This is a genomic window from Prevotella sp. LCP21S3_D2 (assembly GCF_052118345.1).
Taxonomy (GTDB): domain Bacteria; phylum Bacteroidota; class Bacteroidia; order Bacteroidales; family Bacteroidaceae; genus Prevotella.
Map to the genome: position 1 here is coordinate 57,672 of NZ_JBQKHJ010000012.1, position 45,287 is coordinate 102,958.

27 protein-coding genes are annotated in these 45,287 nt (G+C 46.4%); 17 read left to right on the plus strand and 10 right to left on the minus strand.

The genetic code is table 11. The features are described from left to right. Positions 1–123 precede the first annotated feature (123 nt). Genes nagB through ACTQ16_RS09455 form a run of 3 tightly spaced genes read right to left on the minus strand, consistent with a single transcriptional unit; the run spans position 124 to position 3,179 of the window. Positions 124–915 carry a glucosamine-6-phosphate deaminase gene (nagB, locus tag ACTQ16_RS09445; protein ID WP_153122475.1) on the minus strand — a complete coding sequence of 264 codons (792 nt, stop codon included), beginning with the start codon at positions 913–915 and terminating at the stop codon, positions 124–126. Between the two features lie 41 nt (positions 916–956). Continuing rightward, a complete protein-coding gene (locus tag ACTQ16_RS09450) occupies positions 957–1,928 on the minus strand; it encodes an ROK family protein (protein WP_420377616.1) in 972 nt (323 codons plus the stop codon). A gap of 48 nt (positions 1,929–1,976) precedes the next feature. After that, positions 1,977–3,179 carry an ROK family transcriptional regulator gene (locus ACTQ16_RS09455; protein ID WP_441937169.1) on the minus strand — a complete coding sequence of 401 codons (1,203 nt, stop codon included), beginning with the start codon at positions 3,177–3,179 and terminating at the stop codon, positions 1,977–1,979. A 358-nt stretch (positions 3,180–3,537) separates the two neighbouring features. Between ACTQ16_RS09455 and ACTQ16_RS09460 the strand changes: the two genes are divergently transcribed. The 13 genes from ACTQ16_RS09460 to ACTQ16_RS09520 all read left to right on the plus strand — a co-directional run bounded on the left by ACTQ16_RS09460 (position 3,538) and on the right by ACTQ16_RS09520 (position 22,215). Further along, positions 3,538–4,773 (plus strand): MFS transporter, encoded by a 1,236-nt coding sequence (locus ACTQ16_RS09460; protein WP_441937171.1) that lies wholly within the window; start codon positions 3,538–3,540, stop codon positions 4,771–4,773. Between the two features lie 81 nt (positions 4,774–4,854). Continuing rightward, positions 4,855–5,772, plus strand: coding sequence for a dihydrodipicolinate synthase family protein (locus ACTQ16_RS09465; protein WP_294969457.1), 918 nt, complete (start codon positions 4,855–4,857; stop codon positions 5,770–5,772). A gap of 29 nt (positions 5,773–5,801) precedes the next feature. After that, positions 5,802–6,986 carry an AGE family epimerase/isomerase gene (locus ACTQ16_RS09470; RefSeq protein ID WP_294969460.1) on the plus strand — a complete coding sequence of 395 codons (1,185 nt, stop codon included), beginning with the start codon at positions 5,802–5,804 and terminating at the stop codon, positions 6,984–6,986. 4 nt (positions 6,987–6,990) lie between these two features. Next, the gene (locus ACTQ16_RS09475; protein WP_294969463.1) at positions 6,991–7,758 is read left to right on the plus strand and encodes a creatininase family protein; all 768 of its coding nucleotides are present in this window, start codon (positions 6,991–6,993) and stop codon (positions 7,756–7,758) included. A gap of 33 nt (positions 7,759–7,791) precedes the next feature. After that, positions 7,792–9,072 carry a sialidase family protein gene (locus ACTQ16_RS09480; protein WP_441937173.1) on the plus strand — a complete coding sequence of 427 codons (1,281 nt, stop codon included), beginning with the start codon at positions 7,792–7,794 and terminating at the stop codon, positions 9,070–9,072. A 77-nt stretch (positions 9,073–9,149) separates the two neighbouring features. Then, positions 9,150–12,449, plus strand: coding sequence for a SusC/RagA family TonB-linked outer membrane protein (locus tag ACTQ16_RS09485; RefSeq protein ID WP_441937200.1), 3,300 nt, complete (start codon positions 9,150–9,152; stop codon positions 12,447–12,449). Between the two features lie 12 nt (positions 12,450–12,461). Continuing rightward, a complete protein-coding gene (gene nanU, locus ACTQ16_RS09490; protein ID WP_441937174.1) occupies positions 12,462–14,024 on the plus strand; it encodes a SusD family outer membrane lipoprotein NanU in 1,563 nt (520 codons plus the stop codon). A gap of 154 nt (positions 14,025–14,178) precedes the next feature. After that, on the plus strand, positions 14,179–16,044 hold the full coding sequence (locus ACTQ16_RS09495; protein ID WP_441937176.1) for a family 20 glycosylhydrolase: 1,866 nt from the start codon (positions 14,179–14,181) through the stop codon (positions 16,042–16,044). A gap of 52 nt (positions 16,045–16,096) precedes the next feature. After that, positions 16,097–18,175 (plus strand): GDSL-type esterase/lipase family protein, encoded by a 2,079-nt coding sequence (locus ACTQ16_RS09500; protein ID WP_441937178.1) that lies wholly within the window; start codon positions 16,097–16,099, stop codon positions 18,173–18,175. Between the two features lie 97 nt (positions 18,176–18,272). Beyond that, positions 18,273–19,343, plus strand: coding sequence for a cyclically-permuted mutarotase family protein (locus ACTQ16_RS09505; RefSeq protein WP_441937180.1), 1,071 nt, complete (start codon positions 18,273–18,275; stop codon positions 19,341–19,343). A 270-nt stretch (positions 19,344–19,613) separates the two neighbouring features. Next, positions 19,614–19,970, plus strand: a complete 357-nt coding sequence (locus ACTQ16_RS09510; protein ID WP_022120874.1) for a P-II family nitrogen regulator — start codon at positions 19,614–19,616, stop codon at positions 19,968–19,970. 144 nt (positions 19,971–20,114) lie between these two features. Then, a complete protein-coding gene (locus ACTQ16_RS09515; protein ID WP_441937182.1) occupies positions 20,115–21,377 on the plus strand; it encodes an ammonium transporter in 1,263 nt (420 codons plus the stop codon). 121 nt (positions 21,378–21,498) lie between these two features. Beyond that, on the plus strand, positions 21,499–22,215 hold the full coding sequence (locus ACTQ16_RS09520; RefSeq protein ID WP_294969481.1) for a hypothetical protein: 717 nt from the start codon (positions 21,499–21,501) through the stop codon (positions 22,213–22,215). Positions 22,216–22,889: 674 nt separating this feature from the next. On the opposite strand, the gene ACTQ16_RS09525 is transcribed toward ACTQ16_RS09520, so the two are convergent. Both ACTQ16_RS09525 and ACTQ16_RS09530 read right to left on the minus strand, forming a co-directional pair. Next, positions 22,890–24,374, minus strand: coding sequence for a glycoside hydrolase family 125 protein (locus tag ACTQ16_RS09525; protein ID WP_441937183.1), 1,485 nt, complete (start codon positions 24,372–24,374; stop codon positions 22,890–22,892). 28 nt (positions 24,375–24,402) lie between these two features. Then, a complete protein-coding gene (locus ACTQ16_RS09530) occupies positions 24,403–26,580 on the minus strand; it encodes a GH92 family glycosyl hydrolase (RefSeq protein ID WP_294969486.1) in 2,178 nt (725 codons plus the stop codon). Positions 26,581–27,050: 470 nt separating this feature from the next. Here ACTQ16_RS09530 and asnB point away from each other — a divergent pair, with 470 nt between their 5' ends. The 3 genes from asnB to ACTQ16_RS09545 all read left to right on the plus strand — a co-directional run bounded on the left by asnB (position 27,051) and on the right by ACTQ16_RS09545 (position 35,107). Next, on the plus strand, positions 27,051–28,841 hold the full coding sequence (gene asnB, locus ACTQ16_RS09535) for an asparagine synthase B (protein ID WP_294969489.1): 1,791 nt from the start codon (positions 27,051–27,053) through the stop codon (positions 28,839–28,841). Between the two features lie 203 nt (positions 28,842–29,044). Continuing rightward, on the plus strand, positions 29,045–33,568 hold the full coding sequence (gene gltB / locus ACTQ16_RS09540; protein ID WP_441937186.1) for a glutamate synthase large subunit: 4,524 nt from the start codon (positions 29,045–29,047) through the stop codon (positions 33,566–33,568). A gap of 195 nt (positions 33,569–33,763) precedes the next feature. Continuing rightward, entirely contained in the window at positions 33,764–35,107 is a 1,344-nt protein-coding gene (locus ACTQ16_RS09545; protein WP_294969493.1) for a glutamate synthase subunit beta, read from the plus strand. Positions 35,108–35,542: 435 nt separating this feature from the next. Here ACTQ16_RS09545 and ACTQ16_RS09550 read toward each other — a convergent pair whose 3' ends face one another. Continuing rightward, the gene (locus tag ACTQ16_RS09550; protein WP_441937188.1) at positions 35,543–37,249 is read right to left on the minus strand and encodes a transposase; all 1,707 of its coding nucleotides are present in this window, start codon (positions 37,247–37,249) and stop codon (positions 35,543–35,545) included. Positions 37,250–37,553: 304 nt separating this feature from the next. Here ACTQ16_RS09550 and ACTQ16_RS09555 point away from each other — a divergent pair, with 304 nt between their 5' ends. Further along, a complete protein-coding gene (locus ACTQ16_RS09555; protein ID WP_441937189.1) occupies positions 37,554–38,609 on the plus strand; it encodes a glycoside hydrolase family 43 protein in 1,056 nt (351 codons plus the stop codon). 101 nt (positions 38,610–38,710) lie between these two features. Here ACTQ16_RS09555 and ACTQ16_RS09560 read toward each other — a convergent pair whose 3' ends face one another. From ACTQ16_RS09560 to ACTQ16_RS09575, 4 genes are all read right to left on the minus strand, one after another. Beyond that, entirely contained in the window at positions 38,711–39,766 is a 1,056-nt protein-coding gene (locus ACTQ16_RS09560) for a hypothetical protein (RefSeq protein WP_441937191.1), read from the minus strand. 81 nt (positions 39,767–39,847) lie between these two features. Next, a complete protein-coding gene (locus tag ACTQ16_RS09565; RefSeq protein ID WP_441937193.1) occupies positions 39,848–41,011 on the minus strand; it encodes a T9SS type A sorting domain-containing protein in 1,164 nt (387 codons plus the stop codon). A gap of 107 nt (positions 41,012–41,118) precedes the next feature. Beyond that, a complete protein-coding gene (locus tag ACTQ16_RS09570; protein WP_441937195.1) occupies positions 41,119–42,255 on the minus strand; it encodes an OmpA family protein in 1,137 nt (378 codons plus the stop codon). Positions 42,256–42,298: 43 nt separating this feature from the next. Beyond that, the gene (locus tag ACTQ16_RS09575; protein WP_441937197.1) at positions 42,299–44,443 is read right to left on the minus strand and encodes a hypothetical protein; all 2,145 of its coding nucleotides are present in this window, start codon (positions 44,441–44,443) and stop codon (positions 42,299–42,301) included. Positions 44,444–45,287 lie beyond the last annotated feature (844 nt).

A 45,287-nucleotide genomic window follows, 5' to 3' on the forward strand; every position in this document is an offset into this window, starting at 1 on the left:
TCTCAATAAAAAACATCTCAAAGAAAAAGCTCTTCTCAACAAAAAACGCCCTCCTGCCTCTCAGCAGAAGGACGCCAACCTTTTTTTCTTGTACAATGTATGAATTCAGATACTATCTGTTTTTTACAGATTGTCTTTCTCGATATCCTTGAAGTACTTGTAAGTACTAACCTTCAATTCGTCGGTAGCGCTCTCATCGCAAACGATGATGCCGTGCTTGTGAGTCTGCAAAGCACTGATAGTCCAAGCCTGGGTAACAGGACCCTCGATAGCAGCCTGGAGAGCACGTGCCTTGCTGTGGCCGTTGCAGAGAATCATCACTTCCTTTGCAGCCATAACAGTGCCAACACCTACGGTGAGCGCTGTGCTAGGAACCTTGTTCATATCGCCGTCGAAGAAACGGGAGTTAGCGATACGGGTATCAGTTGTCAAAGTCTTCACACGGGTAAGAGAGTTGAGTGAAGAGAAAGGCTCGTTGAAAGCGATGTGGCCATCAGGACCGATACCTCCGATGAAAAGGTCGATGCCGCCAGCCTCAGCAATCATCTGCTCATAGTGTGCACACTCTTCCTCCAGGTTCTCAGCGTTGCCGTTCAGGATATGGATGTTCTCCTTAGGGCAGTCGATGTGATCGAAGAGGTTGCGAGCCATAAATGAATGGTAGCTCTCTGGGTGAGACTCTGGAAGACCTACGTATTCGTCCATGTTGAAGGTGAGTACATGCTTGAAAGAAACTTCGCCAGCCTTGACAGCCTTGACGATTTCAGCATACATACCCATTGGTGAAGAACCTGTAGGCAAACCCAATACGAATGGTTTCTCTGCTGTTGGGTGGAAAGCCTTGATAGTCTCCACAACGTGACGAGCTGCCCAACGTGACAACTCATCGTAATTCTTTTCGATAATTACGCGCATAATTGCAAAATGTTTTTTGGTTGTTTTTATTTAAATGTTGATTATATTTCCCAAGCCATGGCTGATGCTCCCAAGACGGCAGCCGATGCACCCTTCAGTCCGCTGATAAGGAACTTAGCCTTACCCTGATACAGACTTAGTACGTGCTTTTCGTATGCTTCCTTGATAGGATTCATCAGCAGGTCGCCTGCATTAGCCAGACCTCCGAAGAAGATGAATGCTTCAGGGCTGAGTACGGTAGCAACATTGGCACATGCCTCACCGATCATTTCACCGGTCTGTTTGAAAATCTGCAGAGCGAGCTCGTCCTGCTTCATAGCCTCATTGTAGATATCCAGAGAGGTAAGCTTGTCAAGAGGAATGTTCTTAAGGCTGGAAGTTGTGTCAGGATTGTTGGCAAGCATTTCCTTGGCTGTTCTTACCACTCCTGTTGCAGAGCAGTATGTCTCCAGACATCCACTTCTTCCACATCCGCAAGGACGTCCGTTTACCGGTGTCACAATCATGTGACCCAATTCTCCTGCGAAGCCATCGCATCCGTAGAGCAACTGACCGTTGACAACAATGCCGGAGCCTACACCTGTACCCAGGGTGATTTCTACGAAGTTGTTCATGCCCTGTGCCACACCATACCATTTCTCGCCGAGCGCAGCAGCGTTGGCATCGTTGGTGAGAGCTACTGGAACACCGAGCTTATCCTCGAAGAGCTTTGCCAGAGGTACGATTCCCTTGCCCCAAACCAGGTTGGCTGCATTCTCTATCGTTCCTCGATAGTAGTTGGCGCTAGGAGCTCCTATTCCCATTGCCTTGATGTTCTCCATGCCACCTGTTTCTTCTACGATAGTCATCACTGCCTGGCATGAAGCAGCGACATACTCTTCTACTGTTGTATAGGCTTGTGTCTTGATAGAGGTAGATGCTTTGATTTCTCCGCTACTGTCAACGATGCCGAACACTGAATTCGTTCCACCCAGGTCGAGGGCGATAACAAACGGTTTCTCGTTTTGTTTCATCATGTTTAAATTGTGTAATGAATAGTTGAATAGTTATTTCTTTCTTTCTTAAGAATGTCCTTGTAATATTTTGCTTCTTGCCATGAGGCAGGCTCCTATCAGTCCTGCATGGTCTTTTAAGGCAGATGTTACGATTTGTGAGTCTTCACTAACCATATTGAGTGAGAATTTCTTGATACCCATGCAGATAGGCTGGGTAAGATAGTCACCGGTAACTGAGAGGTCGCCTCCGATGACGAGCATTTCCGGATTGAAGGTGTTGATGATTCCTGCGAGATTTGTTCCCAGCTCCACAGCCATTCTCTGCAGTGATTCGATGCTGAGCACGTCTTCCTTCTGGATGGCATCCAGTATGTCCTGGAGGGTGAGTTCCTGGTGCAGTTTCATCACCTTGTCGGTGAGCACGGAGGTTCCTCCTTCCTGCAGCTTCTGGTTCATCTTTCGGAGCAGTGCAGAGCCTGATGTTTCAGTTTCCATGCATCCTGTTTTTCCGCAGTGGCAGATGATGTCATTATTATATATGTGCATGTGACCGATTTCTCCCGAGAAGCCCGACTTGCCCTGGTACAGTTTGCCGTCGATGATGATTCCGATGCCGATGCCCCAGCTCACATTGACGAAGACTACGTTCTTGATTCCCTTGCAAACTCCCTTGAGACTTTCTCCGTATGTCATGCATCGGGTGTCGTTGTCAATACAGAAAGGAAGTCCGAGTTTTTCAGACATTGTCTCAGCCAAAGGTTTTCCCAGGCAGGAGAAGTAATTATAGGCACAGCCTATTTCCGGATTCACTCGTCCTCCAATGCTCATGCAGGCATTCTTGATCTGGCTTTTGTCAATGCCCGATTTTTCAACAAAGCTGTTGATGGATTTAATGAAGGTTTCGAAGCATTCCAAGTTGTCTTTATAGTCAATGTCAATCTTTACCGGGTCTGCAATCATATTGCCGCAGAAGTCGCAGATGCCGAAGGTGAGATTATCTTTTCCGGAATCTATTCCGAGAAAATATCCAGAGGTAGCGATAAGGTCGTATATCTTAGGCGCTCTCTTAGAATAGTTGTCTCTTTTGCCTGTCGTTTGCACCAACCCGATTTCGATGAGTTCGTTCAGTGTCTTGGTGGTATATGGAACGCTGACCCCCAAATTCTTGGAGAGCTCAGCAATAGTTTGCCCACCGTGTTCAATGAATTGGTTGAGGAGGGCAGACTTTGACGCAGACCATTTTTTATGATTGATGATGTCTTTTAACATATAGAGATCTCTTAATTAATTATTTTATGCTGCAAAGTTAAATAAATAAATTCGTTTTATTAATATTTCTAAGTTAATTAATCTAAATATTTAAAAGAAAATGATATTTTAGTCTTTTTCTTGCTGTTTTTACCTTGCTTCCGAGCTACTTTGGATTGATTTCCTGCCTTTTAATAGTTTTTGGATTACACAAGCTCTCTTTTTATATATATAATAAGGTATTATGTAGAAAAAGGATATAATAAATAATTAAACTAATTTATTTAATGATAATAATGAAAATAAGTTTATTGAAATTTGGCAGATAATTAATTTTGTTGTATATTTGCACCCGAATAACAAAACTAACAGTCGAGTAATGAAAAATAAAAAGTTTTATCCTTGGTTGGTTGTAGCTCTCCTTTGGGTAGTGGCTCTCCTCAACTATATGGACCGCCAGATGCTTTCCACCATGCAGGCGGAAATGAAGGCAGACATCGTGGAGTTGCAGCAAGCTGAAGCTTTTGGAGCTTTGATGGCAGTTTTTCTTTGGGTGTATGGTATCGTGAGTCCATTCGCCGGAATCGTGGCAGATAGAATCAGCCGTAAAAAATTAGTAGTAGGCAGCCTCTTCGTCTGGTCTCTTGTGACTTACCTGATGGGTTATGCTTCCAGTTTCAACCAGCTCTACATGCTCAGAGCTTTGATGGGTATCAGTGAAGCCCTCTACATTCCTTCTGCTTTGTCGCTGATTGCCGATTGGCATGAGGGCAAATCAAGATCTCTAGCCATCGGCGTTCACATGACAGGTTTGTATGTGGGTCAGGCTATCGGAGGATTTGGTGCTACAGTGGCTGCTGCCTTCTCTTGGCACACTACTTTCCACTGGTTCGGAATTCTCGGAATCGCTTATTCTGTAGTGTTGCTCCTTTTGTTGCATGATAAGGATAAGGATGCGGTGAATGTAGCTCCTGTGCAACAGGCAAAACCTGCCAAGGGTGGACTGTTCCAGGGTTTGTCGGTAGTATTTTCTACCTGGGCATTCTGGGTTATCCTCTTCTATTTTGCAGTACCTTCTCTCCCAGGTTGGGCAACCAAGAACTGGCTCCCTACCTTGTTTGCTGAGAATTTGGGCATCCCAATGTCGCAGGCGGGTCCGATGTCAACCATCACCATCGCCGTATCTTCATTGCATGGTGTACTTTTCGGAGGTGTGCTTTCAGACAAGTGGGTACAGAAGAACATCCGTGGCCGTGTCTATACCAGTGCCATCGGTTTGGGTATGACCATTCCTGCGCTCTTCCTCCTCGGCTTCGGTCACAGTCTGGTAGCCATCGTAGGAGCAGGCTTGCTCTTCGGTATCGGTTTCGGTATGTTTGATGCCAACAATATGCCAATCCTCTGCCAGATTATCTCGGCAAAGTACAGAGCCACAGCATACGGTATCATGAATATGGTGGGCGTATTTGCCGGAGCCATGGTTACACAGGTGATGGGTAAGTGCTCTGATGGCGGCAACCTGGGCTTTGCCTTCGCCGTACTCGGCATCGTGGTGATAGCTGCACTGACACTCCAGCTTGTCTGCCTGAAACCAAAGACAGATAATCTGGAATAAATCGAAAGCATCTGCCAACGGCAGATCATTTAGAATAAAGAATTAAGAATCATATAATTAACGTATAAAATATTTTTGATTATGGAAAAAATCATTGGACTCATTGATGCACCGTTCACTCCTTTTTATGCCAACGGTGATGTGAACTTGGAACCTATCGAGGCTTATGCCAAGATGCTTCAGAAAAATGGTCTGAAGGGCGTGTTCATCAACGGCTCTTCTGGTGAGGGTTACATGCTGACCACCGAGGAGAGAATGCTTCTCGCCGAGAGATGGGTAGCGGTGGCTCCAAAGGACTTCAAGATTATCGTTCATGTGGGCAGCTGCTGCCTCCGTGAGAGTCGTCGCCTTGCAGAGCATGCTCAGAAGTTGGGTGTTTGGGGTATCGGTTCAATGGCTCCTCCATTTCCACATATCGGTCGCATCGAGGAACTGGTGAAGTATTGCGAGGAGATTGCTTCTGCAGCACCAGAGCTTCCTTTCTACTACTACCACATTCCTGCATTCAATGGCGCTTACCTGCCAATGCTCGACTTGCTGAAGGCTGTAGATGGACGCATTCCTAACTTCGCTGGTATCAAATATACCTTCGAGAGTCTCTACGAGTATAACCAGTGCCGCCTCTACAAGGATGGCAAGTACGATATGCTCCACGGTCAGGATGAGACCATCCTCCCTAGCTTGGCTCAGGGCGGTGCACAGGGTGGCATCGGCGGAACAACCAACTACAATGGTAAGGAACTGGTTGGTATCATCGATGCTTGGAAGAACGGCGACATCGAGACTGCACGCGAGAAGCAGAACTTCGCTCAGGAGGTTATCAACGTGATCTGCCACTACCGTGGTAACATCGTGGGCGGTAAGCGTATCATGAAGCTGATGGGCTTCGATTTGGGGCCAAACCGTACTCCATTCCGCAACATGACCGATGAGGAAGAGCAGGCAATGAAGAAAGAGTTGGAAGCTATCAACTTCTTCGAGCGTTGCAATAAGTTTTAATTTCAATCATCTCCACTAAATCAATAAGAATGAATATTAAAGAATATATCAAGCAGTGGGCTGAATCCTACAAGAACGACTTAACTCAGAATATCATGCCTTTCTGGATGGAGCATGGATGGGATAAGGTGAACGGTGGTGTCTATACTTGTGTGGATAGAGACGGAAGTCTGATAGACTCCACCAAGTCGGTATGGTTCCAGGGTCGATTCGCCTTTATATGCTCCTATGCATATAATAATGTAGAAAAGAACCCGATGTGGCTGGAGGCTGCGAAGAGCACCCTCGACTTCATCGAGAAGCATTGTTTCGACGAGAATGGAAGAATGTACTTCTCTGTTACAGCCGAGGGCAAGCCATTGCGTATGCGCCGCTACGTATTCTCTGAAACCTTCGCAGCCATTGCGATGTCAGAGTATGCCCTGGCTACAGGCGACCAGAAGTATGCCGAGCGTGCCCTGCAGATTTTCAAGGACACCCAGCGCTTCCTCACCACACCAGGCATCCTGGCTCCAAAGTTCGAGGAATCAGTGCAGTTGCAGAGCCACAGCATCATCATGATTCTCATCAACGTGGGTTCATGCATCCGCAAGGTTATCAACGACCCTAAGCTCACCGAGCAGATTGATGAGTCAATCGCCAAATTGAAGAAGTACTTTATCCACCCGGAGTTCAAGTGTCTTCTGGAGACGGTGGGCATGAACGGTGAATTTGTGGATACCTGTATGGGTCGCACCATCAACCCGGGTCATTGCATCGAGACTTCATGGTTCATCATGGAAGAGGCAAAGCAGAGAGGCTGGGACAAGGAGATAACCGATATGGCGCTGCAGATCTTCGACTGGTCTTGGGACTGGGGATGGGACAAGCAGTATGGCGGCATCATCAACTTCAGAGACTGCAGGAATCTTCCTTCGCAGGATTATTCACAGGATATGAAGTTCTGGTGGCCACAGACCGAAACCATCATCGCTTCTCTCTATGCTTATCTGGCAACAGGTGATGATGAGTATATATACAAGCATCAGCGCATCAGCGAGTGGACCTACGCCCACTTCCCAGATGCCGAGTTCGGCGAGTGGTATGGTTATCTGCACAGAGACGGAACCGTGGCACAGCCTGCCAAGGGTAATCTCTTCAAGGGACCGTTCCACATTCCGAGAATGATGATCAAGGCATACTCTCTGTGCCAGGAGATTTTGAACAAAGAATAAAAATATGAACAAGAACTTAGATTTGTGTATATCGAATCTGGGCACCGTAAGAAACAATCAGTATCAGATGGCGATCCTGCCATGGGGAGCAACAGAGCCTCATAACCTGCATCTGCCATATCTTACTGATTGTATCTTATCACATAGCATCGCAGTGGATGCTGCCGTACAGCTTGCTGCCGACAAAGGCGTGAATTGCATGGTGCTTCCTCCTGTGGCTATGGGTGCCCAGAATCCCGGACAGCGTGATGTGGCTTTCTGTATCCATTACCGATATGAGACTCAGAAGGCAATTCTGCAGGATATCGTAGAAGCGTTGCAGCATCAGGGAATCAAGAAACTCCTCATCGTGAATGGTCATGGAGGAAACACCTTCAAGAATATGATTCGTGATCTGGCTGTGGATTTTCCTGATTTCATCATTGCTTCCAGTGAGTGGTTCAAGATGAGCAATCCAAAAGATTTCTTCGAACAGCCAGGTGATCATGCTGATGAAGTGGAGACTTCTGTGATGATGCATTATCATCCTGAGTTGGTGAACTTGAAAGAAGCTGGCGAAGGTGCAGCCAGGGGATTCAGAATTCCTGCATTGAATAGCGGAAAGGTCTGGATTCCTCGCAACTGGTCGATGGTATCAACGGATACCGGTATCGGAAATCCAGCTTTGGCTACAGCCGAAAAGGGCAAGATGTTTGCAGAAGCCGTTGTTCGTGAATATGTTGAATTCCTCTATCAGTTCTCTCTGGCAGAAACAGTATCTGATTTGTATTAAATATAAGTAATAGAAAATCTAAATAGTAAAAATATGATTTTTTCAGCAAATATAAGCAAGGCATTGTGTCTTGCTACCATGGGTATTTCCCTGATGATGCCTGCACAGGTTGCTGCTGCAACCCCTGCTATGGCTGTTGAGACACAGGCTGTGAACGCTCAGGGTGGCATCACCGTCTTCTCTAACAAGGATGCACAGTATCGTATTCCTGCCATCGTGGAGTGTAAGTCGGGTAAGTTGATTGCGTTTACCGATCATCGTTATCATAATAAGGATATTGGAGGCGGCCGTCATCTCGACATCGTGATGAAGACCAGTATGGACAAGGGCGCTACCTGGAGCTCTCCAGAGCAGATGGTGGCAAAGGGCGGAAGCGGTATTGCTACCAGTTTCGACTGCGCCCATGGCGATGCGGCTGTCGTAGTAGATAAGAAGAGCGGCAGAATCCTCCTGATGTGTGCATCGGGCGGCATCGGCTATTGGGAGTCAAAGCGTGGCAATCTCCTGATGATGGGTAGATACTATAGCGACGACGAGGGTAAGACATGGTATGGCGAGGAAGTGACCAAGCAGATTTACGACCTCATCCCAGAAGTGGAATCAGCCTTCTTTACCAGTGGTAGAATCTGTCAGAGTAAGCAGATCAAGGTAGGCAAGTATTATCGTGTCTATACCGTGTTGTGTACCCGCAGCGGTAACCGCATTCTCTATAGCGATGACTTCGGTCAGACTTGGAGTGTTTTGGGCAAGAATGTAGCTGAGGCTGCTCCTCACGGAGATGAGGCTAAGATCGAGGAATTGCCAAACGGCAATGTATTGCTCAGCAGTCGTGCGATGGGCGGACGCCACATCAACATCTATACTTATGAGGATAAGAAGACTGCCACAGGCTCTTGGGGCAAGGTAATAGCTTCTGATGCCAAGAATATGGGTGTTGCTGCCCATAAGAACTCTTGCAATGGCGAGGTTCTCATAGTGGATGCCAAGAAGAATGGCAAGAAGGTAAAGTTGTTGCTTCAGAGTGTTCCGGTAGGTCCAGGCCGTAACAACGTAGGTATCTACTACAAGGCATTGGAGACTCCTGCTGATTACGCTACCCCAGAGGCGATTGCCAAGAACTGGGAAGGCTGCTATCAGCTGAGCAATACCACTTCAGCCTATTCTACCATGGTTCAGGGCAAGGATGGCAGCATCTTCTTCCTCCTGGAGGAGAATGCTTTCAGAAAAGATCCTAAAACCCAACCTGATGACTATTACGACATTCGATTTATGAAATTGAACGTTGGCCAAATAACGAACAATAGATACAAATAATAATATTAACTAATTATCAACTTATAAACATGAACTCAGATTTGAAGCAATTAGTCATGGCCGTATCTTTGGGATGTATGGGCGCTTCGCCAGCATTCGCAGGTACTAACAGCTTGGCAATGAGTGCCACGCAGCAGACCTCTACCTGTACAGGTGTGGTAGTTGATGACTTTGGAGAGACCGTAATCGGTGCTTCAGTACTCGTGAAGGGTACATCCAATGGTGTTGTTACCGACTTGGACGGTAAGTTCTCTTTGAGCAACGTGAAGAAGGGCGACATCATCGTCATCTCTTATATCGGATTCGATACTCAGGAGATCAAGTTCGAGGGTCAGCCTCTCAACGTAACAATGAGCGAAAACAAGCAGGTGCTTGCCGAGGTAGTGGTTACAGGTTACGGTGGTCAGCAGAAGCGTGCCACATTGACCACTGCTATCTCAAAGATGGATAATAAGGTATTGGAGAAGGCTGCTGTCAGCAACGTGGGTAATGCATTGCAGGGTACAGTGACAGGTCTCCGCGTAATCAGCGAGTCTGGTCAGCCAGGTGCAAGCCCTAACATCACTCTCCGTGGTGGTGCTTCTATCACGGGTGGACACAATGGCGCCTTGATTGTTGTGGATGGTATCATCCGCGAGAGCTTGAGCGATATCAACCCTTCAGACATCGAGTCAATCCAGGTGTTGAAGGATGCCGCTTCTACCGCTATCTACGGTGCTCGTGCTAACGGTGGTGTTATTCTGGTTCAGACCAAGAACGGTCAGGCTGGTAAGACCACAGTTAACTACAAGGCTAAGCTCGGTATGAACTTCTCCCGTCAGGGTTACGATTTCCTCAATGCACATGATTACATCTACTACAACCGCTTGGGTTACAAGCGTTATACCAATAATGCTCCAAGTGCCGCTTCTGTAGATAACCAGATGGGTTATGGTATAGGTAACAAGTTGTTCGATATCCGTTATCTCAATGATGATACCAAGCATCTCCAGAGCGAGGGCTGGCAGTTAATGGACGACCCATACTACGAGGGCAAGCAGATTCTCTATAAGGATTACAGCGGTCAGATGGAAGATGCAACCTTCCACGATGTAGCGCTTACACAGGATCACTACCTGAGCCTTTCTGGCGGTAACGATAAGGGTACCTTCTCTGCAAGTCTCGGTTACTACAACGAGGATGGTGCTGTCAAGGGTACAGGTTACAAGCGTTTCAATGGTGCTATCAACGGTTCTTACTGGGTACTTCCTTTCCTGAATGTAAAGGCTGGTACTACCTATAGCTGGGCTAAGCAGCCTTCTCTGTGGATCGGTACATACGAGTTCTTCTATCGTTCCCGTTCACAGCGTCCTACCTGGAATCCATATCTGGAGGATGGCACTCCTGCTTCTGGTTGGGGTACAGGTGATGGTAACCCAGAGTACTACCGTTCTCGCTTGACCAGTACTGATGGTACACGTAAGCAGACCTACAACTTGGGCTTCGATTTGAACATCATCCCTAAGAAATTGGTATTCACAGCAAACTCTTCTCTGTATCACTACGATTACCAGTACGAGAGCTTCAACAAGTCTTACCAGCAGCAGAACCAGGGTTCTCCTAATACAACCCGCGAGGCTTCTGCCAACATTACACGCTTCACTCAGATTCAGTTGAGCGGTACCTTGAACTATCACGATACCTTCTTCGAGAATCACAATGTAGATGTGATGGTGGGTGGTGAGTACTTCGACTACCAGTACTTCAATTTCAATGCCAAAACCAGGAACTCTCCATTCGATAGCATCCATACATTGAATGTAGGTGCCGACCGCACTGCTACAAGCAGCAGCAAGACAGGCTATCGCATCGAGTCTCTCTTCGGTCGTGTGAACTATGACTTCAAGCAGAAGTATCTCTTCTCTTTCACCTATCGTTACGACGGTATCTCTAAGTTGAAGGACAACCGTTGGGGTTTCTTCCCAGGTGTATCTGCAGGTTGGAACATCATGGAGGAGGATTTCTGGAAGAACTCTAAGATTTCCAGCGTCATCAGCAACTTGAAGCCACGTGTAAGTTACGGTATCAATGGTAACGTAAACGGTATAGGTAACTTCGATATCTATGGTCTTTACAAGAAGTATGGCAACTATGGCGGTCAGACTGGTTACTATAACTCAACCCTTACCAACACTGCGTTGAAGTGGGAGCAGAGTAAGTCGTTCGAGGCAGGTCTCGATATCGGTTTCTTCAACAACCGTCTGGGCTTTATCCTCGACTACTATAACCGTACAACCGACAACTTGCTTACTGATATCAGTTTGCCAGGTTACACCGGTTTCTCTAGCATGAAGACCAACCTGGGTAAGCTCCGCAACTCTGGTTTTGAGATGGAGGTACGTGCCAACATCATCAACAGCAAGGACTTCAAGTGGGATGTTACAGCTAACCTCACTTCTGTAGCCAACAAGGTTCTCCAGTTGCCAAGCAGCGATAAGCCAAACAACCAGATTGGTGGTTACGAGGTAGCAGCAGGCAAGGTAGATGCCAACGGCAAGACCCCAACCAAGTGGATTGGTGGATACCGTGAAGGTGGCAAGTTGGGCGACCTGGTAGGTTACCAGCAGCAGCATATCTTCAGAGATTGGGACGATGTAAAGGCAAATGCCAACGAGCGTGTTGACGACATCGCACATCTTTATGGTCCAGGTTTGGCAGACCAGATCAACCCTGCAACCGGTAAGACTTATAAGGAGTCTAATGGCTGGAAGCCAATCGAGCCAGGAGACGTATGCTGGGAAGACGTGAATGGTGATGGCCATATCAGTCAGCTCGACCGCGTGGTAGTAGGTAATATCTTCCCTAATGTGACTGGTGGTTTCACCACAACATTCGGTTACAAGAACGTATCTCTCTATGCACGTTTCGACTACTCATTGGGACACACCATCTACAACGACCTCAAGGCTCGTTCTTTGGGACAGTATCAGGGTTCGTTCAACCTCATCGACAAGGTAAAGGATACATGGTCTGAGACCAACCGCGATGCAGACCTTCCAGTATTTACATACGCTGACCAGTTGAACAAGATGAATATCACCCGTGAGAACAATGGTTACACCGCAGTCAACGGTAACAGCTCCCGTTTCTACGAGAAGGGCGACTACCTGGCACTGCGCGAGATTACTCTCAACTGGAACTTGCCAAAGACATGGATCAGCAGAGTAGGCATGCAGAATGCTTCCCTCTATGTAACAGGTCAGAACCTGTTCTACATCACTGGTTATGACGGAGCTTCTCCAGAGCCAGCAGCATATAATGGCTATGGCGCAGGTATTGACAACGGTCGTTACCCAACACCACGCACATTACTCTTCGGTTTATCAGTAACATTCTAAAATTTGACTAAAATGAAAAAGTTTTTGAAATATTTTGCAGCAGGCTGCATGGTCTTCTCAATGACTAGCTGTCTTGATGTAGAACCACAAAGTGAGATTACTGATGCTGGCTACTGGAAGGAAGAAGGCCAGTTCAGTTCTGCCAATACCGGTCTCCAGGCGATGTTCCGCGACCGTACCTTCACTCTTTTCGAGTGGGGTGAGATGCGTACCAATCTCTATGGTGGCAGTCCTTTCTCTGGTGAGGCAAGTAGTGGATATGAGTTCATGTGGAACAACCTCTTGAGCCAGGCAAGTCCAGCCATCAGCAACTATGGCGGCTGCTACGGACTTATCAACCAGCTCAACCTGATGATTGCCAAGGCTGAGAATACCGATATTATCAAGGAGGCAGCCAAGAGTAACTATCTGGGTTCTGCATACGGTATGCGTGCATACATATACTTCCAGCTGTTGAGAACCTATGGCGATGTCATCGTAGTGACCGACTATACCAAGGGTAGCGACATCAGTATCGGCAACATGGGTAAGGCTGCTTCTCCTGCAGCAGAGGTAATGGCTCAGATCAAGAAGGACATCGAGGCTTCTGAGAAGGCTTATGGCGACAATTACAAGTTTGCCAGCGGCAGAAACTACTGGTCTCTGGCTGCTACCAAGATGCTCAAGGGTGAGGCTTATCTCTGGAGCGGTAAGCATATGGGCGGCGGTAACGCTGATTATCTGATTGCCAAGGCTGCTTATGAGGACGTGAAGAAGGCTGACGTAGCTTTGCAGAACGACTTTACCAAGGTATTTGCCTTTAACAACAAGAAGAACAAGGAGATTATCTACGCTGTTTATTACGGCAAGGATGAGAAGACGATGTGGAATGATACCTTCCGCTTGACTTTGGTGATGGGTTCTATGTTCTTCAAGAACTACTATGAGGCTGATGGTACTTCTCTGGCTGAGTCTGCCATGGGTAATATGGACGGTGTAATGCGTATATCTCTCAACAAGGATATGTGGAAGGAGCTTTATCGTGACGGTGATACCCGTAAGGCTGGTAGCTTGAAGGATATCTATGCCAAGAACGAGGATGGGTCGCTCAAGTATGTTGGCAACATCCAGTATAAGTTCCAGGGTACCTTGCCAGAGGGTTACAACCAGCGCCAGTGGCTCGATGATTACCCAATCTATCGCTATGCTGACTGTCTCTTGGGCTTGGCTGAGGCTAAGGCTTTGCTGGGCGAGGATCCTGCTGCTGAGATCAACGAGGTAAGAAAGCGTGCTTACGGCGAGGAGTACTTCAATGCTCACCAGGCTGAAGTGGCTTATCCTAATGATACAGACGCTTCATTCTATGCCAACAACTCTTTCGTAGGCAGCGATGCCAATGTCATTGAGGCTGTATTGAAGGAAAGATGCCGCGAGTTCCTCTTCGAGGGTAAGCGTTGGTACGACCTCCGTCTGATGGGTACAGAGTATGTTACCAAATATACTTCTGCTCAGGCAAGCAAATTGTTGTGGCCTATTGACGAGAATACTCTTGGCTTGAACAGCCAGTTGCACCAGACTCCTGGTTACGAACAATAAGGGTATATGGAAGTGTCGATAAGACACATCATCTTGTTTGATTATAAAAGTGAGAAGAGAGGGATTCGTTCCCTCTCTTCTTTACAATTTTTTCTCTCTTGAATCAACTTTGTAAATCATCATATATCATCAACAAAATCAACCTAAATAAAATATGAATCGACTCTTGCTTTTTGTGCTATCTATATTTTGGTGCATGGCTGGCATCTCTGCCAATCATCCTTCTTCATTGTTGCCTCTGCCTCAGAAGTATCAGTTCAACGGCAAGAAATCCAGCGGCGAGTTGACAGTGGAGGAAAAATATGTGAGCCAGATTGAAGGAGCTAAATTCCAGGAAGAGGCTTACCATCTATTGATTACCAAGAAAGGCATCCTTCTGGAGGCTACCACCCCAAAGGGTATGTATTGGGGACGACAGACGCTGGAACAGCTGAAAACCACTAAGAATAAAAAGATATATTTGCCACAGTGTGAAATCACCGACTGGCCTGCCTTCCGTATCCGTGGCTTCATGCACGATGTGGGCAGAAGCTTTATCCCAGTAGAGGAACTGAAGCGCGAAATCAGTCTGTTGAGTAGATACAAAATCAACGTTTTCCATTGGCATCTTACTGAAAATCAGGCTTGGCGCCTGGAATGCAAGAAATATCCGCAGCTCAATGCTCCAGAGAATATGGAGCGTGAGAAAGGAAAGTATTATACATTAGAAGAGGCCCGACAACTCGTGGAATTCTGCAAGCAGCACCAGGTGCTCCTGATTCCGGAAATCGATATGCCGGGACACAGTGCTGCCTTTGAGCGTACCTTCAAGACTGATATGCAGAGCGAGAAGGGCACTCAGATTCTGAAAGACATCATCGATGAGGTATGCGCTACGTTTGATGTACCTTATCTCCATATAGGAACCGACGAGGTTCAGTTCACCAATCCGGATTTCGTTCCGATGATGGTGAAATACATCCGCGACAAGGGCAAGAAGGTTATTTCCTATAACCCTGGCTGGAACTACAAGCCGGGCGAAATCGACATGACGCAGCTCTGGAGCTATCGTGGAAAGGCACAGAAGGGCATCCCTGCCATCGACTGCCGCTACCACTATGCCAACCATTTCGATACCTACGCCGACCTGGTGGCGATGTTCAACAGCCGCATCTACAACCAGCCTGAGGGAAGCGACGATCTGGCTGGCAGTATCGTAGCCTTTTGGAACGACCGATACATTGACAATACACCTCAGTTGTTGGCAGAAAACAACTTCTATCCTTATATGCTCACCCTGGCAGAGCGTGCCTGGCGTGGAGGCGGCAACTGCTATTTTGATGGCAAGGGCACCCTGCTGTGGGAAGACGAGCCGGAGCAGTTGGCTGCTTTCAAGGAATTCGAAGACCGCCTGTTGTGGCAGAAGAATACCTGGCTGAAGGAGGTTCCATTCCCATACGTCCGTCAGACCCAGAGTGAATGGCAGATTACCGATGCCTTCCCTAACGGAGGCGATTTGAACAAGGTCTTCCCTCCAGAGGAGAAAGAAGATTCCGTATATCAGTATGAGGGCAAGACTTACAAGACCCGCAAAATCATCGGCAACGGCATCTATCTGCGCCATGTATGGGGCACGCTGGTTCCCGGTTTCTACGCCAACCCTCAGGAGAACCACACCGCTTATGCCACCCGATGGATTTATTCTCCAAAGGAAAGAAAGACGAAGCTGGCGCTGGAATTCCAGAACTACAGTCGTTCGGAAAGCGATTTGGCTCCCCGTCAGGGTACCTGGGATTACAAGTGCAGTCGTGCCTGGCTCAATGGAAAGGAAATTATGCCTCCTGTTTGGGAGAATAGGAATACCGAACGCTCTAACGAGATTACGCTGAAGAATGAGAACTACATGTCTCGTCCGGCGATAGATATCACCCTGAAGAAGGGTTGGAACAAGCTGATGCTGAAGCTTCCTGTGGGCAAGTTCTCTTCTAAGGAGACCCGCCTCGTGAAGTGGATGTTTACGGTAGCACTTGTAGATGAATAAAAAAGAAAGAAAGGTTATGTTGTATGATAAATTAATTTTTCCAAAAAGAACATTGACAGTCATTTTGCTGTCGATGCTCTCAATGGGCTTCCTCTCAGTAACGGCAGCCCGAAAGAAACCTGTACAGAAAATCAAGGTGGCTTGCATAGGCAACAGCATCACCTATGGTACGGGTATCCAGGATAGAGAGCATTTCTCCTATCCCGTACAACTGCAGAAGATGCTGGGTGACAAATACCTGGTAGGTAACTTCGGAAAGCCGGGCGCCACCCTGCTGAACCACGGGCACCGTCCTTATATGCAGCAGGAGGAGTACAGGCAGGCAATGGCATTCAAGGGCGACATCGCCGTCATCCACCTGGGCATCAACGATACCGACCCGAGAAACTGGCCTAACTATCGTGACGAGTTCGTGAAAGATTATCTTTCGTTGATGGACTCTCTGCGTTCTGCCAATCCAAAGGTAAGATTTATCCTGGCTTGCATGACGCCGATAGCTCATCGTCATCCCCGATTCATTTCGGGCACCAAACAATGGCATGATGAAATACAGGAAGCCATCAAGGTGGTGGCTCGGGTGAGTGGGGCAGAACTCATCGATTTCCATGCGCCTCTCTATCCATATCCTAACCTGTTGCCGGATGCCATTCATCCGAATGCAGAAGGTGCAGGTATCCTGGCTAAGACCGTTTATGGTGGAATCACCGGAAACTATGGCGGCTTGAAACTGTCTGATCTCTATACAGATTATATGGTGTTGCAGCGCAACACACCGCTTGATATTCATGGAACAGCTAATACCGGTGAACAGGTAGTGGTGAGCATTGCCGGTCAGAAGGTTTCTGCCATTGCCAATAACCGTGGCGAATGGAATGTCACCTTGCAGCCATTGGCGGTAGGTACGGATTATACGCTCACCATCCAGGCGGACAAGCAGAAAAAGGAGTTCCGTCATGTGGCTGTAGGCGAGGTGTGGCTGTGCTCAGGTCAGTCGAACATGGCGTTCCGGCTCAACCAGGCTGCCACTGGCAAGCGTGATATCGCCCAGGCTAATGATCCCGACCTGCGACTCTTCGACATGAAGGGAAGATGGGAAACTTACGATGTGGCATGGCCGGCATCCTGCCTGGATTCGCTGAACCATCTGCAGTATTACAGGAATACCACCTGGAAGGGTGCTACCCCAGAAACTGTAGCCCAGTTCTCTGCCGTGGCCTATTACTACGGCAAGATGCTGCGCGACAGTCTGAAGGTGCCTGTGGGATTGATTTGCAATGCCATCGGAGGTGCTCCTACTGAGGCTTGGGTAGATAGAAACACTCTGGAGACCCAGTTTCCGGCAATCCTGCGCAACTGGTTGCAGAACGACTTTATCCAGGATTGGGTAAGAGGTAGAGCAGCCCGGAATCTGACCAATGATGCCACCCGTCTGGGCCGTCATCCTTATGAGCCATGTTATCTTTATGAAAGTGGTATCTTGCCTTTGCAGCAATATCCTATCAAGGGCGTTATCTGGTATCAGGGTGAATCGAATGCACATAATATGTATGCTCATGAACAACTCTTCCGTCTCTTGGTAGATAGTTGGCGTAGCAACTGGAAGAACCCTGAAATGCCATTCTATTTTGTGCAGTTGTCGAGTCTGAACCGTCCTTCATGGACCTGGTTCCGGGACAGTCAGCTCAGATTGATGAAGTCTATCCCAAATACCGGAATGGCTGTTTCTTCAGATCAGGGTGATTCTCTTGATGTGCATCCTACCCATAAGCAGCCTGTTGGCGAACGTCTGGGCCGCTGGGCATTGAACCAGACTTACGGACATGCAGTTACTCCTTCGGGGCCTATATATAATAATGTGGTAAAAGAGGGGAATCATCTGGTAGTGTCCTTTACTTATGGCGATGGCCTCCGCACATCGGACGGCAAGTCTCCTTCCTGCTTCGAGATTGCTGAGGAGGATGGTTTGTTCTATCCTGCCCTGGTAAAGATAGAAGGCAGCAAGGTAAGATTGAGTTCTCCGGAGGTCAAGGCTCCAAGATATGTAAGATATGCATGGCAACCTTTCACCCGTGCCAATTTGGTCAATAATGAAGGATTACCGGCATCTACATTCAGAGGAGAGGTCAAATAGCCAACTCAATAATCACTGTTAATAGCATCAGAATATGAAATGTATTAATTCGCTTTTAGCAATATCTATCATTATTATAATAAATAGTTGTAGTACAATGAAATCAAATTTAAAGACACAATTTACAAATATCAGTTCAATGTCTGGCTTCCCTTCTGGGGAGGCTGGATATGAACTCGGTGTTTCTGCTTGTTATGCAGGTTTCATCGGCGACTACCTGGTAGTGGCTGGTGGATGTAATTTCCCGGAGCCAGGAAAGAAAAAGTATTATTCCAGCATCTATGCTGCAAAGGTTACTGGTAATGAGGAAACTTTGCAGTGGGAGATGATAGGCAATCTGCCTGAGCCTGCTGCCTATGGTGGTGTGGTTGCCTCTGGTGATAGCTTGATTCTGGTAGGTGGATGTAATACGGAGCATAGTTTGCGAACCGTTTTGAGCATCCATCTGGACCAGGAAAACGGCAAACCTATATTGAAGTCTTTGCCAGACCTGCCTTGTACGGTGGATAATATGGGAGTATGCCTCCTGGATACTCGTCTCTTCGTGGTGGGTGGTAATCAGGACGGGCGACCATCTGCTTCCGTCCTGACAATGGAAATCGGAAAGGATGAGAAGTGGACCCCGGAAACAGAGTTGATTGGAGAACCTCGAGTTCAGCCGGTATGTGCAGCCTACAAAGGCGAACTCTTTGTTTGGGGCGGATTCTATGAGAATGGCAAATCCAGTATTGTGGCTACATCCGGATTGCGTTATCAGCTGATGAGTAAGAGCTGGACTTCGCTTCCTGCACCTGTCAACTTGCAGGGTAAGGAACTCACGCTTACTGGAGCCACAGCCATACTAGAGGTTTCAGCCAAAGGAAATGCTCAGATTGTCTGTGCCGGTGGTGTGAACAGAGAAATCTTCTGGGATGCTATCAGCGGTACCTATTCGATGGTAGCCAAGACGGATTATCTGAACAAGGATATTTCATGGTATAAGTTCAATAATAGTCTCTTGATTTATAACTTGAAGACAGAACAATGGGAAATCCCATCCCCTGAAAACGCTCTTTTGGCTAGAGCGGGTGCCCAAGTTGCTTTGCGAGGACATACCTTATATTATATAGGTGGTGAATTGAAGCCTGGACTTCGTTCACCTGGTATTGTGAAGGTAGATTTACGTTAATAATGATTCGACCTGTATGTTTTCAGTGCCTGTTGAGGCTTCTGACCATACAGGTCTTTTTTGTTTTGTGTTTGTGATGGCAAAATGAAAGTGAAGATGTGTGATTTGCTTTCATTTTGTGTTTTAATTTTTAATTTGTTTTATCAAATAGTAAGCAAATGAAAATAAATAAAACAAAAAGTAAGTAATATGAAGTTTGTTTAAGCAAAATGTCGTACCTTTGCACTCGTAAACAAACAAAATGTAATTTAAAGAATAGGAGAGATTAATATGAAAAAGATCGAAGCTATCATCCGTAAGACTAAGTTTGAGGATGTAAAGGAAGCATTGCTTGCCGCCGACATCGAGTGGTTCTCTTACTACGATGTAAGAGGAGAGGGCAAGATGAGACAGGCTCGTATCTATCGTGGTGTCATGTATGATACCAGTAGTATTGAGCGAGTGTTGCTGAATATTGTCGTGCGCGACAAGAACGTAGAGAAAACGATAAATGCCATCCAGGAGGCAGCCCGTACCGGCGAGATTGGTGATGGTCGAATTTTTGTAATTCCTGTAGAGGATACCGTGAGAATCCGTACAGGTGAAAGAGGCGACATCGCACTTTATAATGCGGAGCAGGAGAAGTGATACTTTGAACTTGGAACATGGAACATTGAACTTTATGATATGCCTTTTAGGTCTTGTCTTGATACTAATCATAAAGTTCAAAACTCAAAGTTCAAAGTTCAACGGAAAAAAAGTTCAAAGTTTAAAGTTTAAAGTAAAGAGATTATGAGTGTACAGGATTTAGGAATTTCAGTAGATACCGTATGGATGCTCTTGGCAGCCATGTTGGTCTTTTTCATGCAGCCGGGATTTGCCCTCTGCGAGGCGGGCTTTACCCGTAGTAAAAACACCGCGAACATCTTGTTTAAGAACTTTGTCGATTTCATGGTCGGTTCCGTTCTTTTCTGGTTCGTTGGTTTTGGATTTATGTTTGGTAGCGATGGCGCCGGATTCATCGGCATGCCTAACTTCGGCGATTTGTCTTTCTATACGAATGCAGCCGGTCTTCCTACAGAAGGCTTCCTGATGTTTGAGACAGTTTTCTGCGCTACTAGTGCTACCATCGTTTCTGGTGCTATGGCAGAACGTACCAAGTTCTCCATGTATTGCATCTATTCTTTCTTCATCTCATTGATCATCTACCCAGTAGAGGGTCACTGGACATGGGGTGGCGGTTGGCTTTGCAACGCTGATGCTGGTTCATTCATGATGGAGACATTCGGTGCTGCCTTCCATGATTTCGCAGGTTCTGCTATCGTACATAGTGTTGGTGGTGTACTTGCTTTGGTGGGTGCTATCTGCTTAGGCCCTCGTTTGGGTAAGTATCGCAATGGCAAGAGTACTGCTATCCCTGGTCACAACCTGATGGCTGCTGCCCTGGGTGTATTTATCCTCTGGTTCGGATGGTTCGGATTCAACCCTGGTTCTCAGCTTGCTGCTTCTGGTGAGGTTAACCGTGTTGCTATCAGCCACGTATTCCTGACAACCAACCTGGCTGCAGTTTGTGGTGGTCTCGGTACTATGTTCACCTCTTGGATCAAGTATGGCAAACCTTCATTCTCATTGACATTGAACGGAATTCTGGCAGGTTTGGTAGCCATTACTGCTGGTTGCGACTTGGTTAGTCCATTGGGTTCTTCCATTATCGGTCTCTTGGCTGGTATCATTCTGGTATTCTCTATTGAGTTCATCGATACCAAGCTTCATGTTGATGACCCTGTAGGTGCAAGTTCAGTTCATGGTGTATGTGGTATCTTCGGTACCGTGATGACAGGTCTCTTCGCCCTTGATGGTGGTGCCTTCTATGGTGGCGGTTTTGGTTTCTTCGGCGCACAGTGCTTCGGTATCCTCTGCATCGACCTTTGGGCAGCTGCTACAGGTATCATCCTCTTCTGGGGTATCAAGAAGATTGCTGGCCTCCGTGTTGATAAGCGAATCGAGGAAGAAGGTCTGGATATCTACGAGCATGGTGAGAGCTGCTACAACTAATGGTACTTTCATATAGACGTAAGAGAGATAATAGACAAAAGTTTTGGTGAGCAAAATTATTATTATTAATTTTGCAGCCGAAACTTTTAAAAGAAAAATGTATCACATAAAAAGAGAGAATATGAAGCATTTAGATATGAAGAAGATAGGTGCGTTGGCACTCGGTTTGATGGCATTTGCTCCTGCTGCTATGGCACAGGACAAGGTGGAAACATCTATGGGTGCTGATATCGTGAGCCAGTACTACTGGCGTGGTCAGGATTTGGGAGCAATTTCTTTGCAGCCTACTCTTGGCATTGGATATAAAGGCTTGTCTCTTACAGCATGGGGAAGTGTTGGTATTTCTCAGCCAGAAGATACCAAAGAGTTCGATCTTACCATGGCATACGAGACTGGAGGTTTCCATATCGGTGTAACTGATTACTGGTTCAATTCTCCTAATGAGAAGTATTTTGCTTATTCTGCTCATGAGACTTCTCATGTATTCGAGGCAAATGTAGGTTATGATTTCGGTCCGCTTGCCTTGAACTGGTATACCAACTTTGCAGGCAATGATGGAGTCAACAAGGATGGCGACCGTGCCTATTCTTCATACGTTGAGGCTACAGCTCCATTCAAGTTAGGTGGCTGTGATTGGGAGGCAAGTGTAGGTGCTGTTCCGTTTGCTACATCCTTCTATGGTGAAGCCAATGGTTTCGCTGTTACTCATGTAGGTGTGAAAGCAACCAAGGATTTGAAGATTACAGATTCTTTCTCTGTTCCAGTCTTCGCTCAGGTGGCTGCTAACCCTAGCACCGAGAAAGCCTACCTGGTAGTAGGTTTCACCTTGCAACCATAATATATAGTTTTTTAGTTTTATAAATAACAAAAGAGGGTGTGTCATAAGTTCATGACACACCCTCATTTGTCTCTTCTGTCCGTACTTGAATTACATGCGAAACTTCTGTTGGGAAAATATCTCTGAGAGGTAATAAAATATTATCTCTGTGAGATAAAACTATATCTCTGAGAGATAAAATAATAGCGTATTGAAAAATCTTGATTCTTTGGAAAAAGAGGAAAAATAAAAAAATAAGACATGAAAACTGAAGGAACTGAAGGCAAAGTTTTTTGGAGTGTTAAAATAGGGCTAGAAAGTAAGAAGAATGGACAAAAATGTTGGCTGAAGGACTGAAGGCACTTTTTTAAAATAATAATTTCATGTCAAAAACTGCATTTTAACACTTGGCTAAATATATTGCAATTACCTAATAATCATATAATTACATATTTTTTTTACTCTACGCTGCATATAAAAATGATTTTTAATTTCAGATTTCAGTTTTTTTTTGTGACCCTTCCTTCACAACCTTCAGTTTTTCAGAGGGTATCCTTTACTTGTAATTCTTTACAAATTCAAAAATCCTAAATCTGCGTTATCTGTGAAAACTGTGGGACGATTAATGAAACGAAAAAGAGGATGTGCCATGGACTCATGACACATCCTCCTCTCTCTATATATAATAAGGTGTATTATAAGTTGTTCAGCAAGTCTGCCTTGCCATCGTTGATCAGCTTAATCACTAATTCTCCAAACAGCGTGTTCTGCCATGCAAACCAAGGACGGGTAAACTTTGATGCATCATCCTTGTGGAATGACTCGTGGATGAAGCCCATGCCCGCATCCGTGTTCAGCAACATCTTCATGCAGAAACGAATCTCGTCGTCGCTCTGTGCCGTGAAACACTTCATCATGATAGACATAGGCCATGGCATGTCGTATCCGATGTGAGGACCACCGATGCCCTCGCCAGCCTTGCCACGGAAGAAGCAAGGATTGTCCTCGCTCCATACAAAACGGCGGGTGTTCTGATAGATAGGGTCGTTCATCGGCACATCACCCATATAGCCCATACCCAACAGGGATGGCACATTGGAATCATCCATCAGAAGCTGATTGCCGAAACCATCTACCTCGTAGGCATAAATCTTGCCGTATTTAGGATGGTTGTAGATGGCATACTTCTGCAAGGCTGCCTGAACCTCATCAGCCAGACTGCTGCAATCCTTGGCAATCTTCAGAGCCGCTTCCTTCTTTGCCGCATCCTTCTCTGCCACATGCTTCAGAATTTCGGCAGCCTTGTTCATAGATGATACTGCCATGAAATTGGAAGGAATCAGGAATGGAAGAATCGTGGCATCATCCGATGGACGGAACATGGAGGCAATCAATCCCACTGGTTTCACCGGAGCACCGAAACCGTCCCAGCCGATGGTATCGAAGGCACGGTCGGAAACACGGGTAAAGTGATATGCCTTGACGGTTACCTTGCGCTGCTGCTCATGGAAAGTCTTCAGAATGTTCTCTACTGCCTGCATCCATACTTCGCCAAAGATGGAGTCATCGCCTGTCACCTTCCAGTACTCATAAGCCAGGCGAATAGGGTAGCAGAAGGAGTCTATCTCATACTTGCGCTCGAATACATCCGGCTGCATCTTGGTGCGGTCTTTCACCCATCCGGCACCCGTAGGACCATCGTTGAAGGCATTGGCATAGCGGTCGATGTTGATGCATTTCAGCTGGCGCAGAATCACGCCCTTCAGCATCTTCTTCAACTTCTCGTCCTTGTTGGCAAGCGCCACGTATGGCCATACCTGTGCACCTGAGTCGCGGAGCCACATAGCTGGGATGTCGCCTGTATATACAAATGTATCATCGTCACCGTTTTCTAGCACACGGTAATGGACGGTGCTCTCCAGGGTGTTAGGATAGCAGTTGGCAAACATCCAAGCCAACTTTGGGTTCTTCTTCAGCAGTTTCTGTACTTCCTTGATCTTCTTCTCCACGGCGGTGGAGGTGAAGAGGCGGTCCTCTACTGGCGGACGCTTAGATTCGTACTTGCCATCCACCGGTGTCACCACCTTGGTATAGCGTGCGTGGACATCCACCTTGGCGTTCTCCTGAGCCATCGCTGTCATGGAGGCAAGAAGAGCCATTGCTAAAATAGTCTTTCTCATTTTCTTATCTTTTGTTAGTTAGTTCATATTATGGTCGGTCGGCAGGACGTGTTCCCCACTTGGATGGCTGGCTGCCCATCTGGAGTTCCAGGGTGCCACCCTTCATGATGTCGTTATACATGATGTACGACTTGGTGTATGGCTTGCCGTTCAGCTTGGCATGCTGGATATACATGTTCTCCTTGCTGTTGTCCTTGCAGATGATGCTGAAGGTCTTGCCCTTGCCTATGTTCAGCGATGCCTTGTCGAAGATAGGACTGCCGATGATATACTTGCCGCCGGCTGGCTCTACCTGATAGAGACCTAAGGAAGAAAGAATGTACCATGCCGACATCTGACCCACGTCTTCATTGCCGCTCAATCCGTCGAAATCGTCCTTATACATCTCGTCCATGGTCTGGCGCAGCAGGCGGGCTCCCTTCCAAGGCTGGCCCACATAGTTGTACATGTAGAGCACCTGGTGGCTAGGCTCATTGCCGTGAGCATACTGACCGATGAGACCTGAGATATCAGGAGATGCATTATCGCCCATGTTTCCGGTGACGATGAAGAGCGAATCGAGCTTGGTTACAAACTTCTGCTCGTTGCCGAAGAGCTTTACGAGTCCGTGAACATCATGTGGCACCAGCCAGGTGTATTGCCATGCATTTCCTTCGGTGTAGTCATCGTCACGATGTTCGGCAGAGAATGGGTCGAATGGAGTACGGAACTTGCCGTCGGAACCGATGCCGCGCATGAATCCGGTTTCCTTGTCGAAGTATTTGCTGTAAGATTTAGATCTCTTCTCGAAATATTTGGCATCTTCCTTCTTGCCTAACATGCGAGCCACCTTTGCCACGCAGGCATCAGCCAGAGCATATTCCAGACCCTTTGCCACGGTTTCCTTGGTCTTTTCCTTGTCGTAAGGCAGATAACCGTATTTCTTGAGCAGACCCAGACCACGGTCTTCGCGCAGAGCCGATTGCTTCAGTGCCTCGTAAGCGCCTTCCTTATCCTTTACATAGCCCTTCAATACCATGTCGGCAAGCACAGGAATGCCTGGGTTGCCCACCATGCAGTTGGTTTCGTTACCCATCAGATGCCATACTGGCAACTGGCCCTGCTGGCGATAGATGTTGATGAAGGTGCTTGCCATATCTGGCAGCATATCGGTGTGAATCATCGTCATCAGCGGATGAGCCGCACGATAGGTATCCCAGAGTGAGAGGGTGGTGTAGTTGGTAAAGTTGCCGTCATGCACCTTGCCGTCGGCACCACGATACTGTCCGTTGACATCTGAGAACACGGATGGAGCGGTCATGCTGTGATACATCGCAGTGTAGAAGATGCGGCGGGATACGGAGTCGTTGGTCTCGATGTTCACCTTAGCCAATTCCTTGTTCCATGCTTCGTCAGCGTCAGCCACCACCTGTCGGAAATCCCAGCCTGGAATCTCCTTCTGCAAATTCTGTTTGGCGTTCTCGGCGCTTACAGCCGACATGCCCGTCTTGACCAGCAATGGTTTGGTAACATCTGCTGCAGTAATCAACCATCTTCCGGTTCCCAATGGCTTCACGGTGACAGGCTGTGAGAATTCAGCGAAGAAGAATGCCTTCTGGTCGTTTGCCCAACCCTTGGAGAAGCGATGACCTGCCATAGTGGTAGATGTAATCTTGTCTACGTTGTACTCCTTTGCCGCATCCCATCCGATGCCCTGCTTCAGGTCGAGCACCAGCTGTGCCTGCTGTGCATCTGCACCGAAGGTGTAGCGCTGGAATCCGGCACGCTGGGTGGCAGTGAGCTCTACCCATACGTTAGGCTGCTGCAGTTTTACGGCATAATAGCCCGGGCGCACATTCTCGTTGGCATGACTGAAGAGGATTTCCTTCTGGTTGGCATCGGTTACAGGCAGGAATGCCACGTCGCCCAGGTCACCGATACCGGTACCGCTGAGGTGTTGGTGACCGAAACCGATGAGTACGGAGTCTGAGTGATGATAACCGGAACACCAGTCCCAGCCACGGGATGGTTCGGTAGGACCCAGCTGTACATATCCGAACGGAACGTTAGCTCCGAGGAATACGTGACCGTGACCACCCGTTCCGATTCTAGGGTTGACAAACTGTGTGAGATTGCTTGATTTTGCCTGTTGAGCAAAGGATGCCTGTGTGAAGCCACCAGCTATCACGCAAGTCATCATGAATAGGTTTATAAGTTTCTTTCTCATATTGTTATAGTAACATCTACGGAATAATTGAATAAATTAGGTTATTTGTAATAAAACTAATAATACTGCAAAGATACGAAAAAAATGGGAAAAACGGCACAATCCTATATATTTTTTAACTAAACTTTCATCGTATTGATATGGATTGCAGTATGATGTTTGTCCCTACGCCCTGCCCTTTCAGAGCGTAGGGATTTCTGTTGAATTAATGCTTTTATCTTATTTTTCTCTCTTTGTGTTATTCTGTAATGATTGGCGTGATTTACGCTTTCAAAATAAAAGATTAAATAGGTAGTTATGTGTAAAAATGTAATTGAGTTTCTTTTCTTAAGACAAAAGGTAACGAAAATCTTTTGTATATTGTCAAAAAGTAGTAATTTTGCACCCGAAACTTAGCAAAATGATATTGAAAGCGAGTTTCTGATAAGAATTAGAGTTATAAATAACCGTAAAAGAAAGGAAAAGATATTATGTGTGGAATCGTATCTATCTTCAATATTCAGGAGCAAACTCCTGAATTGCGACAGCAAGCGCTTCGTATGAGCCAGAAGATCCGTCATCGCGGACCAGACTGGAGCGGCATCTATTGTGGTGGTTCTGCTATCCTGGCACATGAGCGTCTGAGTATTGTTGACCCAGAAAGTGGTCGCCAACCTTTGTTTGCACCAGACAAAAAACAGGTGCTTGCCGTAAACGGTGAGATTTATAATCATCAGAATATCCGTGCCCGTTTTGCTGGCAAATACCAGTATCAGACCGGTTCCGACTGCGAGGTGATTCTTTCTCTCTATCGTGAGATGCGAGCAGATTCCGACTTTGATACCTTAATATATAAAGGTGAGGATGCGCTCCACGCCCGTATCTCCAAGATGCTTGAAGAGCTGAACGGTATCTTTGCCTTCGCTCTTTACGATGCAGAGCGTGATGAGTTCCTCATCGCCCGAGACCCAATCGGTGTGATTCCTCTTTATATCGGTTATGATAAAGATGGAAAGGTGCTGGTGGCAAGTGAGTTGAAGGCATTGGAAGGTCAGTGCGACCACTATGAGCCATTCCTCCCAGGTCATTATTATTATAGCAAGAATCCTGGCATGAAGCGTTACTATACCCGCGAGTGGTTTGAGTATGCTGCCATGCAGAAAAAATATCAGATTGATGATGCCAAGAAAGCTGAAGAGCAGTTGAAGGGTGCTGAACCTCAGGAGAAAGCTGCGGTAAAGGAAATCCACGATGCACTCGAAGCTTCTGTCAAGCGCCAGTTGATGAGCGATGTACCATACGGTGTACTTCTCAGTGGTGGTCTTGATTCTTCAGTCATCTCTGCCGTAGCCGAGAAATTCTCTTCTACCCGTGTAGAGAACGGTGGCGAGACCAAGGCCTACTGGCCACGTCTGCACTCCTTCGCCGTAGGTTTGAAGGGTGCGCCTGATTTGGCAAAGGCACGACTGGTAGCCGAGCACATCGGAACCGTGCATCACGAAATCAACTACACCATCCAAGAAGGATTGGATGCCATCCGTGATGTCATCTACTTCATCGAGACCTACGATGTAACCACCGTGCGTGCCTCTACCCCGATGTATCTGCTGGCGAGAGTCATCCGCAGCATGGGTATCAAGATGGTGCTTTCGGGCGAGGGTGCCGACGAGGTGTTCGGAGGCTATCTCTACTTCCACAAGGCACCGGATGCCAAGGCTTTCCATGAGGAAACCGTACGCAAGCTCGGCAAACTCTATCTCTACGATTGCCTGAGAGCCAACAAGAGTCTGGCTGCATGGGGCATCGAGGGCCGTGTGCCTTTCCTCGACAAGGAGTTCCTGGATGTAGCGATGGGCATGAACCCGGTATTGAAGATGTGTCCGAACAAGACCATCGAGAAGAAGGTGGTTCGTGAGGCATTCGCCGATCTGCTTCCTGAAGAAGTGGCATGGCGACAGAAGGAGCAGTTCTCCGATGGAGTGGGCTATTCATGGATTGACACCCTGAAGCAGATTACCGCTTCTGCCGTAAGCGATGAGCAGATGGCGCATGCTGCCGAGCGATTCCCTATCAATCCTCCACAGAACAAGGAGGAGTACTATTATCGCTCTATATTCGCCGAGCATTTCCCAAGCGACAGTGCTGCCAAGAGCGTGCCTAGCGTTCCTAGCGTGGCATGTTCTACAGCTGAAGCCCTTGCCTGGGATGCCTCTTTCAAGAATCAGAACGACCCTAGCGGCAGAGCCGTTGCGGGAGTCCATCAAGAAGCTTATAAGAAGTAAAGTGAATTATCAGGAAGATTTATTCGAGATTATTTTTTAAAGTCAAGAATTAGAGAATTAGAGATTTTTTTCTCAGTCTAGAAATTCTCATTGTTATCTTCATGAGAAGCAAGAATGAAAATTCTCTAATTCTTGATAAAAAGAATAGTCTTGATAAAATGAGTATTAAGTTATAGAAATAACCGATATAAAACGAACAAGAAATGGAAAAAGGATTGTACAGTTCAGCCTATGAGCACGATGCGTGTGGCGTAGGTATGGTGGTGAATATCCACGGTAACAAGAGTCATGAGCTGGTCGATAATGCCTTGAAGGTACTCGAAAACATGCGCCATCGTGGTGCCGAGGGTGCCGATAACAAGACGGGTGACGGTGCCGGTATCATGCTCCAGATTCCACATGAGTTTATTCTTCTTCAGGGTATCCCTGTGCCAGAGAAGGGAAAATACGGAACGGGTCTCGTCTTCTTGCCTAAGGACGAGAAGAAACAGCAGGATATCCTCTCTATCATGATCGAGGAAATTGAGCGCGAGGGATTGCAGCTGATGCATCTGCGCAATGTGCCTACCAACCCAGACTGTCTGGGTGAGGCTGCATTGAGCAACGAACCTGCCATCAAACAGGTGTTCATCACGGGTGTTACCGATGATAAGGTGCCTGTCTTCGAGCGCACCCTCTATCTCATCCGTAAGCGTATCGAGAAACGAATCAGCGATCCTGATTTCTATATCTGTTCGTTGTCTAATTCGAACATCGTATATAAGGGTATGTTGAGCAGCCTCCAGCTGCGTCAGTACTATCCTGATTTGACCAATAATTATTTTACAAGCGGTTTGGCATTGGTTCACTCCCGCTTCTCTACCAACACCTTCCCAACATGGAGTCTGGCTCAGCCATTCCGTCTCCTTGCACACAATGGTGAGATCAACACCATCCGTGGTAACCGTGCCTGGATGAAGGCTCGTGAGAGTGTGTTGGGCAGTGAGGCTTTGGGCGATATCCGTGAGATTTCTCCTATCGTTCAGCCTGATATGAGTGATTCGGCAAGTCTCGACAATGTATTCGAGTTCTTCGTAATGAGCGGTCTGTCATTGCCTCATGCCATGGCTGTGATGGTACCTGAGAGTTTCAACGACAAGAACCCTATCTCTGAGGATCTGAAGGCATTCTATGAGTACCACTCTATCCTGATGGAGCCATGGGATGGTCCTGCCGCCCTGCTCTTCAGCGATGGCCGTTATGCCGGTGGTATGCTCGATAGAAATGGTCTGCGCCCTGCACGCTATACCATCACCAAGAACGATATGATGGTTGTGGCTTCTGAGGTGGGCGTGATGGATTTCGACCCAACCGAGATTGCCGAGAAGGGCCGTCTGCAGCCTGGTAAGATTCTCCTGATTGATACCCAGGAAGGCAAGATTTACTATGATGGCGAAATCAAGGAGCGCCTGGCTGAGGCTCATCCTTACCGCCAGTGGTTGAATACCAACCGTATAGAACTGGAAAAACTGCGTAGCGGACGAAAAGTGGAAAACGCTGTAGAAAACCTCACTCGCAAGGAATTGGAGTTTGGCTTTGGCGAGGAAGACATCGATGGTACCATCATCCCGATGGCTACTAAGGGTCAGGAGCCTACTGCATCCATGGGTAATGATACTCCGCTTGCCGTGCTTTCAGACCAGCCACAGATTTTCTTCAACTACTTCCGTCAGCAGTTTGCTCAGGTTACCAACCCTGCTATCGACTCTATCCGTGAGAACCTCGTGATGAGTCTTACCGAGTATATCGGTAGAGTAGGTTCCGGCATTCTGAACCCAGACGAGAGCAACTGCAAGATGGTTCGTCTGCCACATCCTATCTTGACCAATACCCAGCTGGATATCCTTCAGAATATCCGCTACAAGGGATTCAATACGGTGAAGCTCCACATGCTCTTCGAAACCGCCAAGGGCGAAGAAGGACTGCATGAGGCTCTGGATGAGCTCTGCAAGCAGGCTGCCCAGAGCGTGGATGATGGTTACAACTACATCATCTTGAGCGACCGTGGCGTGGATGAGACCCATGCCGCCATTCCATCTCTGCTCGCCGTGAGTGCCGTACATCATTATCTGATTGATGCCGGCAAGCGTGTGCAGACTGCCCTCATCGTTGAGAGCGGTGAGATTCGTGAGGTAATGCATGCAGCCCTGTTGTTGGGTTACGGTGCATCAGCCCTCTGTCCATACCTGACATACGCCATCCTCGACGACCTGGTAAAGAAGGGAAAGATTCAGGAGGATTACCATACAGCCGAGCAGAACTACATCAAGGCTGTGAAGAAGGGCTTGTTCAAGATTATGGCTAAGATGGGTATCTCTACCATCCGAAGCTATCGTGGTGCCAAAATCTTCGAGAGCATCGGCTTGAGCGAGAGTCTGCTGAAGAGCTACTTCGGAACAGGAGTGAGCACCATCGGCGGTATCGGACTCGAGACCATCGCCCGTGATGCCATCCGCCTGCACGACAAGGCATTCGAGACCAAGAAGCTCGACTTCCTGCCAAGTATGGGACAGTTCCACTATCGCAAGGACGGTATCAAGCACGCTTGGAACCCAGAGACCATCGCCACCCTGCAGCTCGCAACACGCAAGGGCGATTACGATCTCTTCAAGAAATATACACATCTCGTTGACGATAAGCAGGAGCCTATCTTCATCCGCGACTTCTTCAGCTTCCGCAAGAATCCTATCTCTATAGATAAGGTGGAGCCAGTAGAGGAAATCGTGAAGCACTTCGTTACCGGTGCGATGAGTTTCGGCGCCCTCTCTAAGGAGGCTCACGAGGCAATGGCACTCGCCATGAACGCCCTGGGCGCTCGAAGCAATACCGGTGAAGGTGGTGAGGATAACGAGCGATTCCATTCTACACAGGATGGCATCAGCCTCTCCAGCAAGACCAAGCAGGTGGCTTCCGGTCGATTTGGTGTGACAACAGAATATTTGGTAAATGCAGAGGAAATCCAGATCAAGGTGGCACAGGGTGCTAAACCGGGTGAGGGTGGTCAGTTGCCTGGCTTCAAGGTCAACGAGGTCATCGCCAAGACCCGTCACTCTATCCCTGGCATCAGCCTGATTTCTCCTCCACCTCATCACGATATCTACAGTATCGAGGATTTGGCTCAGCTCATCTTCGACCTCAAGAATGTGAATCCTAAGGCGGCTATCTCCGTGAAGTTGGTAGCTGAGAGTGGTGTGGGTACCATCGCTGCCGGTGTGGCTAAGGCGAAGGCTGACCTCATCGTTATCTCTGGTGCTGAGGGTGGTACAGGTGCCAGCCCTGCATCCAGCATGCGTTTCGCAGGTATCTCTCCTGAAATTGGACTTTCTGAAACCCAGCAGACTCTTGTGAAGAATGGTCTTCGTGGTCAGGTTCGTCTGCAGGTAGATGGTCAGTTGAAGAGCGGTCGTGACATCATCCTGATGGCTTTGCTCGGTGCTGAGGAATTCAGTTTCGGTACGGCAGCCCTCATCGTTTTGGGTTGTGTCATGATGCGTAAGTGTAATCTGAATACCTGTCCTATGGGTGTTGCTACACAGGACCCTAAGCTCCGTGCGCACTTCCGTGGCAGCTACAAGTACCTTATCAACTACTTCCGCTTCCTCGCCGAGGAGGTTCGTGAGTATCTAGCTGAGATGGGTTATACCTCATTGAACGATATCATCGGTCATACCGAGCTCATCGTCCGCAAGAAGGATGAGGAGATTGTTCCTACCGAGGGTGCTGATGCCGTAGAGCCAGAGGTGGCCAAGAGCATCGAGGAGAAGGCAGACTTGCTCGATTTCTCTCGCTTGCTGCATCGTGAGACAGGTCATTGCTCACTCTATCATACTACTGAGCAGATTCATGACCTCGACAATGTACTCGACCAGCAGATTATCCGTGGTGCACAGCGTGCCATCGAGAACCAGGAAGAAGTGAACCTCGACTTCGCCATCAAGAATACTGACCGTGCTGCCGGTGCGATGCTGAGCGGTATGATTGCCGAGAAATATGGTGAGGCTGGTCTTCCTGACAAGACCGTAAACGTGAAGTTCAAGGGTTCTGCAGGTCAGAGCTTCGGTGCCTTCCTGGTCAAGGGAGTGGATTTCAAACTCGAGGGTGAGACCAATGACTATTTTGCCAAGGGACTTTCAGGAGGTCGTATTTCCATCCTTCCTCCTATCCGCAGCAACTTCTCTGCCGAGGATAATATCATCGCCGGTAACACCGGTCTGTATGGTGCCACAAGTGGTGAGTTGTATATCAATGGTAAGGTAGGCGAGCGCTTTGGTGTTCGTAACTCCGGTGCCATCGCCGTGATTGAGGGTGCTGGTGACCACTGCTGCGAGTATATGACGGGCGGTAGAGTAGTAGTTCTCGGTGAAACCGGCCGTAACTTCGCCGCTGGTATGAGTGGTGGTGTTGCCTACGTATGGGATAAGAACCACAACTTCGATTACTTCTGTAACATGGATATGGTGGAGATCAACCTCGTGGAGGATAGCACCTATCGCAAGGAGTTGCACGAGCTGATCCGTCAGCATTATCTCTACACCGGCAGTAAGCTCGCCCGAACCATGCTCGATGACTGGAACCACTACGTAGAGGATTTCATCCAGGTAGTGCCAATCGAGTACAAGCGAGTTCTCCAGGAGGAACAGGTAAAGAAGTTGCAGCAGAAGATTGCGGATATGCAGCGAGACTATTAATAAAAGGTAAAAAGGTAAAAGGGTAAAAAGGTAAAAAGAACCTTATCCCCTTTCCTTTGCCTTAAGTCCGGTAAAATGCGAGTAACAAATAAATTAATAATAAAGGTAACATAAGGTTTAAGTAAATAGCAACAAGCAGCAAGCAAGAATGTTCTTTTTACCTTTTTACCTTTTTACCCTTTTACTTTTAAAAAGATGGGAAATCCAAAAGCATTTTTGACTATACCTCGCAAGGAAGCAGGTTATAGACCAATTCACGATAGAATCCTCGACTTCAGCGAGGTAGAACAGACATTGAATAGCAACGACCGCCGACAGCAGGCTTCCCGTTGCATGGATTGTGGCGTGCCTTTCTGCCACTGGGCTTGTCCGCTGGGCAACAAGGCACCGGAGTGGAACGATGCCCTCTACAAGGGCGACTGGGAGTTGGCTTACCGTCTCCTCAATTCCACCAACGACTTCCCAGAGTTCACAGGACGCATCTGTCCTGCACTCTGTGAGAAGGCTTGTATCCTGAATCTCATGGATCATGAGCCAACCACTAACCGTGAGGATGAGTGCGCCATCGTGGAGCACGCCTTCTCTGAGGATTATGTGCATGTTGAGATTCCTGAGCGTAATGGCAAGACGGTGGCTGTCATCGGTGCCGGTCCTGCGGGACTGGTAGCTGCCAACCAGTTGAACCATAAGGGATATAAGGTAACTGTATTTGAGGCACGTGAGAACGCAGGTGGCTTGTTGCGTTATGGTATTCCTAACTTCAAGCTCAACAAAAGCATCATCGACCGCCGTCTCCGTCTTCTCGAAGAGGAGGGAATTGAATTTAAGTATAACCAGCAGATTGATGTTACCAAGTTGCCAGAAGGCTTCGATGCCTATGTGGTATCTACCGGTACGCCGACAGCCCGCGACCTGAAGATTCCTGGACGAGAGCTGAAGGGTGTTTATTTCGCCCTCGAACTGCTTTCTCAACAGAACCGTATCCTTGCTGGTATGGAGTTCTCTAAGGATGAGCTGGTTAACTGCAAGGGCAAGGATGTATTGGTAATCGGTGGTGGTGATACGGGTTCCGACTGTATCGGTACCGCTCATCGCCAGGGTTGCAAGAGTGTAACCCAGATCGAGATTATGCCTAAGCCGGTAGAGGGTCCTGAGGATCCTAAGAATCCTTGGCCAAACTGGCCTCGCACCCTGAAGACCACCTCCAGTCATGAGGAAGGTTGTACCCGTCGCTGGAACATCAACTCTCTGGAGTTCCTGGGAAAGAACGGAAAGCTGACAGGTGTGAAGGTTCAGCCTATCGACTGGAAGCCAAACCCAGAGGGTGGTCGTCCGTTGATGGTAGAGGCTGGTGAGCCGGAGATTATCAAGGCAGAGGCTGTATTCCTGGCAATGGGCTTCCTGAAACCTCAGCAGCCAGAGTTTGCTGAGAATGTCTTCGTGGCAGGTGATGCAGCCAGCGGTGCCTCTTTGGTAGTACGTGCCATGGCAAGCGGCAGAAAGATTGCTGCCCAGGTTGACAAGTTCTTAAACAAGTAATTTCCGGATATTCACGAAGTAAGCTTCATTGGCAAACGCAAGTACTTGCAATGCCAAACGCAAGTATTTGCAATGATCATCGTAAGTACTTGCATTGAGATGAATCAAATAAATCGGTTATTTATAACTATAAGTAGGGGAGACGGACCTTGTGATGAGGTTTGCCTCCCTTTTTCTCGTCCTCCCTTTTCCTCGTTTCCCTTTCTTCGTCCTCCTTTCCTCGTCCTCCTTTCCCCCCCCCCTCAGACCGTCCGAAAACCTTGATTTTCTGCTGTTTATCACTGTTTTGAGGGCATATAAAGCCCTCTAAGCTAGTCTGGGGACCAGCTCTAAAATTTCGATTTCTAATAAAATTCATAATTGATGTGCTCAAATCGAGCGAAAATAAGTGATAGGAGGTCTAAAAATTAAGTTGTGGGGACCTCCTTCTTCCCCTTATGCCATCTTTGCGATCAATTGTGGAACGCCAAGCATAGAGATGGCTCTACGCATGTTATAGGAGAGGCAGATGAGGGCCATTTCGGCCTCCACCTTAACCTTCGTTTTCAATAAAAAATAATACGCCCCTAAGGTTCTCTTCATCGTTCCAAAAGGATGTTCTGAGAGACACATTCTTTGCGCCATCTTCTTCTTGTCTAAATGAAGTTTGTATGTCACAATCTTGTGTTCTTTAACTTCTCGTTTCATCTTAGTCTTAGGAGGTTCCTGGTCTTCCTGATGATTACTGGAGTCTACCTTGTAATTCTGAGCTTTCATCACGAGAGTATCCTTGTTGAAGTCTGCTTCTTTAAATGCTGCTTTAGTACACTTATGCGAGCATTTTTTGCAAGCCAACTTATTGCAATAACGGATACGGCCATCCTTCTTTAAGGACTTCTGACGTAATATAGAGCCCTGCGGACAATACACTAAATTCTTAGCAGCATCTCTGACAAAGTAGCCTTGCAGCGCAAGCTGTTTGAGTTCCTCATCAGACATTTCCTTTATATTACTTGATGCCGTACATTTGTAGGATTTACGAACACCAATTTGGGGAGAGTCAAGGATGCCTGCATAGGCAGTCGGTATTTTGCCAGCCTTAAGGCAAGTTTCGAGATTCTCGGGCTTTTTGCTGTTTAGCATATCATCTGTTACGGTAGCTTCTACATATTCAAACTCTACTTCAGCAACATCATCGCCATCTCGCTGTATTACATTAGGGATGATTCCTGCAGCCAAAGCGTTTGCCATGTCTTTTGGATCTTGATAACCCTTGTCGGCAACAACTTCTACTATTTCATGTTCCAAATCATTCTTGGCCTCAGGCAGTGTTTCCGTAATTTCGCCATGATCAGTAGGATTGGTGGTAACATTGTAGGTGGCTATCAGATGACTGTCTGCCTCGACGGCTGTCTGTACATTATAGCCAACGTTAAAACCGTCATTGAACTTCATCAACTTAGAATCAGGATCTGTGAGTGAAAGTTGTTTCTCTCCACTTTCCTCCAGTTGATTACGATATTCTTTGTAATCCGCCTGACGCTTCTGAACCACCTCCAGATTAAGCTCGGTTTCATCCCTGCCAAGCTTACGTTCATCATCGAAGTCGTTCTTTTCCAAATCCTCCAAGTACTGACGCTCATGCGCTTCAAGACGGGCTATACGATCATCAAGCTTATTGAGAGTAAAGTTGTTATCCTTGGAATTTACAGCCTTGAACTTACTACCATCAATAGATAAGTAAGAATGGCTGAAGAGTCCAAAGGAATCCAACTGCTTATTCAATGATTTAAAAACTTTCTTGATAGGCTTCAAATTATCCTTTCGGAAATCAGAAACTGTACGAAAGTCAGGGGTTACCTTGCTTAAAAGCCACATAACCTCGATATTGACAACGCACGCTTTGGCCAACTTTCGAGAAGAACGGATAGAATTGAAATAACCATAAATGAGTAGTTTCAATATGTCTGAAGGGTCATATGAAGGTCGTCCACCATTTCCAGGAGCCTCACGTTTAGTATGATTGAAGCCGAGTTCTTCTAAATCCTGGCTATCTACAAACGCATCAATGTAGCGAACAGGATTATCCTGCTCGATGTACTCGTCCAGACAAGCCGGAAACAATACGTATTGTCTTCTATCTTCACCTTTAATGTACTTCATAAGCGATAAATGTTTGATAGCTACAAAGTTACGAAAATATTTCGAGAAAACCAAAGATAAAGTGTTAACAATAAGAAATATTAGGAGACATTTTGGCTGCTATGGGTTTTCAGACAATCTCCCCTTTCGCCCCCGTTCCAGGAGATTCCATCGCCTGTCCCCCCGAGCATAAATCGTTCAAGAAGGAGTATTTTCCGATAAAACTATAGCTCTGTAGCCTTCTTGATTTGGTAGTCTCAAATAAAAAGTGTAATTTTGCACCCAATAATCCGACTAATAATAATTAAACTAAGAAGATCAAGAAATGAAGAAGAAATTATCAACCGTTCTCTTGGCGTTGGCTGCCTTCATGCCAATGACCGCACAGAATCTTGTAAAGGGAGATTATGGCTATCTCTACTGTCACATGAGTGATAAGGGTGAATGGACAGCCTATGCTGTTTCTCGTGATGGCTACAACTATCAGGATATCAACGAGGGTAAACCTATCTTCGACCCAGAGGAGCATGCCCGTATCGAAGGCGGTACCCGCGATGCTTACATCACCCGTACCCATGACGGCAAAGGCTATATTATGGTTACTACTGATATGTGCGTTCGTAAGAGCCACAAATGGGACAATTATGGCATTGACCTCCTGAAGAGTAAGGACCTGATTCATTGGACCAGCGTTACCTTCGATTATCGTAAGGGTATGCAGAACTTCTGCGATGCTGCCACTGCTCAGTCTCCTTATAAAGACTGGAGTACTATCAACCGTGTCTGGGCACCTCAGATTTTTTGGGATTCTGATTATCGCTGGGAAAATGGTGAGAAGGGTGGATACATGATTTACTATTCTATGCTCAACCGTGCAGAGGAAAAGTACGACCGCATGTACTACAGCTATGCTGATAAGACTTTCACCAAGATTACCACTCCAAAGTTGCTCTTCGACTGGGGATATGCTACCATCGATGCTGATATCAACTATCTCAAGAGCGATGGTCTCTTCCACATGCTTATCAAGAAAGAGGGAGGAAAGCCGGGTATTTATACCGCTACAAGCAAGTATTTGAATCATGGTTGGGGTGAGCCTGTAGAGAATGATTATGTCAGCTTCGAGGGCCGCAAGAATTGCGAGGGCAGCTCTGCCTTCCAGTTGATGGGTGATGATACCTGGCGAGTGGCTTATATCCAGTATAGCGACAACCCTAAGCACTATCGCATCTGTAAGGCTGATAAGTATCTCCGCAATTTCTCTGACCCTGTGGATATCAAGGGTGTAACAGGTCCTCAGCATGGCAGTTTTATGCGAATTACCAAGAAGGAATATCTGAATCTGCTGAAATGGGATAAGAAATTGAAAGAGCAGAAGTAAAAGAATATTAAGATATTTTTCATATCATCAATAAAAAACGCTAGAGTTTACGATTGTGAAACTCTAGCGTTTTTATGCTTTTATTGATATGATTCTTTATTTTAAAAACTGATTCTGCGGCTTAATCTCAATTCTAATACAGGATAAACCTTGAATCCTTTGAAGAACTTCACGTAGTCGCCTACCTTGCCCGGAATATTGTATACATCCTTTGCAAGGTTGACTCCTGGTTCAATCGTTTCGTTCTTGATAGCTTCCGTATAGTCCTCATTAGGCGAGAAAGTTACCTTGTGGATATCATTGGTTGTGATTCTTGGTGTGCCTCCCCAGAATAAAATACCGGCATCAAAAGAGATGTGGTAGATGTCATTGTCCCTGAAGAGTCGTCCACCGTAACCAAAGCCAAGATAGGGCTTGAAACTGTTTACACGGATGGTAGCTGAAACATTGTTGTTGGCATCTGGCTCCAGGCGGAAGATCGAGCCGTCTGTACGATTTCCCAAGCGAACACCCATTCTTCCGTAGCTCATAAACTTGTCGTACAATTCCTTACCTGCATAGAGATACTGGTCACCAATGTTCATGTAAGGAATGAAATTCTCGTAGGATGACTTCACGCGCTCATAGAGGTTGTTGTACATGCTTACTGCTACTAGCGAGGTACCATCATAGATGGCATTCTCTGCCTTGGCTATTTTGGATGGTCCCCAATAGAAACCTGCTGTAATGTGCCAGTTCCTGTCTTGGAAAGGATGAACGTCCACCAACAGTTTGAAGTTGTTCATGGTGGGTGTTCCTGCCATGTCGATATCGCTGTCAACTCTGGTTCCTGTATATTCTTCCAGCATATTCGCCAGGTTGTTGAACTTTGCGGTTTCTTCTTCCTGAGATAACTTTTCATCACCCACTTGTACGCCAAAGTTCATGGTGACATGTGTGCGGGGCATCCAGGAATAACCGGTACGCAGGGTGACCATATCATTCACAGGTACAGCCACGTCGAAACCTATACCTGTTGTACCTGTAGTGATGGAGGCGTCTATGTTCTTGATCCATTTCTCTGCAGTTTGCTCCTTGCCAAGGTTCTCTGCGTTCTGCGCCATTGTCGTGAGAGATGGCAGCAATCCTACTGCCAAAGCTATCGAATATTTCTTCATAAATTATTGATTACATTAAATGAGGGTGCAAAGTTATGCAACAAGCCCCAAAGTGGCAAGTATTTGGGGCTTTTTTGTTTCTTAAAGGGCTATTTTCTTGCCATTGACGATATATATTCCTTTTGGAAGGTCATCGATGGACTCTGCATTCTTCTTTACCAGTACTCCTGTCAACGAATAAACGGTGTATGTCGTCTTGCCAGGAGTGGTGCTGATGGTAGTGATTCCAGTAGCATATTCTGCTTCAGTCAGCAGGTTAAACTCCTTAGGGGCACTGTTTGATACAGGAAGATACCAGCTGTTGGCTGGAATTGCCAATGTGGTGAGATTATCTCCATTGGCATCTTCTTCTTTCCGCATGACGGTAGGGAGTTTATTGGTAGCTGCTGTTAACGACAACTTGCCTTCTGAATTGATATTCAGGGTGCGCATTTTTGTTGCGTCAAACTTGACAGAGTTAAATTTGCCACTCCATGGGTTGCCTACGCAGAAGTATACTCCTTTCAGCTTGTTGTCTTTAGGAGTTGCAGTCGAGCTGACAACAGGAGTGATTTGATTCTTGCTGATATCGGTAGAGGTGCATTCGATGATTACAGGAGTCTCGGCTGGAATAGTTCCTGTTAACTCTTGATAGGCTGCATTGCCCTTACCTTCATCAAACTTTGTGATGTAATAAGCCTTCATTCCCTGACTTAGGGTGTAGGCGAAACCGGTAAAGAGGGCTGCGTAATGCTTGTTGCCTGCAGTTACGGTTGGTTTTACTCCCAGATAGTTGTCACTGTTGTTGATCGGAGTAACAATCCAGTTACTCTGTTTACCATTGGTAACTACCCAACTTTTGTCTTTAGAACTTTCTTTATCAGCCAACAATGCTTTTTGCCCCTTGAGTTCTTGCCAGGCTGTGTAATATTCACCTCTTGGGGTGATATAGATGTAGTAGTTTATCAATTCTTTGATGCTTGTACCTTGCGCTCCGATGTTGTAGCTTTCACCTCCTTTACAATCCAGATAGAAGATACTTCCCGGGTCGCAGGAAATCTCATCCCAAAGAGCGTTGGTAAGCAAAGCGCTGCAGTCAGCGCTGGTACTTTGGTAATCGATACCTTTACTATCATTATCACTCAGTGACATCCATCTGTCTGAACTTGCATTTTTTATTCTGTAGAAACCGCTACCTGTAATCTGAGCTTGGGTGCTGAACATTACAGAACTGGCAAGCAGAAACATGTATATTCTCTTTTTCATTCTTGTTAGCTTTCTTGAAATTAGAAAATAACCGATCTCCATTGCTTACATGATAAGTATGAAGACCGGTTATAATTATTGCTTATTAATGATTATCTGATGGCTAATTACTTAGCAATACAGATTGTTACACGGTTCATGGCATTCTTTTCGAATGGCTGAACGCGTGAACCCATAGACTTCTTGATCATGCGGTTCTTAGCAACACCCTTAGCTGCAAGTGTGTTGTAAACAGTCTGAGCACGGCGAGCTGCAATCTTATCGTTGATTGCTGCGCTACCTGTTCCCTTGTCTGCATAACCTGTCAAAGTAATCTTTGCGTCTGGGTTCTCCTGCATGTAAGTAACAATCTCAGAAATCTTGTTTCTCTGAGACTTTGCGATGGTAGAGTTGCCGATTGTGAAGAAAATATCACGACGGAAGTTCTCTTCTGCAACCTCCTTAACCTCTTCCTTAACAGGAGCAACAACTGGCTTCTCGATGATGCGCTCGATAATCTTCTCTACTGGCTTTGGAGCAGGAACTACCTTAGTAGTATAGGTCTTGCCGAGAGCAATCTTAGCACCTACCAATGCGTTGAAATACCAGTCTGGATTACCTACCTTCTTTGAGTTGAAACGGTCGCTCAATGTGTTGGCTGAAAGTTCAACACCAATCTTTACTTTTTCGCTTACGCGGAAATCTACGTTAGCACCCAAACGTGCAGCGAAATGAGCTTTTGAACCATCCCAGAGATACTCCAATGGAGCATGTACGCCAACTGATGTAGCGTTGCTGACAGTCTTGTTAGCAAGGATAGCCTTCTGAGCGTCTGCTGCCTCGTCGTTACCCCAAGCGATGTTGGCACCGATACCTCCGAATACACCGAAATCTACTACGCGGTTAGGGTCGAAACCACAGAAGAGGTTAGAAAGGTTGAATGTAGCGTCAACCATAGGAGCTACATAGTTCCACTTCCACTTGTAGGTAGTGTTCTGAACCTTCTGACCAGCCTTGCTCTGCCATGCGTTGAGAGAAAGACGGGCACCTACAACCTTGTTGAAGTTGTAACCTAAACCAAGCTGAGCATTTGGTGACAACAATTTATCGAAAGAAATCTCACCCAAAGTGTACTGACCACCAACCTGTGCCTGTACATACCAGTGTGGATTGAAGACATTTACAGTCTTATCAGCTTCCTGGGCTGATGCACTGATGCAACCCATAGCTACTACACCTGACAGTAATATATTCTTGATTTTCATAATCTTTTCTTATTAATTTAATTGCCTATTATCGAATGTTTTATTACTTAACTGTAACGTAGAAGTTCTTCTCTACTACCTTACCAGAGTAATCGATAGCCTTGTAAACGATGGTATAGTTACCTGCCTTAGAAGCATTGAATACTACCTTCTGGATCTGACCGTTGAAAGCAGACTTTGTTGCCTTACCGTTTACCAGAATCTCAGCACCAGCCTCCTTAACGTACAACTGCTTCTTGTAAGCAGGAGCCAAAAGTTCAGCAGTGTAAGAAGTAGCAACCAATGGAGTTGCACCAACACCTACGAAACTTGTTGCGAAGTGACTACCTGTGCTGACGAAGTTCCATGAACCATTATCAGCCTTGAACATGATGGCTGGCTGCAAGTACTTGTTGACGTTCTTGATAACACCCTCTACCTTCTTGATCAAGTTGTTTACCGTAGCAACATTCTGGTCATACTTACCTGCTAATGTGTTAGCCCAATCGAGAGCTGTCTTCACAGGACCCAATGTTGTTGACAAGTTTTTGTTGAGGTCTGCGATAAGATCCTTCATGGTATCATCCTTCACCTTGATCTGATAGATATATGTTGTCAAAGTAGTACTACCAGTAGAACCGTTTACTACAATAGAGATGTCCTTGTTTACTTCTTTCTCTTCGCCTTCAATAGAAGCGTTCTTGATGGTGTTGAGCACCTTGCCGTCAGAAATCTGAATGATGTCGAGATCATTGCCATTAGGAACAATCTTTACGCCAGGTACAGCTACTATTGTAGCAACCTCGATTGTCTTACCTGTTGATGGGTCGATAATGTTATTGAAGTCAAGACCACTGATACCTTTCAGCTTCTCTGACAAATTGGTTGGCAACATGAAACGGTCGAGGCTGAGGTTGTCGAGCTTGCTGTTGTTTGCCAAGAAATCGAAACTCAATGGCTTAACAGCAAATGCAGCCAGTTTGATCTCAGATGTAACAACCTTCTCTACTTCATTGCCATTCTGATCCTTCTGCTTCCAAGAAGCCTGGACACCGTATGCTGTCAACTGGTTGTTGAGGTTGCTATACAAAGCAGAAGCAAGACCAGAGAGGTTCAAGCTTGTTGACTTAGGATCCTGCAACTTAGCAAGTACATTCTTTGCAGCTTCCTTCAACTGACCCTTGTTCATATCCAAACCGTCGTTCTGAGGATCTGTGCACTCAACAGGGATTGCATAGAAGCCATTAGCAGATGTAGCACGGGTGATACCATACTTCAGCACCTTATCTGTAACAACTGGTGCGCCCAACTTGAAGCCTGGAGCGTCGTTGCCCTGACTGTCAACCAATCTGAATGTGATATTAGATGGGTCTACGTTTGCTGGGTTGATATTGATGTAGATGTTACCTGCGTCAGACTTGATAAGCTTGCCGCCTTTTACCTCAAAATCCTCATCACCTGAAGCTGGAACGCCCCAGTATGCAGAAAGGATATTAGCCTGTGAACCCAGGAATGCGGCATTCTCGTAACCTGTAACAGGGCAATCTGTTGCCTGGATTACGATGCCTGAAACGTTGTTATTCAAGATAGCATAGATAGCATCAAGCTGTTCACTCATGGCCGTCAACTGATCATTGATAATTTTTATGGCATCATTCAAAGTGTTGATGTCGCCCTCACCAGCCAATTTGCCATAGAGCTTTTCGTTGAGTTCATCAAGCTTTTTCTGCAACTCATCAACCTCTTTAGATTTAGTCTTGAGCTCAGCGATATCCTGAATAGCCTGGTTCAACTTTGCAAGTTCAGTAGGAAGCTGACCGTTAATTTTCTTAACTGCTTCCTCCAATGCTGTAGCTCTATCTCCAAGCGCACCAATTGATTCATTAAGTTGTGTGTTGAGTTTTTGGAACTTCTCAGTCCAAGTTCCGTTCAAGTTCTCGATAGCAGCCTTATTTGCAGCAACCTGTGCTTCAAGTGCATCAATCTTGTCCTTGTTGGTTGCAACATCGCTCTTCAGGTCGTCGATGTTTGCCTGCAACTGCTGGTTTGCCAACTTCAAAGCGTCAAGCTGCTTTGCAACTGCATCTGCAATAGAAATGCTAGCGTTATAAGCATTGTCGCTTTCGTGGTCTGTACAAGACACAAAAGTGCTAGCTCCACCCATCAAGAGGGCAGAGAAGAGCAAAATACTAGTTAATTGTCTTTTCATTTTTTATTAAAAATTTAATTAAACTTATGTTGTCTAACTCTAAATATGTCGTTCATGACCCTCTTATACAATAGCATTTAGTTGCTTTGTTGTTTTAGGTCACGCTTTGACATTACATTCTTAGCTCGTTATTTTTTCTTATTAAATTGTATATACCGCTGCAAAGTTATAGTTTTTTTTTCAATTGGAAAGATTTTCAAGCACTTAATTGCGGAAAATGTGCTATTTTTTATATTTTTTAAGCATTCAAGCCGCCCATGTCTGCTATTTTATGGCGAGTTGCCTGTTAATAGGTAAAATTATGTTTTAGAATAGTTGATTTAGTTCAATTCGTATCCTGGCATCATTTAAATCAATTTGTCTATATACCTATTATAAAAATATACGTGTTAAAGTATAGGTGTATAATGAAGTTATTCTTGGTGGCTTCATTCCCCTTTTCAAATACGGTGTGTACAAGCACATGTTTTGCGTAATATAAAAAGAGGTGTAATACGGATAAGGAATGTTTTAAGTGTTTACGAGTGTTAAAACATATCTGTTTATCGAACTTTTTTGTCGAAGAATTTGGTGGAATGGAAAATAGTTAGTACTTTTGCACTCGCTTTTGAGAAATCAAGCATTACTCGAAGCAATATAAAGAAAGAGTTCTTTGAAAGATTTTACATAAACAGACAAGTAGTACAAGAAGCGGTTTTGGATTACACCTTATTATATATAGGGAGTATGAAGAGACTGGGTAAAAGAAACGAACCGTCAAGCAATTGACAAGTCAGGTTTACTAAGCTTCAATAAACGAAAAGGATATTCGTCCTAAGTACAGACAACAAACACCGATTGCTTC

Bases quoted from the DNA above. Each gene is read 5' to 3' on its own strand.
- nagB (WP_153122475.1), bottom strand. From the start codon at position 915: ATGCGCGTAATTATCGAAAAGAATTACGATGAGTTGTCACGTTGGGCA.
- ACTQ16_RS09555 (WP_441937189.1), top strand. From the start codon at position 37,554: ATGAAGAAGAAATTATCAACCGTTCTCTTGGCGTTGGCTGCCTTCATG.
- ACTQ16_RS09455 (WP_441937169.1), bottom strand. From the start codon at position 3,179: ATGTTAAAAGACATCATCAATCATAAAAAATGGTCTGCGTCAAAGTCT.
- ACTQ16_RS09495 (WP_441937176.1), top strand. From the start codon at position 14,179: ATGAATCGACTCTTGCTTTTTGTGCTATCTATATTTTGGTGCATGGCT.
- ACTQ16_RS09510 (WP_022120874.1), top strand. From the start codon at position 19,614: ATGAAAAAGATCGAAGCTATCATCCGTAAGACTAAGTTTGAGGATGTA.
- ACTQ16_RS09525 (WP_441937183.1), bottom strand. From the start codon at position 24,374: ATGAGAAAGACTATTTTAGCAATGGCTCTTCTTGCCTCCATGACAGCG.
- ACTQ16_RS09570 (WP_441937195.1), bottom strand. From the start codon at position 42,255: ATGAAAATCAAGAATATATTACTGTCAGGTGTAGTAGCTATGGGTTGC.
- ACTQ16_RS09465 (WP_294969457.1), top strand. From the start codon at position 4,855: ATGGAAAAAATCATTGGACTCATTGATGCACCGTTCACTCCTTTTTAT.
- ACTQ16_RS09460 (WP_441937171.1), top strand. From the start codon at position 3,538: ATGAAAAATAAAAAGTTTTATCCTTGGTTGGTTGTAGCTCTCCTTTGG.
- nanU (WP_441937174.1), top strand. From the start codon at position 12,462: ATGAAAAAGTTTTTGAAATATTTTGCAGCAGGCTGCATGGTCTTCTCA.
- ACTQ16_RS09480 (WP_441937173.1), top strand. From the start codon at position 7,792: ATGATTTTTTCAGCAAATATAAGCAAGGCATTGTGTCTTGCTACCATG.
- gltB (WP_441937186.1), top strand. From the start codon at position 29,045: ATGGAAAAAGGATTGTACAGTTCAGCCTATGAGCACGATGCGTGTGGC.
- ACTQ16_RS09560 (WP_441937191.1), bottom strand. From the start codon at position 39,766: ATGAAGAAATATTCGATAGCTTTGGCAGTAGGATTGCTGCCATCTCTC.
- ACTQ16_RS09485 (WP_441937200.1), top strand. From the start codon at position 9,150: ATGGGCGCTTCGCCAGCATTCGCAGGTACTAACAGCTTGGCAATGAGT.
- ACTQ16_RS09565 (WP_441937193.1), bottom strand. From the start codon at position 41,011: ATGAAAAAGAGAATATACATGTTTCTGCTTGCCAGTTCTGTAATGTTC.
- ACTQ16_RS09575 (WP_441937197.1), bottom strand. From the start codon at position 44,443: ATGAAAAGACAATTAACTAGTATTTTGCTCTTCTCTGCCCTCTTGATG.
- asnB (WP_294969489.1), top strand. From the start codon at position 27,051: ATGTGTGGAATCGTATCTATCTTCAATATTCAGGAGCAAACTCCTGAA.
- ACTQ16_RS09505 (WP_441937180.1), top strand. From the start codon at position 18,273: ATGAAATCAAATTTAAAGACACAATTTACAAATATCAGTTCAATGTCT.
- ACTQ16_RS09470 (WP_294969460.1), top strand. From the start codon at position 5,802: ATGAATATTAAAGAATATATCAAGCAGTGGGCTGAATCCTACAAGAAC.
- ACTQ16_RS09515 (WP_441937182.1), top strand. From the start codon at position 20,115: ATGAGTGTACAGGATTTAGGAATTTCAGTAGATACCGTATGGATGCTC.
- ACTQ16_RS09475 (WP_294969463.1), top strand. From the start codon at position 6,991: ATGAACAAGAACTTAGATTTGTGTATATCGAATCTGGGCACCGTAAGA.
- ACTQ16_RS09450 (WP_420377616.1), bottom strand. From the start codon at position 1,928: ATGAAACAAAACGAGAAACCGTTTGTTATCGCCCTCGACCTGGGTGGA.
- ACTQ16_RS09520 (WP_294969481.1), top strand. From the start codon at position 21,499: ATGAAGCATTTAGATATGAAGAAGATAGGTGCGTTGGCACTCGGTTTG.
- ACTQ16_RS09545 (WP_294969493.1), top strand. From the start codon at position 33,764: ATGGGAAATCCAAAAGCATTTTTGACTATACCTCGCAAGGAAGCAGGT.
- ACTQ16_RS09550 (WP_441937188.1), bottom strand. From the start codon at position 37,249: ATGAAGTACATTAAAGGTGAAGATAGAAGACAATACGTATTGTTTCCG.
- ACTQ16_RS09530 (WP_294969486.1), bottom strand. From the start codon at position 26,580: ATGAGAAAGAAACTTATAAACCTATTCATGATGACTTGCGTGATAGCT.